Source organism: Gordonia desulfuricans NBRC 100010, from assembly GCF_001485495.1.
Lineage (GTDB): Bacteria > Actinomycetota > Actinomycetes > Mycobacteriales > Mycobacteriaceae > Gordonia > Gordonia desulfuricans.
Genome location: NZ_BCNF01000007.1, coordinates 1 through 55,855 on the forward strand (window position 1 = coordinate 1; position 55,855 = coordinate 55,855).

At 67.6% G+C, this 55,855-nt stretch carries 48 protein-coding genes, 2 tRNA genes and 1 pseudogene; 15 read left to right on the forward strand and 36 right to left on the reverse strand.

Going from position 1 to position 55,855, the window contains the following annotated elements; translation table 11 throughout:
* Window positions 1–27: 27 nt before the first annotated feature.
* From GD1_RS01110 to GD1_RS01135, 6 genes are all read right to left on the reverse strand, one after another.
* On the reverse strand, window positions 28–366 hold the full coding sequence (locus GD1_RS01110; RefSeq protein ID WP_005176661.1) for a P-II family nitrogen regulator: 339 nt from the start codon (window positions 364–366) through the stop codon (window positions 28–30).
* Window positions 367–416: 50 nt separating this feature from the next.
* The gene (locus GD1_RS01115; protein ID WP_020792092.1) at window positions 417–1,763 is read right to left on the reverse strand and encodes an ammonium transporter; all 1,347 of its coding nucleotides are present in this window, start codon (window positions 1,761–1,763) and stop codon (window positions 417–419) included.
* Window positions 1,764–1,935: 172 nt separating this feature from the next.
* On the reverse strand, window positions 1,936–3,549 hold the full coding sequence (ftsY, locus tag GD1_RS01120) for a signal recognition particle-docking protein FtsY (RefSeq protein WP_059035113.1): 1,614 nt from the start codon (window positions 3,547–3,549) through the stop codon (window positions 1,936–1,938).
* A 132-nt stretch (window positions 3,550–3,681) separates the two neighbouring features.
* Window positions 3,682–7,284 carry a chromosome segregation protein SMC gene (gene smc, locus GD1_RS01125; protein ID WP_059035114.1) on the reverse strand — a complete coding sequence of 1,201 codons (3,603 nt, stop codon included), beginning with the start codon at window positions 7,282–7,284 and terminating at the stop codon, window positions 3,682–3,684.
* Window positions 7,285–7,423: 139 nt separating this feature from the next.
* Entirely contained in the window at window positions 7,424–7,702 is a 279-nt protein-coding gene (locus GD1_RS01130) for an acylphosphatase (RefSeq protein WP_020794457.1), read from the reverse strand.
* 4 nt (window positions 7,703–7,706) lie between these two features.
* A complete protein-coding gene (locus GD1_RS01135) occupies window positions 7,707–8,168 on the reverse strand; it encodes an OsmC family protein (RefSeq protein WP_053778755.1) in 462 nt (153 codons plus the stop codon).
* 415 nt (window positions 8,169–8,583) lie between these two features.
* Here GD1_RS01135 and GD1_RS01140 point away from each other — a divergent pair, with 415 nt between their 5' ends.
* Complete coding sequence (locus GD1_RS01140; protein ID WP_059035116.1) at window positions 8,584–9,045, forward strand: hypothetical protein; 462 nt, start codon at window positions 8,584–8,586, stop codon at window positions 9,043–9,045.
* 50 nt (window positions 9,046–9,095) lie between these two features.
* Here GD1_RS01140 and GD1_RS24110 read toward each other — a convergent pair.
* Window positions 9,096–9,254: pseudogene (locus GD1_RS24110) on the reverse strand (zinc finger domain-containing protein); the annotation flags it as partial.
* Window positions 9,255–9,621: 367 nt separating this feature from the next.
* On the opposite strand from GD1_RS24110, the gene GD1_RS01145 reads away from it, so the two are divergent.
* Window positions 9,622–11,769 (forward strand): AAA family ATPase, encoded by a 2,148-nt coding sequence (locus GD1_RS01145; protein ID WP_059035118.1) that lies wholly within the window; start codon window positions 9,622–9,624, stop codon window positions 11,767–11,769.
* Between the two features lie 74 nt (window positions 11,770–11,843).
* Here GD1_RS01145 and mutM read toward each other — a convergent pair whose 3' ends face one another.
* The 6 genes from mutM to rsmD all read right to left on the reverse strand — a co-directional run bounded on the left by mutM (window position 11,844) and on the right by rsmD (window position 16,397).
* Window positions 11,844–12,782: a bifunctional DNA-formamidopyrimidine glycosylase/DNA-(apurinic or apyrimidinic site) lyase gene (gene mutM / locus GD1_RS01150; RefSeq protein ID WP_059035120.1), complete on the reverse strand. Its 939-nt coding sequence runs from the start codon at window positions 12,780–12,782 to the stop codon at window positions 11,844–11,846.
* 20 nt (window positions 12,783–12,802) lie between these two features.
* Window positions 12,803–13,546, reverse strand: coding sequence for a ribonuclease III (rnc, locus tag GD1_RS01155; RefSeq protein WP_020791988.1), 744 nt, complete (start codon window positions 13,544–13,546; stop codon window positions 12,803–12,805).
* Window positions 13,543–14,181 (reverse strand): YceD family protein, encoded by a 639-nt coding sequence (locus tag GD1_RS01160; protein WP_059035122.1) that lies wholly within the window; start codon window positions 14,179–14,181, stop codon window positions 13,543–13,545. The genes rnc and GD1_RS01160 overlap by 4 nt, the downstream gene beginning before the upstream one ends.
* Window positions 14,182–14,248: 67 nt before the next feature.
* Window positions 14,249–15,067 (reverse strand): DivIVA domain-containing protein, encoded by an 819-nt coding sequence (locus GD1_RS01165; protein WP_059035124.1) that lies wholly within the window; start codon window positions 15,065–15,067, stop codon window positions 14,249–14,251.
* 162 nt (window positions 15,068–15,229) lie between these two features.
* Window positions 15,230–15,718 carry a pantetheine-phosphate adenylyltransferase gene (gene coaD / locus GD1_RS01170; protein ID WP_053778759.1) on the reverse strand — a complete coding sequence of 163 codons (489 nt, stop codon included), beginning with the start codon at window positions 15,716–15,718 and terminating at the stop codon, window positions 15,230–15,232.
* A gap of 127 nt (window positions 15,719–15,845) precedes the next feature.
* Window positions 15,846–16,397 carry a 16S rRNA (guanine(966)-N(2))-methyltransferase RsmD gene (gene rsmD, locus GD1_RS01175; RefSeq protein ID WP_053778760.1) on the reverse strand — a complete coding sequence of 184 codons (552 nt, stop codon included), beginning with the start codon at window positions 16,395–16,397 and terminating at the stop codon, window positions 15,846–15,848.
* Between the two features lie 188 nt (window positions 16,398–16,585).
* On the opposite strand from rsmD, the gene ectA reads away from it, so the two are divergent.
* From ectA to GD1_RS01195, 4 genes are all read left to right on the forward strand, one after another.
* On the forward strand, window positions 16,586–17,140 hold the full coding sequence (gene ectA / locus GD1_RS01180) for a diaminobutyrate acetyltransferase (RefSeq protein ID WP_020791011.1): 555 nt from the start codon (window positions 16,586–16,588) through the stop codon (window positions 17,138–17,140).
* A gap of 104 nt (window positions 17,141–17,244) precedes the next feature.
* Complete coding sequence (gene ectB / locus GD1_RS01185) at window positions 17,245–18,540, forward strand: diaminobutyrate--2-oxoglutarate transaminase (protein ID WP_020791010.1); 1,296 nt, start codon at window positions 17,245–17,247, stop codon at window positions 18,538–18,540.
* Window positions 18,537–18,962 (forward strand): ectoine synthase, encoded by a 426-nt coding sequence (locus tag GD1_RS01190; RefSeq protein ID WP_059035126.1) that lies wholly within the window; start codon window positions 18,537–18,539, stop codon window positions 18,960–18,962. The genes ectB and GD1_RS01190 overlap by 4 nt, the downstream gene beginning before the upstream one ends.
* Before the next feature lie 38 nt (window positions 18,963–19,000).
* On the forward strand, window positions 19,001–19,876 hold the full coding sequence (locus tag GD1_RS01195; protein ID WP_059035128.1) for a Sir2 family NAD-dependent protein deacetylase: 876 nt from the start codon (window positions 19,001–19,003) through the stop codon (window positions 19,874–19,876).
* A 419-nt stretch (window positions 19,877–20,295) separates the two neighbouring features.
* Here GD1_RS01195 and proB read toward each other — a convergent pair whose 3' ends face one another.
* From proB to mobA, 11 genes are all read right to left on the reverse strand, one after another.
* Entirely contained in the window at window positions 20,296–21,411 is a 1,116-nt protein-coding gene (proB, locus tag GD1_RS01200) for a glutamate 5-kinase (protein ID WP_053778761.1), read from the reverse strand.
* Entirely contained in the window at window positions 21,408–22,865 is a 1,458-nt protein-coding gene (gene obgE, locus GD1_RS01205) for a GTPase ObgE (RefSeq protein WP_053778762.1), read from the reverse strand. Before obgE ends, proB begins: the two co-directional genes overlap by 4 nt.
* A gap of 187 nt (window positions 22,866–23,052) precedes the next feature.
* On the reverse strand, window positions 23,053–23,316 hold the full coding sequence (gene rpmA / locus GD1_RS01210; RefSeq protein WP_020791075.1) for a 50S ribosomal protein L27: 264 nt from the start codon (window positions 23,314–23,316) through the stop codon (window positions 23,053–23,055).
* Between the two features lie 33 nt (window positions 23,317–23,349).
* Window positions 23,350–23,661, reverse strand: a complete 312-nt coding sequence (gene rplU / locus GD1_RS01215; protein ID WP_020791077.1) for a 50S ribosomal protein L21 — start codon at window positions 23,659–23,661, stop codon at window positions 23,350–23,352.
* A gap of 291 nt (window positions 23,662–23,952) precedes the next feature.
* A complete protein-coding gene (locus GD1_RS01220) occupies window positions 23,953–27,678 on the reverse strand; it encodes a translation initiation factor IF-2 N-terminal domain-containing protein (RefSeq protein WP_059035131.1) in 3,726 nt (1,241 codons plus the stop codon).
* 399 nt (window positions 27,679–28,077) lie between these two features.
* Entirely contained in the window at window positions 28,078–28,494 is a 417-nt protein-coding gene (ndk, locus tag GD1_RS01225) for a nucleoside-diphosphate kinase (RefSeq protein ID WP_053778776.1), read from the reverse strand.
* Window positions 28,495–28,558: 64 nt separating this feature from the next.
* Window positions 28,559–29,080: a hypothetical protein gene (locus tag GD1_RS01230; protein ID WP_020790932.1), complete on the reverse strand. Its 522-nt coding sequence runs from the start codon at window positions 29,078–29,080 to the stop codon at window positions 28,559–28,561.
* A 170-nt stretch (window positions 29,081–29,250) separates the two neighbouring features.
* On the reverse strand, window positions 29,251–29,670 hold the full coding sequence (locus GD1_RS01235; protein WP_020790933.1) for a DUF4233 domain-containing protein: 420 nt from the start codon (window positions 29,668–29,670) through the stop codon (window positions 29,251–29,253).
* On the reverse strand, window positions 29,667–31,148 hold the full coding sequence (folC, locus tag GD1_RS01240; protein ID WP_082366137.1) for a bifunctional tetrahydrofolate synthase/dihydrofolate synthase: 1,482 nt from the start codon (window positions 31,146–31,148) through the stop codon (window positions 29,667–29,669). Before folC ends, GD1_RS01235 begins: the two co-directional genes overlap by 4 nt.
* A 128-nt stretch (window positions 31,149–31,276) precedes the next feature.
* Complete coding sequence (locus tag GD1_RS01245; protein ID WP_020789678.1) at window positions 31,277–33,922, reverse strand: valine--tRNA ligase; 2,646 nt, start codon at window positions 33,920–33,922, stop codon at window positions 31,277–31,279.
* Between the two features lie 9 nt (window positions 33,923–33,931).
* Window positions 33,932–34,573: a molybdenum cofactor guanylyltransferase gene (gene mobA / locus GD1_RS01250; protein ID WP_059035133.1), complete on the reverse strand. Its 642-nt coding sequence runs from the start codon at window positions 34,571–34,573 to the stop codon at window positions 33,932–33,934.
* 48 nt (window positions 34,574–34,621) lie between these two features.
* Between mobA and GD1_RS01255 the strand changes: the two genes are divergently transcribed.
* A complete protein-coding gene (locus GD1_RS01255) occupies window positions 34,622–36,943 on the forward strand; it encodes an FdhF/YdeP family oxidoreductase (RefSeq protein WP_059035135.1) in 2,322 nt (773 codons plus the stop codon).
* 237 nt (window positions 36,944–37,180) lie between these two features.
* On the opposite strand, the gene clpX is transcribed toward GD1_RS01255, so the two are convergent.
* The 5 genes from clpX to GD1_RS01280 form a co-directional block, all read right to left on the reverse strand.
* Window positions 37,181–38,461 carry an ATP-dependent Clp protease ATP-binding subunit ClpX gene (clpX, locus tag GD1_RS01260; RefSeq protein ID WP_020792023.1) on the reverse strand — a complete coding sequence of 427 codons (1,281 nt, stop codon included), beginning with the start codon at window positions 38,459–38,461 and terminating at the stop codon, window positions 37,181–37,183.
* A gap of 245 nt (window positions 38,462–38,706) precedes the next feature.
* Window positions 38,707–39,402 carry an ATP-dependent Clp protease proteolytic subunit gene (locus tag GD1_RS01265; protein WP_053778766.1) on the reverse strand — a complete coding sequence of 232 codons (696 nt, stop codon included), beginning with the start codon at window positions 39,400–39,402 and terminating at the stop codon, window positions 38,707–38,709.
* Between the two features lie 50 nt (window positions 39,403–39,452).
* The gene (locus GD1_RS01270) at window positions 39,453–40,061 is read right to left on the reverse strand and encodes an ATP-dependent Clp protease proteolytic subunit (protein ID WP_020791230.1); all 609 of its coding nucleotides are present in this window, start codon (window positions 40,059–40,061) and stop codon (window positions 39,453–39,455) included.
* Between the two features lie 261 nt (window positions 40,062–40,322).
* Window positions 40,323–41,675: a trigger factor gene (tig, locus tag GD1_RS01275; protein WP_059035141.1), complete on the reverse strand. Its 1,353-nt coding sequence runs from the start codon at window positions 41,673–41,675 to the stop codon at window positions 40,323–40,325.
* An 84-nt stretch (window positions 41,676–41,759) separates the two neighbouring features.
* Window positions 41,760–41,833: transfer RNA gene (locus GD1_RS01280), tRNA-Pro, on the reverse strand.
* A gap of 235 nt (window positions 41,834–42,068) precedes the next feature.
* On the opposite strand from GD1_RS01280, the gene GD1_RS01285 reads away from it, so the two are divergent.
* The 4 genes from GD1_RS01285 (at window position 42,069) to GD1_RS01300 (ending at window position 44,853) form a co-directional block, all read left to right on the forward strand.
* A tRNA-Gly gene (locus GD1_RS01285) sits at window positions 42,069–42,139 on the forward strand.
* 111 nt (window positions 42,140–42,250) lie between these two features.
* Window positions 42,251–42,436 carry a hypothetical protein gene (locus tag GD1_RS01290; RefSeq protein WP_020791229.1) on the forward strand — a complete coding sequence of 62 codons (186 nt, stop codon included), beginning with the start codon at window positions 42,251–42,253 and terminating at the stop codon, window positions 42,434–42,436.
* A 319-nt stretch (window positions 42,437–42,755) separates the two neighbouring features.
* The gene (locus tag GD1_RS01295) at window positions 42,756–43,931 is read left to right on the forward strand and encodes a lipase family protein (protein ID WP_059035143.1); all 1,176 of its coding nucleotides are present in this window, start codon (window positions 42,756–42,758) and stop codon (window positions 43,929–43,931) included.
* 226 nt (window positions 43,932–44,157) lie between these two features.
* Window positions 44,158–44,853: a L,D-transpeptidase gene (locus GD1_RS01300; RefSeq protein WP_020791579.1), complete on the forward strand. Its 696-nt coding sequence runs from the start codon at window positions 44,158–44,160 to the stop codon at window positions 44,851–44,853.
* A 193-nt stretch (window positions 44,854–45,046) separates the two neighbouring features.
* Here GD1_RS01300 and GD1_RS01305 read toward each other — a convergent pair whose 3' ends face one another.
* Entirely contained in the window at window positions 45,047–46,039 is a 993-nt protein-coding gene (locus tag GD1_RS01305; protein ID WP_083533775.1) for a PE-PPE domain-containing protein, read from the reverse strand.
* Between the two features lie 195 nt (window positions 46,040–46,234).
* Between GD1_RS01305 and GD1_RS24920 the strand changes: the two genes are divergently transcribed.
* Window positions 46,235–46,393: a hypothetical protein gene (locus GD1_RS24920; protein ID WP_020791582.1), complete on the forward strand. Its 159-nt coding sequence runs from the start codon at window positions 46,235–46,237 to the stop codon at window positions 46,391–46,393.
* A 112-nt stretch (window positions 46,394–46,505) separates the two neighbouring features.
* On the opposite strand, the gene GD1_RS01310 is transcribed toward GD1_RS24920, so the two are convergent.
* The 3 genes from GD1_RS01310 to GD1_RS01320 all read right to left on the reverse strand — a co-directional run bounded on the left by GD1_RS01310 (window position 46,506) and on the right by GD1_RS01320 (window position 48,500).
* Window positions 46,506–47,309 (reverse strand): Fpg/Nei family DNA glycosylase, encoded by an 804-nt coding sequence (locus GD1_RS01310; RefSeq protein WP_059035137.1) that lies wholly within the window; start codon window positions 47,307–47,309, stop codon window positions 46,506–46,508.
* A gap of 9 nt (window positions 47,310–47,318) precedes the next feature.
* Window positions 47,319–47,792 (reverse strand): ribose-5-phosphate isomerase, encoded by a 474-nt coding sequence (locus GD1_RS01315; RefSeq protein ID WP_020791159.1) that lies wholly within the window; start codon window positions 47,790–47,792, stop codon window positions 47,319–47,321.
* A 99-nt stretch (window positions 47,793–47,891) separates the two neighbouring features.
* A complete protein-coding gene (locus GD1_RS01320; protein WP_053778781.1) occupies window positions 47,892–48,500 on the reverse strand; it encodes a DsbA family protein in 609 nt (202 codons plus the stop codon).
* Between the two features lie 279 nt (window positions 48,501–48,779).
* Between GD1_RS01320 and pepN the strand changes: the two genes are divergently transcribed.
* Complete coding sequence (gene pepN, locus GD1_RS01325) at window positions 48,780–51,365, forward strand: aminopeptidase N (protein ID WP_059035139.1); 2,586 nt, start codon at window positions 48,780–48,782, stop codon at window positions 51,363–51,365.
* Between the two features lie 82 nt (window positions 51,366–51,447).
* Here the strand turns inward: pepN and GD1_RS01330 are convergent, their stop codons facing one another.
* The 3 genes from GD1_RS01330 to GD1_RS01340 all read right to left on the reverse strand — a co-directional run bounded on the left by GD1_RS01330 (window position 51,448) and on the right by GD1_RS01340 (window position 52,963).
* On the reverse strand, window positions 51,448–51,942 hold the full coding sequence (locus GD1_RS01330) for a DUF5130 domain-containing protein (protein WP_053778768.1): 495 nt from the start codon (window positions 51,940–51,942) through the stop codon (window positions 51,448–51,450).
* Window positions 51,929–52,177: an aa3-type cytochrome oxidase subunit CtaJ gene (gene ctaJ, locus GD1_RS01335; RefSeq protein ID WP_020791896.1), complete on the reverse strand. Its 249-nt coding sequence runs from the start codon at window positions 52,175–52,177 to the stop codon at window positions 51,929–51,931. Before ctaJ ends, GD1_RS01330 begins: the two co-directional genes overlap by 14 nt.
* Window positions 52,178–52,333: 156 nt before the next feature.
* A complete protein-coding gene (locus GD1_RS01340) occupies window positions 52,334–52,963 on the reverse strand; it encodes an HNH endonuclease (RefSeq protein ID WP_082366136.1) in 630 nt (209 codons plus the stop codon).
* A 185-nt stretch (window positions 52,964–53,148) separates the two neighbouring features.
* Between GD1_RS01340 and GD1_RS01345 the strand changes: the two genes are divergently transcribed.
* Entirely contained in the window at window positions 53,149–53,586 is a 438-nt protein-coding gene (locus GD1_RS01345; RefSeq protein WP_020791893.1) for a globin, read from the forward strand.
* A 283-nt stretch (window positions 53,587–53,869) separates the two neighbouring features.
* Entirely contained in the window at window positions 53,870–55,771 is a 1,902-nt protein-coding gene (locus tag GD1_RS01350; RefSeq protein WP_439108950.1) for a glycoside hydrolase family 13 protein, read from the forward strand.
* The last annotated feature ends 84 nt before the right edge of the window (window positions 55,772–55,855 follow it).

Consider the following 55,855-nt stretch of genomic DNA (forward strand, 5'->3'; position numbering starts at 1 on the left):
TGTGCTCACGAAGGGCATCGGCCCTCGTCAGAGTGCGTCGGCGCCGCGTTCACCAGTGCGAACACGAACCACGGATTCGACCGGTGAGACCCAGACCTTGCCGTCACCGATCTTGCCGGTGCGGGCGGCTTCGACGATGACGTCGACGACCTTGTCCACTGCCGCGTCGTCGACGACGACCTCGACACGGACCTTGGGGACGAAGTCCACCGAGTACTCCGCGCCACGGTAGACCTCGGTGTGACCCTTCTGGCGACCGTAACCCTGCACCTCACTGACGGTCATGCCCAGGATTCCGGCCTGTTCCAGCCCGGCCTTGACGTCCTCCAGTGTGAACGGCTTCACGATTGCGGTGATCAGCTTCATGAGTTATCCCTCTCCACGGGTTTCAAGCGTAGTGGTCAACGATGCGCGAGTCAGGCCAACTCGTACGCGGTCTCGGCGTGTTCTGCCTCGTCGATGCCGCTCTTCTCCTCGTCGGCGTCGACTCGCCAGCCCAGCGGCTTGAGTGCGAAAGCGATGATCGTGGTCAGGATGCCGGTGAACGCGAGGGCGAACAGGGCGATCACGATCTGCACGACGACCTGCTTGTAGTCGCCACCCCAGAACAGGCCGGTGTCCTGCGCCAGCAGGCCCACACCAATGGTGCCCCAGAGGCCGGCGACGAGGTGCACACCGACGACGTCGAGCGAGTCGTCGTAGCCGAACTTGTTCTTCAGGCCGATCGCGAGTGCGGCCAGCGCGCCGGCGATCACACCGAGGATCAGCGATCCGACCGGGGTCAGATTGCCACAGGCCGGGGTGATGGCGACCAGGCCGGCGACGATACCCGAGGCCGCACCCACGCTGGTGGCGTGCTTGTCGCGGATCAACTCCACGGCGAGCCAGCCGATGATCGCGGCGGCGGTGGCGGCGGTGGTGTTGACCCACACCTTGCCCGCGGTGAGGTCCGCGGCGAGCTCCGAGCCGACGTTGAAGCCGAACCAGCCGAACCACAGCAGTGCGGCACCGAGCATGACGAACGGGATGTTGTGCGGGCGGTAGGCGGTCTTGCCGAAGCCGACGCGGGCGCCGACGATCAGGGCCAGGACCAGACCGGCCATACCGGCGTTGATGTGGACCACGGTGCCACCGGCGAAGTCGATCGGTGCGACGTTGGCCTCACCGTCGGTGGTGCCGAACATCCATGCGGCGAAGCCGTCTTCGCCACCGCCCATGATGCCGCCGCCGCCGACGAGACCGCCCCACACCATGTGGGCCAGCGGGAAGTACACGATGGTGGCCCACACGACGGTGAAGACCAGCCAGGTGGAGAACTTCACACGCTCGGCGACCGCACCCGAGATCAGGGCGACGGTGATCACCGCGAACGTCAGCTGGAAGCCGAGGAACACGACCGCCGGGATCGACAGGCCCGCGGTGACGACCGCTTCCTTGCCGTCGATCGTCGCGGTGTTCATCAGCTGATCCGAGCCGAACAGCGCGAACGGGTTGGCGAAGATTCCGCCGATGTCGCTGTTACCGGTGATGCCGTCGCTGAACGACATCGAGAATCCCCACAGGACGTAGATGACGCTGACGGTGGCGAGTGCCCCGAACGACATCATCATCATGTTGAGGACCGACTTGCCCCGCGACAGGCCGCCATAGAAGAAAGCCAGACCGGGAGTCATCAGCAACACCAGTGCAGCGGCGGTGATGACCCACGCCGTGTCGCCTGTGTCGAACTCTCCGAATACGCTTTCCGGCAGTGCAGAAACCACTGTAAGAAACCTCCCTAAGCCGCGCCGACGGCTCGGCGCCTTCAAAGAGACTGTCGCCACCTGGTTTCAGCAGTGGTGCCCTGACGTTTCGTGCATGTGAACCGGTGGCCGGTTTGTATTGCGGCCACGTAACCTCCCAGGTCGGACTTCAGCGTCCTCTCAGGAGTACAGGTCACAGGAGAGCGTCGACGAACGCCTCGGGCTCGAACGGGGCGAGGTCGTCGGCACCTTCGCCGAGACCCACCAGCTTCACCGGGACGCCCAGTTCTTCCTGGACGTGGAAGACGATGCCGCCCTTGGCCGTACCGTCCAGTTTGGTCAGCACGACGCCGGTGATGTCGACCACTTCGGCGAACACGCGGGCCTGGGTGAGGCCGTTCTGTCCGACCGTGGAGTCGAGCACCAGCAGCACCTCGTCGACGGGCGCCTTCTTCTCCACGACACGCTTGACCTTGCCCAGCTCGTCCATCAGACCGGTCTTGGTGTGCAGACGTCCGGCGGTGTCGATCATCACCACGTCCACGCCGTCCTCGATGCCCTTGGCCACCGCGTCGAAGGCCACCGATGCGGGATCGGCCTGCTCCTTGCCGCGCACGATGCCGGCACCCACGCGCTCACCCCACGTCTGCAACTGGTCTGCGGCGGCGGCACGGAAGGTGTCGGCGGCACCGAGCAGCACACGTCGGCCGTCGGCGACGAGGACCCGGGCGAGCTTTCCGGTGGTGGTGGTCTTCCCGGTGCCGTTCACGCCGACGACGAGCACCACGGCGGGGGCACCGGCATGCGGCAGCGCACGCACCGATCGATCCATCTCCGGGTGCAGCTGATCCACCAGGACACGCTTGAGCAGCGCGCGGGCCTCGTCGGCGTTGCGCACCGGGGTCGTCGCCAGCTCGGTGCGCAGCCGCTCGACGACGGCGCTCGTGGCGGCGGTGCCGAGATCGGCCATCACCAGGGTGTCCTCGATCTCCTCCCAGCTGTCCTCGTCGAGGTCGCCGGCACCGAGCAGACCGAGCATCGACTTACCGATGGCACCCTGCGACCGCGACAGCCGTCCGCGCAGACGTCCCAGACGCCCGGCGGTCGGCGCGATCTCCTCGCGTGGCGGTGTGACCGCGGCGTCGGCGGCATCGACGGGAGCGGCGATCTCCGGCTCCGCGGCCGGGGTCTCGGCCGGCGTGGACGCCTCGGGCTGTGCGACCGCGGGCGTGGTCGTCTCGGGCTGGGTCGTCTCGGGCTGGGTCGTCTCGGGCTCGACGACCGGGGAATCGGTGTCCTCGACCTCGGCGGGCGCCGCCTCGGGTGCAGCTGCCTCGGGCTCAGCGGTCTCGGGTGCTGTGGTCTCGGGTGCAGCGGTCTCCGGCGCTGCCGCCTCAGGTGCAGCGGTCTCAGGTGCAGCGGTCTCGGGTGCTGCGGTCTCGGGCTCGTCGTCGATCTCGGGCAGGGCGACCTCGGTCACCGGGCGCTGTGCCGAATCACGTGGCACCGAGGCGTCGTCACCGACCGCGGGCTGCCCGTCGGTCTCGGTGCGTTCGACGGGCGGTCGCACCGGCTCCGGCGGCGGCGCCACCGTGGTGCCCCCGCCCTGACTGAAGGTGAACCCCGATCCCGCCTGGTAGCCACCGGATCTGTCGACCTGCGGAGTGCTGCCGTCGGTCACCTGGACGTCGGGGGTGGTGTCCTTCAGCGAGATCTGCCGGCGGCGGCGCAGCACGATCCCCAGCGCGAGCAGCGCCAGGATCACGACCACGGCCACGACGATGCCGATGATGACTTCGGTGTTCACTCTGCTTGTCCTGTTCTCGCCGGCCGGTCCGCGCGATGCGGGCCCGCTGCGTATTCAGAGGAGGGTTCTCGGGAGGATTCTGGCCGCAGGGCGGGTGTCACCCGGGCGGTCCGGACGGCGGGACCGGCCGGGTCATTCGGGATCGGGCGGCGTCGCCACCGGGACGTCCACCCCGCGCAGTCGCTGCGAGATCACCGTGGTGATCCCGTCGCCGCGCATGCTCACGCCGTAGAGGGCATCGGCGATCTGCATGGTGGGTTTCTGGTGGGTGATCACGATCAGCTGCGAGCGTTCCCGCAGCTGCTCGAACAGACTGATCAGCCGGCGCAGGTTGGTGTCGTCGAGGGCGGCCTCCACCTCGTCCATCACATAGAACGGTGACGGGCGGGCCCGGAAGATCGCGACCAGCATCGCCACCGCGGTCAGTGACTTCTCGCCGCCGGACAGCAACGACAGCCGCTTGACCTTCTTGCCCGGCGGGCGTGCCTCCACCTCGACGCCGGTGGTCAGCATGTCCGACGGATCGGTCAGCACCAGCCGCCCCTCGCCGCCCGGGAAGAGCGTGGAGAAGACCTGGGCGAATTCGCGCTCGACGTCGGCGTAGGCCTCGGTGAACACCTGCAGGATCCGGGCGTCGACCTCCTCGACCACCTCGAGGAGGTCCTTGCGGGCGGCCTTGACGTCCTCGAGCTGTGCGGAGAGGAAGTTGTAGCGTTCCTCGAGTGCCGCGAACTCCTCGAGGGCGAGGGGGTTGACCTTGCCGAGGGTGTTGAGGTCTTTCTGCGCCTTCTTGGCGCGCGCCTCCTGGGTCTTGCGGTCGTAGGCCATCGGCGCGGGCGTCACCACCTGCTCACCGCGGGCCTTGGCGGCCTCGTACTCGCTGATCTCCAGCGCCGACGGCGGCATCGGGATGTCGGGACCGTACTCGGCGACGACGTCGTCGGGTGACATCGCGAACGACTCCATGATCTGTTCTTCGAGCTGTTCGATCCGCAACGCCGACTGTGCACGCGCCACCTCGTCACGGTGGACGGCGTCCTTGAGCGTGTTGAGACGCTGGGTCAGGGTGGCCGATCGGCTCTTGAGTTCGTCGAGGGTCGCAGTCCGTTCACGACGCACCTGTTCGAGTTCGTCGCGGCCGGCCTGTGCGGTGGCCACCGCCGTCACCAGGCGCTGCGCCAGCTCGCCGGCCGACGACGCGACCGCCGCGGCGACGGTGGCGGCCTGTCGGCGGACCTCGTTCTGCAGCCGTGCACGTTCGCGGGCATCTCGTTCACGTTCGGCGGCGCGGCGCAGCGAGTCGGCCTTGCCACGGACCGAGGCGAGTCGCTCCTCGGCGGTGCGCAGCGCCAGCCGCGCCTCCATCTGGGTGTTGCGTGCGACCGCCACCGCCTCCGCCGCAACGCCCCGCTCGCCGGCGTCGACGTCGGTCGGCTCCTCCACCCCCTCGTCGTGGGCCAGGCTGAGCCGCTGTTCGAGTTCCTCGAGCCGGGCGACGGTCTCGGCCCGCCCCTCCTCGGCCTTGTCGCGTTGGCGGGCGAGGCGGTCGCTCTCGGCCTGTGCGGCGCGGATGTCCTGGCCCAGGCGGGCGAGCTGCTCGTAGGCGCCGCCCACCGCGCTGTCGGATTCGTGCAGCGCCGCCAGCGCCTCCTCGGCCGCCTCGCGACGCTCCTGCTGTTCGGTGAGCGCACCGTCGAGTGCGGCGGTCAGTTCCTCGGCGCGGCGCCGGGTGGCGGTGAGTTCGTCGGCGGCGATGTCGATGGCCGACTGCACCTCCAGGGTCGACGGCCGGTGCGCCGATCCGCCCTCGACGGCGGCACTCGAGATGCGGTCGCCGTCGCGGGTCACCGCGCGCACGCCGAACCGCCGGGCCACGTCGAGTCCCAGCGCGGCCGAGTCGACGACGACGGTGTCGCCGAGGATCGTCTCGATGGCGCCACGGATCGACTCCCGGCAGTCGACGACGTCGTCGACCCACCGCGCACCGTCCGGCAGGGATGCGGTCCGGTCGGCGCCGGTCGCGTCGGTACCGCCGATGATCAGTGCTCCCCGGCCGCCGTCACCGGCCTTGAGTGCGTCGAGGGCGCGCAGGGCCGCGTCCGGGTCGGTGGCGGCGATCGCATCGACCGCGCCGCCGAGGGCCGCGGCCACCGCGGTCTCGTATCCGGCCTGCACGGTGATCTGCTCCGATGCCGGGCCGAGCAGGCCGTCGGGGGCGTTGGCCAGCAGCCACGCGCCGCCGTCGTTGCGTTCGAGGCCCACCGACAGCGCCTCGATACGCGCCGACAGCGAGGCGATGCGCTGGGCCGCCTCACGTTCCTCGGCCTGCAGGGTCGCCACCCGCTCGTTGGAGCGGTTGAGTGCGGTGACGCAGCGTTCGTGGTGCTCGTCGAGTCCGCGTTCGGAGGTCTCGAGCTCCCCGAGGGATGCCGCGACGGCATCCTGCTCGACCTGTGCGTGCTGGACGCGTTCGGCGGCCGAGGCGATCGCCGCGGTCAGGCGGGCGGTCTCGGCGTCGACGGAGTCGGCCTTGGTGCGCAGGTTGTCGACCTGGCCCTCGAGGCGGGCCAGACCCTCGCGACGGTCGGCGATGGCCCGTACCGCGGCCATGTGCGCCTGTTCGGCGGCCGCGGCGGCGCGCTCCCGTTCTTCGAGTTCGAACTGGGCGAGCTCGAGACCTTCGGCGGCGGTCTCCACCGCGAAGGTCATCTCGGCCTCGTTCTCGGCGGCTTCGAGGGCCTGCTCCTCGAGTTCCTCGGGGTCCGGTCCGGTCGACTCGGTGACCGGTTCGTCGAGGTAGCGGCTGCGTTCGGCGGCCACCCGGCCGGTGGCGCCGACACGTTCGGCCAGGGCCGAGAGGGTGAACCAGGCACGCCCGGCGGCCTCGGCGGCGGGGACCACCTGCGCGAGGTGTTCCTCTTGTTCGGCGAGGTCGGCGTTCACCGCGTCGAGTTCGGTGGCCACGTCGTTCTGTTCACGCCGGATCTGGTCCTCGACCTCGGTGTGTTCGGCCATCTCGCCACGTCGGGTGACCAGGTCGTCGGCGGCCAGCCGCAGCCGCGCATCGCGCAGGTCGGCCTGGATGGTCTGGGCGCGGCGGGCCACCTCGGCCTGCCGGCCGAGTGGCTTGAGCTGTCGGCGGAGTTCGGCGGTGAGGTCGGTCAATCGGTCGAGGTTGGCCTGCATCGACTGCAGTTTGCGGACGGCCTTCTCTTTGCGCCGGCGATGTTTGAGCACACCGGCGGCCTCCTCGATGAAGGCACGACGATCCTCGGGCCGCGATTCCAGGATGGTGGCCAGGCGACCCTGGCCGACGATGACGTGCATCTCGCGGCCGATGCCGGAGTCCGAGAGCAGTTCCTGGACGTCCATGAGCCGGCATGTACTGCCGTTGATCTCGTACTCACCGGCACCGTCGCGGAACATCCGTCGGGTGATGGACACCTCGGAGTACTCGATCGGCAGTGCGCCGTCGGCGTTGTCGATGGTCAGGGTCACCTCGGCGCGGCCCAGCGGCGCGCGGCCGGAGGTGCCGGCGAAGATGACGTCCTCCATCTTTCCGCCGCGCAGGGCCTTGGCACCCTGCTCCCCCATCACCCAGGTCAGGGCGTCGACGACGTTCGACTTGCCCGACCCGTTGGGGCCCACCACGCAGGTGATGCCGGGTTCGAAGCGCAGGGTCGTCGCCGACGCAAAGGACTTGAAGCCTTTGAGGGTGAGCGACTTGAGGTGCACGGCAGTCAAGCCTACTTGAGCAGGGCGCTGTGGTGGCCGCAGGCCGTAGCCCGCGTGGTGCGCAGCAAACCCTCCACACTTGCGCAGATACACCCCCACTTTCCCGGGGTATTTGCGCAAGTGTGGAGGGTTTGGGAGGTCACTTCTCGACGAAGCCGGTGAGATCGCCGCGCGGGGTGTCGAAGGCCTCGACGACGAGGTCGACGCTCCCGGGCGTCCGACCCGACCGCAGCAGGTCGATCAGGGCGACGACCTTGTCCTCGGGCCCCTCGGCCACCACCCGCACCCGACCGTCGGCCTGGTTGGCCGCGTAGCCGACGAGCCCCAGTTCCAGGGCTCGTGACCGGGTCCACCAGCGGAAGCCGACGCCCTGCACATGTCCGTGTACGTAGGCGGTCACGCGGGTGTCGCCACTCATCGGTTCACTCCGTCTCGATGCGCAGGTCGACGGTGGTGCCGGCCTTCAGGGTGCGGCCCACGGTGCAGACCGCGTCGATCGCGCGCTGCACCACGACGAGGAGTCGTTCGGCGGCGTCGGGGTCGAGTTCGGACAGGTCCACCTCGAGGATCTCCTCGAGTCGCGGGTAGAGCTCGTTCTCGCGGTCGGCGGCGCCGGACACGCGGATGGTCGCGTCGTAGTCGTCACCGAGACGGCGCGCGAGCGGACGGTCCGACGACATGCCGGTGCAGGCGGCCAGCGCGATCTTCAGCAGTTCACCCGGGGTGAACACACCCTCGACGTCCTCGGATCCCACGAGCACCTGCGCCCCGCGCGAGCTGTGCCCGGTGTAGCGGCGGGTGCCGGTGCGCTGCACCCACAGCTCGGTGTGCGGCGCGGCGTTCGCATCGGTCTGCTGCCCTGCGGTCTGCTGCTCGGTGGTCATCGCGGATGGAGCTCCTCGTTCGTCGGTCGGCGATCGGTGGATGGTCGGTGGAAACGGATTCGGTGGGGATGGAATGCCCGACGCCCGGTCAACGCCGGAGCCGGTGGCTTGCTTCCCGGCTCGCCCTCGCCGCACGCGCGACACCCCGGGCAGGAGGACGAACTGCGGTTCGTGAACTGCTCGCCGCGCACCATCGGCCGTCTCGGCGGCACGGCTCGACCATAGGCGTTGCGCGAGCGCACGACGTAGCCGGACTGCCCACGGTGCCATCAGCTCACACTCGCCACGCCCGAAGCCTGCACCGATAGACGGGTTCACCTCGGAACCGTGACGTAACACACATATCGTGCACCGCGATATGGCAGACAGCGAAGTGCTTCGCCGCCCGGCGGGCCGCCGAACCCGAGGAGTCGTCGTGGCCGTAGTCAAACATCAGGGCCGGGCATTCGCCGCAGCCGCCGCCGTGGCGGCGGCCACAGTCGCGGGTGCGCTCGGTGCGGGGCAGGCGCAGGCCGCACCGATCGGCGTGCAGCAACTCCCCGCCACTGCGATCGTCGCCAACGGCCCCGCCGACTGGAGTGTCTTCACCGCGTTCATCCAGATCCACACCAGCGACAAACGCGGCTGGGTGGTCCTCACCGCACCGAGCGGCGACTGCGGCCGGTACGGCGTCGCCAATGCGCTGGTTCGTCTCGACTACACCAACCTCACCACCGGCGCTCGCGGTTCGGGGACGGTCAATCCGTGCGGCGGCCACGCGATGCCCCCGACGAGCGCCCGGCTGCACACCGGTTCCGGACAGATCGTCGGCTCCATCATCATTCCCACCGCCGGCGCCTGGGCCATCCCGGGCGGTGCCACCTTCAGCGTCGGCTGACGACGCCGACACACAGGACCACACCGCGAGCGGTCGGCACCGAAGCCGGATCAGCTCGACGGACGACGACGAGGCGCCCGCTGGCACTGCGGGCACGAGAACGAACTACGGTTCATGAACTGCTCGCGGCGCATCACCCGCCCGCATCGGCGGCACGGTTGCCCTTCTCGCCCATAGGCATTCAGCGATCGCTCGAAGTACCCTGACTTCAGCAGTATGTGACGTTGATGTCCTACCTTGTCCGACCATAGCCGCTTGCGCATGTTCCGTAGCCGCTACCTTGCACGCCCAGCTCCGGAGTGAACGTGAACGTCGAACAACATGCGTGAGCACAGCCTCCGCCTGTTGGTTGAGCATAATCCGCAGCCCCACCGACGACGGCGAGTAGTTGCGTCCACCGGACTCCGTAGTGTCGGGCATCGTTGAGAGTTGGGAGCTGAATCGACAGCGCTCGCGCCGCTACCGAATCAACGCCACACGAGCAGCGATGGCGGTCGTCGAGGCAGGTTTCTGACTTGATTCGAATCTTGCAACTCCCGTCGCGCACTACAGCACTCGTGAGACAGTTGTCGGATTATGGTCGAGACAGTCTCCACTCCCCCGCACCGGTCGGACGTGCCCGCGCAGCCCTACGATTACGCCATCACCATCGCGGATTGCAACAGCATCTCCAGGGCAGACATCACACTCCGGCGCGAGGCACTCAACATCAAGTACGGACCCAACGGAATCGGAAAGAGCACCATCGCCCGCGCACTGGTACTCAACACCAGAGGGCAGGATGCTCTGCATGAACTACTCCCGTTCAAATACCGTCAACGAGGCGGCAAAGAGGCCCCAACAGTAGTAGGTGCCGACGAGATCAAGAGCGTTCTCGTCTTCGATGAACACTACGTATCCCAGTTCGTCTTCCAACCCGACGAAGTGATAAAGAACAGTTTCGAAATCTTCATCAGAACACCCGAATACCAAGCAGGTAACGAGGAGCTTGAGGAGATATTCGAAGATCTAAAGAAAGTCTTCCTAGAGAACAAGGCGCTTGATGATGTGATCGCCGGATTCACCGAGCTGCGCAACGCGTTTACCATCACCAAATCCGGCGCGATTGCGAAGACCAGCAAAGGGTTCAAGGCGCTCGGCGTGGGCGGGAAGCTCAGCAAGATCCCGAAGCCCCTCCTAGGGTTTCAGAGTTTTCTCGATAGCGACGACCCCGCAGGGTGGTTATCCTGGCAAGCAAAGGGCAAGAACTACCTTCAACTATCAGACAACTGCCCCTTCTGCTCAGTTCCCAACGTGGATAAGAAGACTGCGGTTCACGTATCCGAGACGTACGAATCTGCTGCGGTCAAGAACATGAGCGCGCTACGTCTCGTCATCGACAGGCTAGCAGGGTTCTTCGTACCGGAACGCCTTGACCAACTCAGGAAGATCACAACAAGCCTGGAGGAACTGTCGCGCGAGCAGGACCAATTCTTGGCAAATCTGCGAGGTCAGGTCGAGACACTTCTGGACAAGTTCACCGCACTCAAGGGGCTCTCGTTTGTCTCCCTCCGAGACGAGCCTGACGTAGACAAGGCGCTGCGGAGCCTGAAGATCGAACTGGACCTTCTTGACGCGCTCAACTCTGAAGGCACTCGCGGTGTTGTAGAAGACATGAATGCGCGGCTAGACGATGTTGCTGAGCGGATCACCGACATCAAGCGACGGGTGGGCATTCAGAAGAGTCAGGTAGCGAAGTCGATCGAACGAAATCAGGGCGAGATCAACGAGTACCTTCGATCCGCAGGCTACAAGTATGCAGTGCGGATCGAGCCCAAAGGCGACTCCTACCGAATGATACTTGAGCACAAGGATGCCCCGGGCCACTTGGAAGCTGCTGGCAGCCACCTGAGTTTCGGCGAGCGCAACGCCTTCGCACTAGTACTGTTCATGCACCAGGTCCGCCGCGACAGCCCTGACCTTGTAGTCCTGGACGATCCAGTGTCGAGCTTTGACAAGACTAAAAAGTTCGCGATTCTCCACAAGCTGTTTCACGGCAAGCAAAGTCTCCGGGGATTCACCACGCTGCTCCTGACTCACGACATTGAGCCCGCCATCGACATCATCCGAACGGCGACCTCGGGGCAGTTTCGGGCAGCGACTCCAGCCGTCCACTTTCTCCAAAGTCGCGAAGGTCAAGTGGAAGAGAAACCCATCAGGCCCGCAGACATTATGACATTCTCACAGATCTGCGACGAGAATACTGACTCCTCGGCCGACCCGATAATCAAGTGCATCTATCTACGCCGCCGCTATGAGGTCCACGGAGATCGTGGGCCGGAATACGACGTTCTTTCCAGTCTTCTCCACGTACGGGACGAACCCAGCGCGAAGGGCGAGAACGGAGAGTTCAACGCCCTCGGCAAAGAGGAACGTGAACACGCAATCGCCAAGATCGAGAAGATCATCCCCGGTTTTGACTACGAAGCGCTCCTGGCGGAGCTCAAAGACCGGGAGGTCTTAAAGGCCAAGTTCCAAGAGACAAACGTAGGCTACGAGAAGGTGCAGATCTTCCGTATTGCATTGGAGCTCGATCCCGAAGCTTCTATAGCAGATGTCGCATTTAAGAAGTTCGTGAACGAGACATACCATATCGAGAATGAGTACGTGATGCAGCTGAACCCACGAGAGTTTGATTCGGTCCCGGAGCACGTCATCCAAGCGTGCGCAGAGCTTCTCTCGTAGTACAGCTACAGAACGAAATGGCGTGTCCCGGGTAGATGAATCCATGTCCACGTGGCACGGGCGTGCTTGTCAACCTACACAGAGTGACCTATTCGCTGGCAGCGCGGGCAGAAGTGCGAGCCGCGGTTCATGAATTGCTCGCGCACGATCGGCGTTCCACACCGATTACAAGGCTCGCCAACCCGGCCATAAACGTCAAGGGATCGGGAAAAGTACCCGGACTGCCCGTTGACGTTGACATACAGCGCGTCGAACGACGTCCCGCCTACTGCGAGCGCCTGCGCCATCACCTCGGTCGCGGCGTCGAGCAACTCGCGAATCCGCTTGGGCGCCAACGTGTCCGTCATCCGTGTACCGTGCAGCTTGGCGCGCCACAAAGCCTCGTCGGCATAGATGTTGCCGACCCCGGAGATCACCGTCTGATCGAGCAGGGCTCGTTTGATCTCGGTGTGTTTGGCCCGCATCCGGGCGACGACGACCTCGCGGTCGTAACCGGGATCGAACGGGTCGGGTGCGATGTGGGCGACCGACGCCGGTACCTGTTCGCCCGGCCGGAACGGGTCGTCGACCAGTTCGTCGACATGCCAGCCACCGAAGGTCCGCTGGTCGACGAAGCGCAGTTCGGCACCGACCGCACCAGCACCATCGCCGACAGCGACATCCCCCGCAGCGACATCTCCCACGGCGACACCGCCGTCGAGTCCGGCCCGAATCCGTAGGTGCGTGTGATCAGGGGCATCGCGCTGCGAGATCAGCATCTGCCCGCTCATCCCGAGATGCACGACGAGCGCGGCGTCGTCGGTGGCATCGGAGACCTCGAGCCACAGGAACTTGCCGCGGCGTCGGGCCGCGGTCACCGTCTTGCCGGTCAGCCGGCCGATCAGGTCGGTCGCACCACCGGGATGGCGACGGACGGCACGCGGATGGGCCACCTCGACGTCGGTGATCCGACGGCCGACGACGTGGTCGACGAGACCGATACGGACGGTCTCGACCTCGGGGAGTTCAGGCATCCGCGATCACACGGCGACGGCTAGGCATCGGCCGACGCAGTATCCGACCGATCCGAGATCGCCTGCCACGCAAGGGCTGCGGCCTTCTGCTCGGCTTCCTTCTTGGTGCGTCCGACACCGCTGCCCATCTTCTCGCCGGCGACCACCGCGGTGGCGGTGAACTCCTTGCTGTGGTCGGGTCCGGTCGAGGAGATCTGATACTGCGGGGGCCCGAAGCCGCGCTCGGCGCTGAGTTCCTGCAGGGATGTCTTCCAGTCCAGGCCCGCGCCGAGATGTCCGGAACGGTCGATCACGTCGTCGAACAGGCCGAGGATCACGCGCCGCGAGGTCTCGAGACCGTGTTCGAGGTAGATCGCCCCGAACAGGGACTCCATGCCATCGGCGAGGATCGAGTCCTTGTCCCGGCCACCGGTGAGTTCCTCACCACGACCGAGGTACAGATAGTGGCCGAGTCCGTGCTCACCGAGTTCACGCGCGACGTCGGCCAGGGCGTGCATGTTGACCACACTGGCCCGGATCTTGGCCAGCTCGCCCTCCGGGCGGTCGGGGAAGCCCACGTACAGCCGCTCGGTGATCACCACACCGAGCACCGAGTCGCCGAGGAACTCCAGGCGCTCGTTGGTGGGCAGTCCGCCGTGCTCGTAGGCGAAGGAGCGGTGCGTCAGTGCCAGCGTCAGCAGGTCGTCGGAGATCTCGGTGCCGATCGCGGTCAGCAGGGAGGCGAACTCGGTGGCCTCGGTGCCCTTACGGGAGCCGCTGCTCACTGCGGGTCCTGCCGTTCGCCGTCCTCACCGGGCGTGGGTTCGTCGGCGGTCTTCAGATCCCCGAACTTGCCGGCGAGTCCCGCCCAGCGCGGGTCGATCTTCTCGTGTCCGTGTCCGGGTTCGGCGACGGCCAGCCGCACACCACACTCGCTGCACAGTCCCTGGCAATCGTCCTCGCACAGCGGCGACATCGGCAGCTCGAGGGCCACCGCGTCGATCACCGACTGCTCGAGATCGATCCGGTCGTCGACGATCCGGTGGATGTCGTCGGCGTCGGTGGTCTGCTCGGTCTGGCTGTCGGGGTAGGCGAACAGCTCGGTGAGGAAGACCGTGACGGTGCCGTCGAGCGGCTCCAGACATCGCGAACACTGTCCGGCGGTCTCGCCGCACACGGTTCCGGTCACCAGCACGCCCTCGCTGACCGCCTCCAGGCGCAGATCGAATTCGACATCGGAGCCCTCGGGGATCGCGATCATCTCCACGCCCAGACGGTCGGGGGCGGTCACGGTCCGGTGCACCTCGGACATGGTGCCGGGGCGGCGCCCGAAGGACCGGATGTCGAGCACAAACGGATCACGGGCGACGGCATCGGTACCCGACGCGGATACTCCCGGGGTCACAGCATTTTCGGCCACGTATGCACCATACGCCCGGGTCAGGCAAGTATCGAATGCCCGCCCGGACGCGTGTCGGCAGGTGCGCTCAGACCGCCATCGGCGACGGCTGCTCGGCCTCCTGGCCGCGCCCGCGACCACCGCGAACGGGTTCGTGGTCGACGCTGCGCGGGTATTCCACGTAGTCGTGCATCCCGGCGCCGGTACGCAGCTGGTGACGGCCGCGGTTCACCGACCGCAGCGTGTTGGTGAGGGTCTCCTCGAACTGCGCCAGCTTCTCGTCGACGTAGACGTCGCAGTCGCCGCGCAGGCGGTCGGCCTCGGCGTGGGCGGCGTCGATGATGCGCTCGGCCTCGGACTTGGCCGCGGCCACCACCTCGGCCTCGCTGACCAGACGCTGCTGCTCGGCGATGCCGTCGGCCACCGACTTGTCGTAGGTGTTGTTGGCGGCGTCGATGGTGCGCTGCGCCTCGGCGCGGGCGCGGCCGGTGACCGCCTCGAACTCGCGGGCCGCGCTGGTCGAGAGGCGACGGGCCTCCTCGGTGGCGTCCTCGACCAGCGAGGAGCCGTGGTTGCCCGCCTCCTCGACCATGCGGTCGGCCTGTGCCTTGGCGTCGGAGAGGATGCGGTCGGCCTCGGCGCGGGCGTGCGCGAGGACCGCCTCGGACTCGGAGTCGGCGCCGGTGACCACGGTGTCGGCGTGATCGCGCGCCTCCGACAGCAGGGTCTCCCGCTGGTCGAGGACGTCCTGCGCGTCGTCGAGCTCACCTGGGATGGAGTCCTTGATGTCGTCGAGGAGCTCGAGCACATCCCCGCGCGGGACCACACAGCCCGCGGTCATGGGGACACTCCGTGCCTCCTCGACGATCGCAACGAGCTCGTCGAGTGCTTCGAATACCCGGTACACAGCCACCCCAATCCGGCATCTGCCTTGGTTCCGTCGATGAAACGCTTGTGACTATTGTGCCGAATGTTGCGACTGTGACTGCGGAGGCCCCTGTGGTCGGCGTGTCGTGTGATGCTATGGAGGTCGAAAACTCGAGGTCAACGCCCGGGAAACGGCAAAACCCTAGACCTGTCGTTCACCCGCGAGGACTGCCTGCAGCCGGTCGTGGATGTGTTCGGAGAGGAACGGACGCACATCGCCGCCGAGTTTGGCGACCTCCTTGACCAGTGAGCTCGACACGTGGGCGTAGCTCGGGTCGGTCAGCAGGAACATGGTCTCGACGTCGGCGAGTTCACGGTTCATCTGCGCCATCGGCAGCTCGTAGTCGAAGTCCACCGACGACCGCAATCCCTTCACGATCGCGTGGATGCCGTTCTGGGTCAGATAGTCGACGAGCAGTCCGCGCCACTTGTCGACGCGCACATTGGGCAGATCGGCACAGTCGTGCCGGATCAGGTCGAGGCGTTCGTCGACGTCGAACATCCCCCGCTTGTTGGGGTTGACCACCACGGTCACCACCAGTTCGTCGAAGCACCGCGCCGCGCGCTCGACGACATACCGGTGGCCACGGGTGAAGGGATCGAAGGAGCCTGGGAGCACCGCGCTTGTCATGCCGGTCAACCTACCTGCGCCCCGGCCGCGCCCACCCCGCCTCCCCCGGCCCGTCACCGCCCCGGCGAGCACGTCTGCGCACCCGGAGGGGCAGATCGGCCGGACCGCCCAGATCAGACCGGACCGCTCAGGCCAGGCGGGCGAACTGGACCACCGTGTCGCCGTAGGTCTTGTCCACGATCACCTCGAACGCCGCGGGCCAGTCCACCGCACTGCGCCGATCCCGTTCCAGCACCACCAGCCCGTCCTCGGCCAGCCATCCCTGGGCCAAGGCGGTCAGGTCGGCGGTCATCTCCTCGTCACCGAGGGCATACGGCGGGTCGGAGAAGATCACGTCGAATCCCCGGGTGGCACTGCCGGCCAGATACGACGACGCGGTGCCGGTGACGACGCGGGTCTCCCGCGAGACCTTCAACGCCGACAGGTTCTTGGTGATCACCGCGGTGGCCCGCCGCCGGCTGTCGACGAACTCGGCGTGGGTCGCGCCGCGCGAGAGCGCCTCGATCCCCAGCGCACCGGATCCGGCGTACAGGTCGAGCACGCGAGCCTCGTCGAGGTCGATGCGGGCGCCGAGCACGTTGAACACCGCCTCACGGACCCGGTCGGACGTCGGGCGGGTGCCCTCGTCGGGGACCGCGATGCGGTGGCCGCGAAACCGGCCGGCGATGATGCGTGTCATCCCCACATTGTCGCGCGTGCGAATCCGGGCCCGGGACCCGTGCCCGATTCGGACATGGCGGCATTCGTTACAGGAATGTGTCCCAAGTCACATCCGTCGGCTGAACTGGGCCGACGACGGTGTTTCGCCGACCGATTCTCGTCGATGGGTGAATTCGTCGACAGCGGTTGTTAGCGTCGAAAACCGTTATGAGCCCGTCCCCAACAAGAACGGCCACATCACCCAGAGCGCCATCCGCGGCGCCCACGCTGCGCGTCCCGACCGTCACCGACGGCGCAGCCATCCACCAGATCGCCGAGCGCTCACGCGTTCTCGACGTCAATTCCGGATACGCCTACGTCCTCTGGTGTCACGATTTCGCCGACACCTCGGTTGTCGCCGAGATCGAGGGCACACCAGTCGGATTCGTCACCGGATACCGCAGGCCCGACGACCCGGCCACCCTGATGGTCTGGCAGGTGGCGACCGGAGAGTCCTACCGCGGCCTCGGAATCGCTGCGGCGATGCTGCACCACCTACTCGACCGAACTGCGGCACAAGGTGTCTCGCGCCTACAGACCACCATCAGTCCGGACAACCCCGCATCCCAGCGGCTGTTCGCGGCGGTGGCCGCCCAACGCGGCCTTCGGTTTTCCCGGCGTGATCTGTTCGCGGCGGACCTGTTCCCGGATTCCCATCAACCCGAAGATCTCTACACCCTCGAACCCGATGGGTTCGATTCGACCACTGACGCCACTTCTTAGGCGCCACAACGGTTTCTGCTGAACGCGATCAACCCGATCGTGTCTGTCCGGCTACGCACGTCCAGCGTATCCGGGCGTCATCCCACCCCTGGAGGTGCCTTTCCATGACCCTGCTCGACTCCCCTGTCGACGACGCGGTCCCCACCATCACCGACATGTCGGTGTTCGAACAGCACGAATCGGAGGTGCGCAGCTACTGCCGGAACTGGCCGACGGTCTTCGAGCAGGCACGTGGCTCCTGGCTCACCGACGTCCACGGTGACCGCTACCTCGACTTCTTCGCCGGTGCCGGCGCCCTCAACTACGGTCACAACAACCCGGTGCTCAAGCAGGCCCTGCTGGAGTACCTGGTGGACGACGGGATCGTGCACGGCCTCGACATGGCGACCGTGGCCAAGGCCCGGTTCATCGAGACCTTCCGCGACAACGTCCTGCAGCCGCGCGGACTCGACCACAAGATCCAGTTCCCCGGTCCGACCGGTACCAACGCGGTGGAATCGGCCCTCAAACTGGCCCGCAAGGTGACCGGCCGCGAGTCGGTGATCGGATTCACCAACGCCTTCCACGGCATGACGCTGGGATCGCTGTCGGTGACCGGCAACTCGATGAAGCGCGCCGGCGCGGGTATCCCGCTGGTCCACGCCACCCCGATGCCGTTCGACAACTATCTCGGCGGTGTGGTCGAGGACTTCACCTGGTTCGAGCGTGTCCTCGACGATTCCGGCAGCGGACTGAACCTGCCCGCCGCGGTGATCGTCGAGACGGTGCAGGGCGAGGGTGGGGTCAACGTCGCCCGGCCCGAGTGGCTGCGTGGCCTGGCCGACCTGTGCCGCCGGCACGACATGCTGCTGATCGTCGACGACGTGCAGATGGGTTGCGGCCGTACCGGTGAGTTCTTCTCGTTCGAGGAGGCCGGGATCGTCCCCGACATCATCACCCTCTCGAAGTCCATCGGCGGATACGGACTCCCCTTGGCGCTCACCCTGATCCGACCGGATCTCGATGTCTGGACACCGGGTGAACACAACGGCACCTTCCGCGGCAACAATCCGGCGTTCGTCACCGCGACCCGTGCGCTCGAGCACTACTGGGCCGACGACACGTTCTCCCGCGACATCCACATCAAGGGCCGCCAGATCGAAGAAGTGCTCACCGCGCTCGCCGGACGCCATCAGGGGTTGTCGACGCGGGGTCGCGGCATGGTCCGCGGACTCGTCTTCGACGACGCCACACATGCCGGCAAGGTGTGCACGCGGGCGTTCGAGTCCGGGCTGCTCGCCGAGACGTCCGGGCCGTCCGACGAAGTCGTCAAACTGCTTCCACCACTGACCATCTCGACCGAGGACCTCGACCGTGGGCTCGGGATTCTCGTCGACGCCACCGAGGAGGTTCTGGCATGATCGTGCGCACCACCCAGGAGATCACCGGCACCGACCGCGACGTCGCCGACCCCGCGGGCAAGTGGGTGTCCAAACGGATCGTGCTGGCCGGCGACGGTGTGGGATTCTCCTTCCACGAGACCACCATCGAGGCCGGAACGGTCAACGAGTTCCACTACGCCCACCACATCGAATCGGTGTGGCTGGTCGAGGGGCAGGGCACGCTGCTCGACCGGGAGACCGGTGAGAAGTATCCGCTCGGGCCCGGCACCATGTATCTGCTCGACGGACATGAGCGCCACACCGTCACCACCGACACCCGGATGCGGATGCTGTGTGTGTTCAATCCGCCGGTCGTGGGCGACGAGGTTCACGACGAGAACGGCGTCTATCCGCTGGTGACCGCGGTGCCCGAGCCGGGTCGCCACTCCGTCGGTTCCTGACCCGCCGGCCGGATCCGGACCGGCCTATTCTGGACAGGGTGCGTACCCGTCCGCAGGCCGCCTGGATTCCGGCCGAACCGACCCCGGCCGATGATGATGTCGACACCTCGATCGCCCGGTTGCGCGGGCTGCTCGACGGGGCCCGAATCGCGGCGCTCACCGGGGCGGGGATCTCCACCGATTCCGGTATCCCCGACTATCGCAGTCCCGGTGCGCCGATCCGGACCCCGATGACGGTGCAGATGTTCCTGTCGTCACCGGACTTCCGGCGCCACTACTGGGCCCGCAACCATCTGGGATGGCGGCACATGGACGCCGCGCAGCCGAATGCCGGACATCATGCGCTCACCGCGTTGCAGCGACAGGGTCGTCTGAACGGCGTGATCACCCAGAACGTGGACATGCTCCACACCAAGGCGGGTACCCGCGGGGTGATCGACCTGCACGGCTCGTATGGGCGGGTGCGGTGCCTGGGATGCGGGTGGATCGTGTCCCGACACCGCCTCGCCGACATGCTCGAGGCTCGCAATCCCGGGTTCGCCGACCGTGTGACCAGTCGGGGTGCGATCGAGGTGGCACCGGATGCCGACATGGTGCTCCGCGACACCGCCGACTTCATCGTCGCCGAATGCCCGATGTGCGACGGAATCCTGAAGCCCGACATCGTGTACTTCGGCGAGAACGCCCCGAAAGATCTGGTGGAACAGTCGTTCTCGCTCGTCGACGCCAGCGATGCACTGTTGGTGGCCGGGTCGTCGTTGACGGTGATGAGCGGCTTGCGCTTCGCCCGTCACGCGCATCGGACGGGCAAGGTCCTCGTCGTCGTCAACCGCGGCGGTACCCGTGCCGACGACATCGCCGACCTCAAGGTCGATCACTACTGCGGCGTGGTGCTGCCGGCATTGGCCGGCTGAGCCGATCGCCTCGGGCGTGGGTCGACGTGGTCGCCGACATGCTCATCTCACCGGGTTTCGACACGGGTCCTCGCCCTTCCGGCTCGGTCCCGGCTCAACCATCAACACTTGTTGCCACAGTGGGTCTTTGATCAAAGATACGTCCGAGTCGACGCCACCACCCATCGCGAGCACCACCAAACAGCAACTGCCACACGATGGTTGAGCCGGCGAGGAGCGAAGCGACAAGTCGAGTCGAAACCTCCCACGCCCGAACACACAACGTCACCACCCATCGCAAGCACCACCAAACGCCAACCGCCGCACGATGGTTGAGCCGACGAGGAGCGAAGCGACAAGTCGAGTCGAAACCTCCCACGCCCGAGCACACGACGTCACCACACGGGGACGAACCCGGGCGCGGAACGGCTCAGCGCAACCTACACCGTCACCAGATCGTCGGCGTGGACGACGGGGCGCTGCAGGTCCGGCGGCAGATCGGTGGTGGAACGACCGATCATCGTCTCGACCTCGTCGCTGTCATACGAGGCGACGCCGCGGGCGAAGATCCCGCCGGTGGTGTCGACGAGCTCCACCACATCGCCGTTGGAGAACCCGCCGCGCACGGCGAGAATCCCGGCGGCCAGCAGCGACCGACGACGCTTGGACACCGCGGCCACCGCGCCGTCGTCCAGCACCAGCTGCCCGTGGGTGTCGGCGGCATGCCGCACCCAGAAACGCCTGGCCGACAACCGTTCCGGACGTGCGGCGAAGACGGTGCCGGCCGAGGCGGAACTCAATGCGGCCGCGGCGTCGGCGGCCGAGGCCAGCAGGACGGGCACCCCGCCGTCGGCGGCCAGACGCGCGGCGGCGAGCTTGGAGGCCATCCCCCCGGTACCCAGCGCTCCGCCGGAACCGGCGATCACCCCGTCGAGGTCGTCGGGGCCGTTCACCTCGGCGATGAAGCGCGCGGGACGTCCGTCGGGGCCGGGCTTACGGGGGTCACCGTCGTAGAGACCGTCCACATCCGACAGCAACACCAGTGCGTCGGCACTGGTCAGGTGCGCGACGAGGGCGGCCAGCCGGTCGTTGTCACCGAACCGGATCTCGTTGGTCGCCACCGTGTCGTTCTCGTTGACCACCGCGATCGCCCCGAGTGACCGCAACCGGTCGAGGGTGCGCTGGGCATTGGCATGGTGTGAGCGATTCGAGATGTCGTCGGCGGTGAGCAGCACCTGTCCGACGGTGCGCCCGTAGCGGGAGAAGCTGGTCCCCCAGGCATAGGCGAGGGCGAGCTGGCCGACACTCGCCGCGGCCTGCTTGGTCGCGAGATCCTTGGGTCGCTTCTTCAGGCCGAGCGGCGCGATCCCCGCACCGATCGCCCCGGACGAGACGACGACGACATCCGAACCGGCCCGCATCCGCGCCTCGAGGGCGTCGGCGAGCCGGTCGAGCCTGGCCATGTCGAGTCCGGTGCCGACGTCGGTGAGCGCCGACGACCCGATCTTGACCACGATGCTGCGGGCATGCGCGATCTGTTCGCGGACATCGCTCATGCGTCGTCGGCTTCGTCGGGCAGTCCGCGACGTAGGCGACGTGCCTGCTTGCGCTCGGCGGCGCCGACACGATCGGAGCGGTCGAGCCGGATGTCGGTGCCACGTCCGGTGATCGGGACCTCGTCGCCGGTCGGGGTGGTGGGTTCCCAGTCGAAGGTCATGTCACCGATGGTGACCGCGGCGCCCGGCTGCGCACCCAGCTTGGTGAGCGCGTCCTCCACGCCGAGACGGTTCAGGCGATCGGCGAGATAGCCGACGGCCTCGTCGTTGCCGAACTGCGTCTGGGCGATCCAGCGCTCCGGGCGTGCGCCTCGCACGATGAAGCCGCCCTCGATCTCCGGATCCGGGATCACGCTGAACTCGGACTCGTCGACCGCCTTGGGCCGGATGACCGCACGGCGCGCGGCCGGCTTCGGGTGGGCCGCACGGTAATCGGCGACCATCGAGGCCAGACCGTTGGTGAGTTCTTTGAGCCCGGTGTGCGCCACCGCGGAGATCCGGAACACCGGCCAGCCGCGCTCGGCGATGTCGCTCTCCACGAGATCGGCGAGCTCGGCGGCATCGGGGACGTCGATCTTGTTGAGGATCACCACACGCGGACGTTCGGCGAGGTCACCGAGTCCGTGATCGGCGTCGAGTGCGGGCCGGTAGGCGGCCAGCTCGGCCTCCAGCGCGTCGATGTCGGACACCGGGTCACGGCCGGGTTCCAGTGTGGCGCAGTCGACGACGTGTGCGAGTACCGCACAGCGCTCGAGGTGGCGCAGGAAGTCCAGGCCCAGACCGCGGCCGGCGGATGCGCCCGGGATCAGGCCGGGGACGTCGGCGATGGTGAACACGTCACCGGCGGACTGCACCACACCGAGGTTGGGCTGCAACGTGGTGAACGGGTAGTCGGCGATCTTCGGCTTGGCCGACGAGAGCACCGACACCAGAGACGACTTACCGGCGGACGGGAAGCCGACGAGGCCGACGTCGGCCACCGACTTCAGTTCGAGGACGAGGTCGCGCTCCTGGCCCTGTTCGCCGAGCAGCGCGAAACCCGGGGCCTTGCGGGCCTTGGACGCCAGTGAGGCGTTGCCCAGTCCCCCGCGGCCGCCCTGGGCGGCCTCGAAGACGGTGCCCGCGCCGACGAGATCGGCGAGGATGGTGCCGTCGGTGTCGAGGACGACGGTGCCGTCGGGCACGGGCAGGACCAGATCGTCGCCGGTGGCGCCGTCCCGGTTGTCACCCATACCGGGTTTGCCGTTGGTGCCGCGGGCATGCGGACGGAAGTGGAAGTCGAGCAGGGTGTGCACCTGCGGGTCGACGACGAGGCGCACCGATCCCCCGTTGCCGCCGTTGCCGCCGTCGGGGCCGCCGAGCGGCTTGAACTTCTCCCGGTGGACGGAGCTGCAGCCGTGGCCCCCGTTGCCGGCGGCGACGTGGATGGTCACCCGGTCGACGAACCGCGACATGTCGATTTCCTTCCGTTCGCGATCCTCACCGATGACGATCGCAGTTGAATCAAGTAGAGAGTGTCGAACCGAGGAACAGTTCGGGGCAGAACAACAGGGTCGAACCAAAACAACAGGGCGGGCTGGGTGCTTATGCCCCTGCCCGCCCTGTTGTGAGAGCTCTGGTGGTTCCGATGAACCGCTCGGGTCAGGCCTGAGCGGTCTCCGGGACGATGTTCACGGTCTTGCGGCCACGCTTGGTGCCGAACTCGACGGCGCCCGCGGCAAGCGCGAACAGGGTGTCGTCGCCACCGCGACCGACGTTGACGCCCGGGTGGAACTTGGTGCCGCGCTGGCGGACCAGGATCTCACCGGCGCTGACCTGCTGACCGCCGAAGCGCTTCACACCGAGGCGCTGGGCGTTGGAATCGCGACCGTTGCGCGAGCTGGACGCGCCCTTCTTATGTGCCATCTGTCAGTCCTCCTGGGATACAGGTGAGTCGATTTACTTGATACCGGTGACCTTGAGGACCGTCAGCTTCTGACGATGACCCTGGCGCTTGTGGTAGCCGGTCTTGTTCTTGAACTTGTGGATGCGGATCTTCGGGCCCTTCACGTGCTCGACCACCTCGCCGGTGACCGAGATCGCCGCGAGCTTGTCCGCGTCGGTGGTGAGAGTGGAGCCGTCGACGACCAGGGCCACCGGAAGGCTCACGGTGGTGCCGGGCTCGCCGTCGATCTTCTCGACCTTCACAATGTCGCCCTCAGCGACCTTGTACTGCTTACCGCCGGTCTTGACGATCGCGTACGTTGCCATCGAAGCTGTCCTCTTACTCATCATCTCGGGCCGTGATCCGCCCTGGGGGAACCACGGGTGTTGTGGGTGTGTGCATCTGTTGCGGGCCGTGCGAGTCCCCGCGCGCTACGCCGGGATTCGCTCGGTCACTCCAGAGGGCCTGCCGGCGGGATCTCCACTGTGCGAATGTCCTGCAACAGGCACAGCTCGAACCCTCCGCCAGAGGCGACCAATCAAGATTACGGGAGCCCATCGGTTCAGGTCAAACTCACCTCGGGGTCGCGTGTCGGTCACCGTGCCGGTGGCCGGTGGTTACTCCTCCACCGGCGGACCGGCCGGACGTCCGGCGGCCCGTCGCCGCGGTCGGCGGTGCACCGCGACCGTGGTCTCCCCGTTCGACGACGATGTCGTCGGACCGAACGTCGTGAGCGGCTCGGCCGCGACGTCGGGCAGGGTCAGCGTCGACACCTCGGACGTGTGCGTCGGAGATGACGCCGCCCGCCGTGCCGCACGACGCCGCCGTGGCCGTCGCGTCGCGGTCTCCTGCTCCGGAGCCGGGGTGGGCTCCTGGCTCTCGGCTGCCGGGCTCTCGGTCACCTGGACTGCCGGGGTCTCGGTCACCGGGGTCTCGGCCACCGGGGTCTCGGCCACCGGGGTCTCGGCCGAGACGTGCTCGTCGTCAGCAGGTTCGGTCCGGCCGCGCTCCGCCGGGACGGTCGCGGACTGATCCTGCTGCGTCCGGTCCCGCTGGGCTTGATCCCGCTGCGTCCGGTCCCGCTGCGTCCGATCCCGCTGCGTCCGATCCCGCTGCGTCCGATCCCGGCGGCTCCGATCCTGACGGGCCTGATCCTCGTGCGCCTGGTCCTCGTGCGCCTGATCCTCGTGCGCCTGATCCGCGTGCGCTTGATCCGCGTGCGCCACGTCGATGTGCTCGTCGTGGTCGTGCCCGTCGTGGTCGTGTTCCTCGTGCTCCCCATCGGGATGCGAGTGTGCGGCCATCGCGCGGAACATCGGATGCTCACCGCGATGCTGGGTGGCCTTGGGTGCGGGCGCCTGCTCCACCACGGCCGGTTCGCTCTTGCGCTTGCCGCGCCGCGACCGCTTCGATCCCGATCCCTCGCCGCGGGTGTTGTCGTCCGAGCGCACCTCGACGGGGCTCGAGTGCACGATCACGCCACGCCCACCGCACGCGGTGCACGTGGTCGAGAACGCCTCGAGCAACCCGGTACCGAGACGCTTACGGGTCATCTGCACCAGGCCCAGCGACGTCACCTCGGACACCTGATGACGGGTCCGGTCACGGGCCAGCGCCTCAGTGAGGCGGCGCAGCACCAGGTCACGGTTGGACTCCAGGACCATGTCGATGAAGTCGACGATGATCATCCCGCCCAGATCGCGCAGCCGCATCTGCCGCACGATCTCCTCGGCGGCCTCCAGGTTGTTGCGGGTGACCGTCTCCTCGAGGTTGCCGCCCGACCCGGTGAACTTGCCGGTGTTGACGTCGATGACCGTCATCGCCTCGGTGTGTTCGATGATCAGCGTGCCGCCCGACGGCAGCCACACCTTGCGGTCGAGCGCCTTGGCGAGCTGTTCGTCGACGCGGTGCACCACGAACGAGTCCGGGGAGTCGGCGTGGGCACGCTCGAACTTCTCGACCCGCTCCAGCAGGTCGGGTGCCACCGCGCTGACGTAGGTCTCCACCAGGTTCCAGGCGCGGTCACCCTCGATGACCAGCTTGCGGAAGTCCTCGTTGAACAGGTCACGCACCACGCGGACCAGCAGGTCCGGCTCCTCGTAGAGAGCGCGCGGCGAGACCGATCCCTTGGCCTTCTTGGCCTCGGCGACCGACTCCTCGATGCCCTCCCACTTGTTCTCCAGGCGTTCGATGTCGGCGGCCAGGTCGTCGGCGCTGACGCCCTCCGACGCGGTCCGGATGATCACACCGGCGTTGTCCGGGACGAGCTTGGACAGGATCTGCTTGAGACGCTTGCGTTCCACATCGGGCAGCTTGCGGCTGATCCCCGTGGACGAGCCGCCCGGGACGTACACCAGGTAGCGGCCGGCCAGGGAGATCTGCGTGGTCAGCCGGGCGCCTTTGTGGCCGACCGGATCCTTGGACACCTGCACCACGACGTTGTCGCCGGGCGAGAGTGCCTGCTCGATCTTGCGCGATCCGCCGTCGAGTCCGGCGGCATCCCAGTTGACCTCACCGGCATAGAGCACGCCGTTGCGGCCACGGCCGATGTCGACGAATGCGGCCTCCATACCCGGCAGCACGTTCTGGACGCGGCCCAGGTAGATGTTGCCGACCATCGACGACGACGTCTCGGTGGTCACGAAATGCTCCACCAGCACGCCGTCCTCGAGGACTGCGACCTGCGTGTAGTCCTCGATCGGGGTGTGATCGGTGTGGTCGCCGTGGTTCAGGGCGACGTTGGCGCTGCGCTCGCGCACCACCATCACGCGTTCGACGGCCTCGCGGCGCGCGAGGAACTCCGACTCGCTCAGGATCGGCGGGCGGCGCCGTCCGGCATCGCGGCCGTCCCGGCGACGCTGACGCTTGGCCTCGAGCCGGGTCGACCCGGAGATGCCCTGCACCTCGTCGCGGACCCGCTTGCTGCGCGGTTCACGCTCGTGGACGACGGTGTTCGGCGGGTCGTCGGGCGAGACCTCGTCGGGCTCGTCGCCACCCTTGCGACGGCGACGGCGGCGCCGGCGCTTCGAGGTGGGGACGGAGGCGTCGTCGTCATCGGAGCCGGACTCGTCGTCCGATCCGTCCTCGTCGGAGTCGTCTGCGGTGTTGTCCTCGGTGGTGTGCTCCCCGTGCTGGGAACCGCGCCGCCTCCGGCCGCGGCCGCTGCCCGAGTCGCCGTCCTTGGCGTCGGTGCCCGCGGAGTCGGAATCCTTCGACTCGGCGTCTTTCGAATCGTCGCCGGCGGCATCCGAGCCCGTCGACTCGAGGGACTCGGATTCGGCCTGCGACTCCGAGTCGGTCTCGTCGTCGGAGTCGTCGCGCTCGCTCTGATCACCACGCCCACGGCCACGGCCACGGCGGCCACGCCGACGGCGACGACGCCCGGACTCGCCGTGCTGATCGTCGTCGGCGGTCTCACCGGCCACCGACGCCGAGTCGGCCTCCGGCTCGGTCTCGGTGACCTGCTCACTGCTGTCGGTCTCTGCGGCGGGTGCCTCGGGGGCGGGCTCGACGGTCGCCTTGCGGGGGCGTGCGGGCGGCTCGGTCAGCTGCGGCTGCAGGAACAGCGGTCCGGCCACGACCTCGCCGACCGGCGACACCGGCTCGTGGCTGACGGTCTCGACTGCCGAGAACAGCACGGAGTCGATCTTCGGCCGGGCCGGTGCGGCCTCGGCGGATGCGGTGTCGGCTGCCTCGACCGGGGTCTCGGTGACCGGAGGCTCGGTGACCGGGGTCTCGGCCTCTGCGGCGATCGACTCTGCGGGGGCGTCGGCCTCGGGGGCCGCATCTGCAGGCGTCTCGTCTACCGGGGTCTGGTCTGCAGGGACATCTTCTGCGGCAGGCTCCTGTGCAGAAGCCGTGACCGGTGCCTCGGCGACCACGGTCTCGGGGGCGGGCGCCTGATCGGTGACGACCTCCTCGACCACGGTCTCCGCGACGACGATCTCCTCGACCGTGTCCGGGACGGGCTCGGCCGGGACGGCGGCAGCGCCGACGCTGTCCGCAACGGCCTCGGTGGCCGGTTCAGGTGCGGCCGGTGCCGGCACCTCGGGCTCGCCCGCGGCTGCGGGAGCCGCGTCAGCGTTCTCGCTCGCCTCGGCGTTCTCGTCGATCTCTGGTTGCGGCTCGCGGACCAGTTTGGCGACGGCGTTGGCCTGCGCACGCTCGACGCTCGACTGTGGGCTCCGCAGGTGCCATCCGAGTTCGGCCAGGTGGGCGATCACCTGTCGGCTGGTCAGCCCGAGGGCTCGGGCCAGTGCGTGCACACGAAGCTTGTTGGGGAATTCTTCTTCCACCGGATCCGACGCTGCGTTCGCGTCAGCCGGTGACCCGTTGTCGGTCACTCGTTCTCCTCGAACCCCCGGGCGCGTCATCACGACGCGGCCACGCGAGGGCCTGTCCTGTGTCCCGGCGTCTGCCGGTGTTGTGTGGTCTCCGCGCCCGTCGGCTCCGATCGGGGCCGGTGGGCGCTCTTGCGGGGTCGATGCGTATCCGGACCGTTCTCCACGCCATCGTCGGCCGGCTGTGGCCGGTCAATCGGTCACCAAACGGTGGCCGACCTCGATGGGGAGGACGGGTGGGCGGGCACTGATCGTTGCGTGCTGGTCCGTCCCGGTTCCGAACGTCATCGGTGTCGTCTCGGACAAAGTGTGTCCGCGATAACCCCACAAGTATCCCACACTGCGGGTCGACGCCCGCACACTACGTGCACAGCGCGCGTCGACCCGCGTGTCAGGACAGGGTCAGGAGGCGAGTTCGGGGAACCAGATCGCGATCTCACGCTCGGCGGATTCAGGCGAATCCGAGCCGTGGACCAGGTTGTTCTGGGTGCTCAGGGCGTAGTCGCCGCGGATGGTGCCGGGCACGGCCTTCTCCACGGGATCGGTGCCACCGGCGATCTGACGCCACGCCGCGACGGCGCGGGGACCCTCGACGACGGCCGCGACCAGCGGTGCCGAGGTGATGAACTCCAGGAGTGCGGGGAAGAAGGGCTTGCCCTCGTGCTCGGCGTAGTGCCGGCGGGCCAGCTCGTCGTCGACCGTCTTCAGTTCGAGCGCGACCAGGGTCAGTCCTTTGCGCTCGATGCGGGCGATGATGTCGCCGACCAGGGAACGGGCGACGCCGTCGGGCTTGATCAGTACCAGTGTCCGTTCAGTCACGCACACACTGTAGCGGCGTGGCCGGACCACCACCGTGCCCGACCTGGCCGGGCCGGTCGCACGCTCACGAACAGTACGGCCCCGACACGGCGTAGAACCCGTAGTCGAACAGATTGCCCGGTGCCGTGTTCGGGTTGACGATCAGCTGCAGACACCCTCCGGGGTCGACGAGCGCACCGCGCAAGGCGAGGTCGAATTGCTGCGCGAAACCCAGGTTGGCCAGGCGATATGCGGACGGGACCGGCAGGGCCGCGATCGCATCGGCGGCCTTCATGCGGGAGAGCTGCTCGGTGAATCCGTGCGTGGCCTGGTAGCCGTACGATCCCGCGGGCACCGGCATCGGCGAACTCGCGGTGGGGTACAGCGGCTCTTCTGCCTCCGGTACCGGTGACACCGATCCCGGCGCCGGGGTTCGTTGTTCCGAGGTCTCCGGGGTGGTCTCGGGCGCGGCCTGGGCCCCGGTGGCGGTGACGATCATCGCGACCACCGCGACCACTGCGGCCAGCAGTGCCGGAACTCCCCGTCTCCAGTGGGAACGAACCCTGCGCGATACGGCGGTATGGGTACGGGGACGGGCGATGATCACGCAACTCCTCGGGTCGACGGATGCCGCACTCGGCGAACTTTCGCCCGAGTATCACAGCCCCACAGGACCCCGATGACCACGAGAAGGTCACGATTCGGTCGCGATTGCGCCCTCACTTCCGGTGACGGCTCCCCACCGCCGGTGTCCTGTGCGGTCAGCCCCCGGTTCGCTCAGGCCTCGGGATCCGGTCCGTCGCCGATCGGACGCTGTCCGGCGAGACGGCCCTCCCGCATCCGACGGGCCACGTCGGCCCGGATGTAGCGGATGTAGAGCCACACGAACAGGAAGATCAGCCCGATCACCGCGATCGACCAGTGGAACAGGCCACCGATGATCACCAGGAACTGCAGGCCGATGTCCATCTCGAGCGCGCGGGCCCGGCCCTGCATCCCGCAGGCCAGGATCAGCAGCACGGTGATGACCGCGAGGTAGGTCCCCGACACCCAGGTCAGTCCCCCGCCGAGCTGGGCGACCACCGGGAAGGTCAGGATCATCACGATCACCTCGAGGACCAGCGTGCCGGCCATCACGCCACGCAGCCCCTTCCACGGATCGGTGGCCGGCGCGGTGAAGCCGGGATGCTCGCTCATGACGGTTCCTTACCGAACAGGGTGCGGCCGGCACCGGCGGTCACCACCGAGCCGGTGATGATCACCCCCGCGCCGGAAACGGGTTCACCGTCGGATTCCTCGGCCAGTCCGATCGCCGTGGCGACCGCATCGGGCAGGAAGGGATCGACGACGACGCGGTCCTCGCCGAACACCTCACGGGCGGTCTCGGCAAGAGCCTCGGCGTCACGGGCCCGGGGCGATCCGTTGTTGGTGATCACCACCTCGTCGAGGATCGGCTCGAGGGCCGCGAGCACGCCCTCGGCATCCTTGTCGCCGAGCATGCCGATCACCCCGACGAGCCGACGGAAGTCGAACTCGTCGGTCAGCGCCCGGGCCAGCGCCTGTGCGCCGTGCGGATTGTGGGCGGCGTCGACGAACACCGTCGGCGCGCTGCGGACACGTTCGAGCCGGCCGGGACTGGACACGGAGGCAAAGCCCGCGCGTACGGCGTCGACGTCGAGCTGACGGTCCGGGCCGGCACCGAAGAAGGCCTCCACCGCGGCGAGCGCGAGGGCGGCGTTGGCCGCCTGGTGGGCGCCGTGCAGCGGCAGGAAGATCTCCTCGTACACACCGCCGAGACCCTGGATGCGCAGCAGCTGACCGCCGACCGCGGTGGCCGATGCGAGCACCGCGAACTCGGAGTCCTGCCGGGCCACCACCGTGCCCTTCTCCACGCTCTCGCGCAGCAGCACGTCCATCACCTCGGGCGCCTGCGGTGCGATCACCGTCACCGGGTCGATCTGCACCAGATCGTTCTTGCCGCGCTTGATGATCCCGGCCTTCTCCCCCGCGATCGCCGCGAGGGTGTCACCGAGGTAGTCGGCATGATCCATCGCGATCGGGGTGATCACCGCGACCGCGGCGTCGACGACGTTGGTGGCATCCCACCGGCCGCCCATCCCGGTCTCGACCACCGCGACGTCGATCGGCGCCTCGGCGAAGCACGCATAGGCGATCGCGGTGAGCACCTCGAACTTGCTCATCCGCGGGCCGTCGGCGGCGGTCGACGAGTCGTCGACCATCGTGATGTACGGCTCGAGGTCGCGGTAGGTGTCGATGTAGGTGCGGGCCGGGATCGGCCGTCCGTCGATGGCGATCCGCTCGGTCACCCGCTGCAGGTGCGGGCTGGTGATCCGGCCGGTCCGCCGGTGCAGCGCGACCAGCAGCGCGTCGATCATCCGGGTCACCGACGTCTTGCCGTTGGTGCCGGCGACGTGGATCGCCGGGTACGCATGCTGCGGCGATCCGAGCAGATCCATCAGCGTGGAGATCCGGGTCAGCGACGGCTCGATCTTGGTCTCGGGCCACCGGGTGTCCAGGTCGGCCTCGACCTCGGCGAGTTCGGCCAGGTCGGCGTCGCTGTCGGCGACGATCACCGGGGCGTCGTCGTCGCCCGGATATCCGGCATCGCCGCGCACCTCGCCCGCGTCGTCGGCCAGCAGGGAGCCCAGCGCCATCGGATCGGGTTCGATGTCCCCGGCATCCTCCCAGCCGGCGAAGTCGGCGGCGGTGAAGATGGGTTCCTCGTCGTCACCGGGCAACGGTCCGTCGATGTCGACGTCGTCGGGACGACGATCGTCGCGGCTCACGATCCGCCCAGCGATGCGAGCTTGGCCTTCAGTCGCTCGACCTCTTCGACGGCGATCTCACGGCGTCCGCGGATCTTGGCGACCACCGCATCCGGCGCCTTGGACAGGAACTGTTCGTTGCCGAGTTTGGCGGTGGTCTGTGCCAGCTCCTTCTCGGCGGCGGCCAGGTCCTTGGTGAGGCGTTTGCGTTCGGCCTCGACGTCGACGGTGCCCGAGGTGTCGATCTCGACGCCCACGGTCGCACGGCTCAGACGCACCTCGAGGGTCGCGGTGGCGGCGAATCCGTCGGCCGGGTCCTCGAGGCGGGCCAGCGACGCGATGTAGGCCACGGCCGGTTCCAGACCCGACTCGGCGAGCGCGGTGAACCGCACCGGCACCTTCTGACCGGGCTTGAGGCCCTGATCGCTGCGGAAACGACGCACCTCGGTGATCAGCTTCTGCAGATCGTCGATGGTGACGGCCGCCTCAGCGCCGTCACCGGCGGCCACCGGGGTCGGCCAGTCCGCGACGACCAGCGACTGCCGGCCGGTGAGCGTGGTCCAGAGCACCTCGGTGACGAACGGCATCACCGGCGAGAGCGCCCGCAACAGCCGGTCCAGGACCGCACCGAGGACCAGTCGTGTTGCCTCCGAACGCTTCTCGTCGTCCTCGGCGAACTGCACCTTGGCCAGTTCGAGGTACCAGTCGCAGAACTCGTCCCACGCGAAGTGGTACAGCGCCTCGCACGCCTTGGAGAACTCGTAGGCCTCGAAACCGGCGTCGACCTCGGTCAGCACCTCGTCGAGGCGGCCCAGGATCCAGCGGTCGGCGACGGTGAGGTCGGCCGGCAACCCGGCGTCGGGCACGGTCGCGCCGTTCATCATGGCGAACTTGGTGGCGTTGTACAGCTTGGTGGCGAAGTTGCGCGACGACTGCGCATGGTCTTCACCCACCGAGATGTCGCTGCCCGGGTTGGCGCCACGGGCGAGGGTGAAGCGCAGCGCGTCGGCGCCGAACCGCTCCACCCAGTCGAGCGGATCGATGCCGTTGCCCTTGGACTTCGACATCTTGCGGCCGTGTTCGTCACGGACCAGGCCGTGCAGGAACAGATTGCCGAACGGGACGGCCTTGTCGGGGCCGAGTTCCTTGCCGACGTAGGTGCCGAACATCATCATCCGGGCGACCCAGAAGAACAGGATGTCGTAGCCGGTGACGAGAACCGAAGTGGGATAGAACTTCTCGAGATCGTCGGTCTTGTCCGGCCAGCCGAGCGTGGAGAACGGCCACAGACCCGAGGAGAACCACGTGTCGAGCACGTCGGTCTCCTGGGTGTACCCGGCGGGTGCCTCCTCGTCGGGGCCCACGCACACGACGTCGCCGTCGGGGCCGTACCAGATCGGGATGCGGTGGCCCCACCACAACTGACGCGAGATGCACCAGTCGTGCATGTTGTCGACCCAGCCGAACCAGCGCGGCTCCATCGACGCCGGATGGATCACGGTGGACCCGTCGCGGACGGCGTCGCCGGCGGCCTTGGCCAGGGATTCCACCTTGATCCACCACTGCATCGACAGGCGCGGCTCGATGGGCTCGCCGGTGCGCTCGGAGTGGCCGACGCTGTGCAGGTAGGGCCGGACCTCCTTGACGATGCGTCCCTGCTCGGCGAGGGCCTCACGCACCTTGACGCGCGCCTCGAACCGGTCCATGCCGTCGAATTGCGTTCCGGTGCCCGCGATCCGGGCCTCTTCGTCCATGATCGTCGGCATCGGCAGGTCGTGCCGCAGGCCGAGCTCGAAGTCGTTGGGGTCGTGGGCGGGGGTGATCTTGACCGCGCCGCTGCCGAACTCGGGGTCGACGTAGTCGTCGGCGACCACCGGGATGGTGCGGTCGAGGAAGGGATGGGCGAGTTCGGTGCCCACCAGATGGCGATAGCGCTCGTCGTCGGGGTGCACGGCGATCGCGGTGTCGCCGAGCATGGTCTCCAGACGGGTGGTGGCCACCACGATGTGCGGCTGGGAGTCGTCGAGCGATCCGTACCGGAAGCTGACCAGCTCGCCCTCGACGTCGGCGTAGCTCACCTCGATGTCGCTGACCGCGGTCTTGAGCACCGGCGACCAGTTGACCAGCCGCTCGGCCTGGTAGATCAGTCCGTCGTCGTACATCTTCTTGAACACAGTGTGCACCGCGCGGGACAGGCCCTCGTCCATGGTGAAGCGCTCGCGGGACCAGTCGACACTGTCGCCGAGGCGACGCATCTGCTCACCGATGTTGCCGCCGATCTCGGCCTTCTCGGTCCAGACGCGCTCGATGAACTTCTCGCGGCCCAGGTCGTCGCGGGTCTTGCCCTCGGCGGCGAGCTTGCGCTCGACCATGGTCTGCATCGCGATCGCGGCGTGGTCCATACCCGGCAGCCACAGCACCTCGTAGCCCTGCATGCGGCGCCGCCGGGACAGCGCGTCCATCAGGACGTGCTCGTAGGCGTGGCCCATGTGCAGGGAGCCGTTGACGTTGGGCGGCGGGATGACGATGGAGAACGCGGGCTTGTCCGAACTCGCGTCGGCGGTGAAGTAGCCCGCGTCCACCCACGCCTGGTAGAGCCGGGCCTCGTGCTCGGCGGGGTCCCAGGTCTTCGGCAGCTCGCGGGAGGAATCGGGTGTGCTCACCCCACAATCTTAGGAAACGCCGCCGAGGCCCCCGCCGCCGACCGAGGTGCGCAGGCGATGCAGGTCGTCGGGCGCGTTCACGTTGGTCAGCCATGTGGCGTCGCTCACGGTCACGCGATGGGTGACCAGGGCATCGAGCGCGGCGGTCATCCGGCGCTCGCCCCCGTCCACCAGACCCTTGATCACCGACGCCGCACGCACCCGGTAGATCCCCGCCATCGGATGGTCGCGCTGGGTGTCGCTGGCCACCACCGCGTCGGCGGATTCGGTGATCCCGCCGAGCAGTTCGTCGATCAGTCCGGTCTCGATCAGCGGCATGTCGGTGGCGCAGACGAAGGCCAGATCGGCACCCGCCGCCGCAGCCGCCGACAGTCCGGCGGCGAGCCCGCCGAGCGGTCCGGTACCGGGTTCCTCGCCGGTGACCCAGGTGGCCGGCGGCCCCCCGGTGCCGTGCAGATCCTGATACGCCGGGGACGCGGTGGTCGCGGCGATGAACACCCCGGCCGGGCAGCGCCGGTCGGCGATCTCGACGATCCGCGCGAGCATCGGCTGCCCCGCCCAGTCCATCGCCGCCTTGTTGTGGCCCATCCGTCGCGAACGTCCGCCCGCGAGGACGAGGCCCGCCAGGTGCATCCCGGTTGCGTTGGTCATGGGATCAGTCTGTGGGACAACGGGCCCGCGAGGGGGCAAGATGAACGAATGGCCCATATTCACCACCCCGATGCCGACGCCGACGTCACCGTCGACGAACCCGACGTGGTCCACGTCGACCACGTCAAGCACTATGCGGCCGGGGTGCCCGCGGTGGCGGTCGCGCTGCAGCGCGGGATGGAGCAGATGGGGCCCGTCCGAACAGCGCGCACCCTCGCAAAACTCAACCAGCGCAACGGTTTCGACTGCCCGGGCTGCGCCTGGCCGGAGACGCCAGGACACCGTAAGCACGCCGAGTTCTGTGAGAACGGGGCCAAGGCGGTCGCCGAGGAGGCCACCCGACGACAGGTCGGCCCGGAGTTCTTCGCGCGGCACTCGGTGGCCGATCTGGCGACCCGGTCCGGGTACTGGCTCTCCCAGCAGGGCCGGTTGACCCATCCGATGTACCTCGCACCCGGCGACACCCACTACCGGCCGGTCGACTGGGACGAGGCCGACCGGATCGTCGCCGCCGAGTTCGCGGCGATGACCACCCCCGACGAGGCGGTCTTCTACACCTCGGGCCGCACCAGCAACGAGGCCGCATTCGTCTACCAGTTGTTCGCGCGCAGCCTCGGCACCAACAACCTCCCCGACTGTTCCAACATGTGTCACGAGTCGTCGGGTACCGCCCTCACGTCGTCGATCGGCATCGGCAAGGGATCGGTCAGCGTCCCCGACCTCGAGCACGCCGACCTGATCCTGATCGCCGGACAGAATCCCGGGACCAATCACCCGCGCATGCTGGGCACCCTGGCCAACGCGAAGGCCAACGGCGCCCGGATCGTCGCGATCAACCCGCTCCCCGAGGCCGGCCTGATGCGGTTCAAGGATCCGCAGAAGGTGGGCGGAGTGATCGGCACGGGCAGCAAGCTCGCCGACGACTTCCTGCAGGTTCGCATCGGCGGCGACATGGCCCTGTTCCGTGGTGTCGCGAAACTGGTGCTCGACGCCGAGCGCGCCGCCCCCGGCACCGTGTTCGACCAGGACTTCCTCGACGAGCACTGCGCCGGCGTCGACGACTACCTCACCCTGCTCGAACGTCTCGACTTCGACGACGTCCTGGCCGCCACCGGGCTCACCCAGGCGCAGATCCGTGATCTGGCGGATGCGGTGATCCGCGCCGACCGGATCGTATTGTGCTGGGCGATGGGCCTCACCCAGCAACGACACGGGGTGGCGACCATCGCCGAGGGCACCAACCTGCTATTGCTGCGCGGGATGATCGGCAAGCCGGGTGCCGGGCTCTGCCCGGTGCGCGGCCACTCCAACGTGCAGGGCGACCGCACCATGGGCATCTACGAGAAGATGCCGGAGGCCTTCCTCGCCGCGGTCGACCACGAGTTCGGCATCACCAGCCCCCGCGCCCACGGATTCGACACCGTCGCGGCGATCGACGCGATGACCCGCGGACAGGTGCGGGTGTTCATGGCGATGGGCGGCAACTTCGTGTCCGCGGCACCGGACACCCGGGCCACCGAAGCCGCGCTCGCCCAGTGCCGACTGACCGTGCAGGTGAGTACCAAACTCAACGAGTCGCATGTGGCCACCGGCCACGCCGCACTGATCCTGCCCACCCTGGGCCGCACCGACAAAGACGTCATCGCCGGAGTGCCACAACAGGTCTCGGTGGAGGACTCGATGTCGGTGGTGCATCTCTCGCGCGGTTCGCTGAAGCCGGCGTCGGAGTTGCTGCACTCGGAGGTGGCGATCATCTGTGATCTCGCCGAGGCCACCCTCGGCCCCGATCATCCGGTGGAGTGGTCGGCGCTCAAACACGACTACGACCTGATCCGCGACCGTATCTCGCGGGTCATCCCCGGATTCGAGGGCTTCAACACCCGGGTGCGGGCCAAGGACGGCTTCGTCCTCCCGCATCCCCCGCGCGACGCCCGCAAGTTCGAGACATCCACCGGGCGTGCGAATTTCGCGGCGTATCCGCTCGAGTGGGTGCCCGTCCCCGCGGGTCGTCTCATCCTGCAGACGATGCGCAGTCACGATCAGTACAACACCACCATCTACGGTCACGACGACCGCTATCGCGGCGTGAGCGGCAATCGGCATGTGGTGCTTCTCCACCCTGACGACATCACCGCGCGCGGGCTGCGACCCGGTCAGCACGTCGACGTGGTGTCGGAGTTCGACGGACCCGACGGCCTCGAGGAACGCCGGGTCACCGACTTCGAGGTGGTCGCCTACGACACCCCGCGGGGCAATGCCGCCGCCTACTACCCCGAGACCAATCCGCTGATCCCGCTGAGATCGGTGGCGGCCGAGTCCAACACCCCGGTCTCCAAGGCCGTGGTGGTGCGGCTGGAGCCGCGCGCCTGACCTGACCGATGCCGGGCGGGCACGTCCCGCCCGGCCCGGTCGCCGGCTGCCCTGCGTTCTCGGTTGCCCTGCGTTCTCGGTTGCCTGCGTTCTCGGTTGCCCGGCACCGGGCCCGCGGGCAGACGGCAGACTGCAGACGGCCACACCCTCGACAAGCGAGAAGCCGGGTTCCCGTGGGAACCCGGCTTCTCGTGGATATCCGGTGCGCGGTGTCAGGCGCGCGGGGTGAGCACCCGCTCAGGCACTCTTGTCGCGACGCTCGTCGTCGTCATCGGTGCGCGGCACGATCGTCGGCAGCACGTTGTCGTTGACGGTCTCGGCGGTCACCACCACCTTGCCGACGTCGGTGCGGCTCGGGATGTCGTACATCACCGGGAGCAGCACCTCCTCCATGATCGCGCGCAGGCCACGGGCACCGGTTCCGCGGTGGATGGCCTGGTCGGCGACGGCCTCGAGGGCGTCCGGGGTGAACTCCAGCTCCACGTTGTCCATCTCGAAGAGCTTGGTGTACTGCTTCACCAGGGCGTTCTTCGGCTCGGACAGGATCGAGACGAGCGATTCCTTGTCCAGGTTGGTCACCGAGGCGATGATCGGCAGACGACCGATGAACTCGGGGATCAGACCGAACTTGATCAGGTCCTCGGGCATGACCGCGGCGAAGTGGTCGGTGGTGTCGACCTCGTTCTTGCTGGCCACCTCGTTGCCGAAACCGATGCCGCGCTTGCCGATTCGCTCGGCGATGACCTTCTCCAGCCCGGCGAAGGCACCGGCGACGATGAACAGCACGTTGGTGGTGTCGATCTGGATGAACTCCTGGTGCGGGTGCTTGCGTCCGCCCTGCGGGGGCACCGACGCCTGGGTTCCTTCCAGGATCTTCAGCAGGGCCTGCTGCACGCCCTCACCGGAGACGTCGCGGGTGATCGACGGGTTCTCGCTCTTGCGGGCGATCTTGTCGACCTCGTCGATGTAGATGATGCCGGTCTCGGCGCGCTTGACGTCGTAGTCGGCGGCCTGGATCAGCTTCAGCAGGATGTTCTCGACATCCTCACCCACATATCCGGCCTCGGTGAGCGCGGTGGCGTCGGCGATGGCGAACGGCACGTTCAGCATCTTCGCCAGCGTCTGCGCGAGGTAGGTCTTGCCACAACCGGTGGGGCCGAGCATCAGGATGTTCGACTTCATCAGCTCGACGGTCTCGCCGCTGCGGGCGTCCTTCTTCTCGCCGGCCTGGATACGCTTGTAGTGGTTGTACACGGCCACGGCCAGGGTGCGCTTGGCGGTGTCCTGGCCGATGACGTAGTTCTCCAGGAAGTCCTTGATCTCGGCAGGCTTGGGCAGCTCGTCGAGTTTCACGTCGCCGTTCTCGGCGAGTTCCTCCTCGATGATCTCGTTGCACAGGTCGATGCACTCGTCGCAGATGTAGACGCCCGGCCCTGCGATGAGCTTCTTCACCTGTTTCTGGCTCTTGCCGCAGAAGGAGCACTTCAGCAGATCGCCACCGTCTCCGATTCGTGCCATCTCGTGCTGTACCTACTTCCTCGATGTGGCCGGACTGCCAGTTGTCTCGATGGTGCCGCCACCGGATCGGTGGCGACGGGAGGCCGGCGGACGCGGCGCGTCATGGGCAGACCATGACATCTCCGCTGTTACGACGGTACCCGCGTACCCGGATTACTTCGACCGCTTGACGTAAATGTCGTGGGAGAAAATCGTGGTCGACGGCGCCGCATCACCGGAGCGGCGGCGCCGTCGACCCGATCGGGTCACTTCTTGAAGGACTTCTTCCGGTACTCGAACACCTCGTCCACGATGCCGTATTCCTTGGCGGCGTCGGCGGTGAGGATGTTGTCGCGGTCGGTGTCCTTGCGGATCTTCTCGGCCGGCTGACCGGTGTGGCGCGACAGGATCTCGTCGAGGCGGTTGCGGATCCGCTCGATCTCGGCGGCCTGGATCTCGAGGTCGGAGACCTGACCCTGATAGGCACCGCCGGTACGCGGCTGGTGGATCAGGATGGTGGCGTTCGGCAGCGCGGCGCGCTTGCCGGGGGTACCACCGGCCAGCAGGATCGCCGCGGCCGAGGCCGCCTCACCCAGGCACACCGTGACGATGTCGCAGTGCACGTACTGCATGGTGTCGTAGATCGCGAGCATGTCCGGCACACTGCCGCCGGGCGAGTTGATGTACATGGTGATGTCGCGGTCGGGGTCCTGCGACTCGAGCACCAGCAGCTGCGCCATCACGTCGTTGGCGACGGTCTGGTCGATCGGCGTGCCGACGAAGACGATGCGCTCCTCGAACAGCTTGGCGTACGGGTCGTACTGACGCTGCCCGTTGGGGGTGTGCTCGATGAACTGCGGCAGGATGTAGCGCGCCTCGATGGACTTCAGCGCCAGCGCCGAGGCGGGGATGCCTGCGGCCACGTCGGCCGGCAGCGAGTCGAGGTGGGACATGTTGGTCATGGTCTGCTCCGTGGGATTGAGGTGTCGGCGGTGGCGGTGCTGCGTCACGCTCAGGGCTTGATGGCGGTTGCCCGGGCGATCACGTGATCGACCAACCCGTACTCCTTGGCCTGCTCGGCGGTGAACCACTTGTCGCGATCCGCGTCGGCCTCGATCTTCTCCAGCGGCTGTCCGCTGAACTCGGCGTTGAGACGGTTCATCTCGCGCTTGGTGGCGGCGAACTGCTCGGCCTGGATGGCGATGTCGGCGGCGGTACCACCGATTCCCGCCGACGGCTGGTGCATCATGATCCGCGCGTGCGGCAGCGCGTGGCGCTTGCCCTTGGCGCCGGCGGCCAGCAGGAACTGGCCCATCGACGCGGCCATACCCATCGCGTAGGTGGCGACGTCGCATTCGGCGAGCTGCATGGTGTCGAAGATCGCCATACCCGCGGTGACCGAACCACCGGGCGAGTTGATGTAGAGGTGGATGTCGCGCGTCGGGTCCTCGGCGGCCAGCAGCAGGATCTGCGCGCACAGCCGGTTGGCGATGTCGTCGTCGACCTGGGTGCCGAGGAAGATGATGCGCTCACGCAGCAGCCGCTCGAACACCGAGTCGGTGAGGTTGAGCCCGGCGACGCCCGAGCTCATCGAAGGGGTGTGGATGGTCGGCTTGCTCACGGTTCCTACCTTTGCCTGTCGTAACCTCGTGCCGGTCGGCGACCCACACGTCTTTCTCACGTCTTCCGGTGCCCTCCGGCGTCGTCACCGACACTAACCAATCCGGGGCCACCGGCACTCCCTCGGACACCCCTATTCGCTGAGAGCAGAACGGTATCCGTTCATCCCCCGCTCATCTGGCGGTGCCGATCGCACATCGTGCGCGGACGCGAACAGCCGGGCACCCGTATCGGGTACCCGGCTGTTCGAAGCAGTCGAGGATCAGTCCTCGGCCTCCGCTGCGTCGTCCTCGTCGTCCTTGCCGAAGAATTCGGAGGTGTCGACGGTGGCGCCCTCGGAGTCGGTGACGGTGACGTCCGGGACGACCGACGCGAGTGCCTTGCCGCGGCGGACGTCGGCGTACACCTGACCGACCTGGTTGGCCTGGGTGAGCTGCTGGATGAACTCGGCCGGCTGCATGCCGTAGCGCTGCGCGGTGAACAGGATCTGCTGGGTCAGCTCGTCCTGGCTGACCTCGGTGTCCTGCTGATCGGCGATCGCGTCCAGCAGCAGCTGGGTGCGCACCGACTTCTCGGCACCTTCGCGGGCGTCGGCCTCGAAGGCCTCGCGGGTGGTGCCCTGTGCCTCGAGCAGCTGGGCGAAGATCGCCTCGTCGTGGCCGATGCTGTGCAGCACCTGCTCGAGCTGTCCGTCGACCTCGGCCTGCACGACGTTCTCCGGCAGCGGGATCTCGACGGTCTCGAGCAGACGCTCGAGGACGGCCTCACGGATCGCATTGGCCTGCTCGAGCTTCTGCGACTGGGCAGCACGCTCGGCGAGCGACTCGCGCAGCTCGTCGACGGTGTCGAACTCGCTGGCCATCTGGGCGAACTCGTCGTCGAGTTCCGGCAGCTCGCGCTCCTTGACGGAGTTGACGGTGACGGTGACCTCGGCCTCTTCGCCGGAGTGGTCGCCGGCGACGAGGGTGGTGGTGAAGACCTTGGACTCGCCGGACTTCAGGCCGACGAGGGCCTCGTCGAGACCGTCGATCAGCTGGCCGGAGCCGACCTCGTGGGACAGACCCTCGGTGGAGGCCTCCTCGACGGCCTCACCGTCGACGGTGGCCGACAGGTCGATGGAGACCATGTCGCCGTCCTGGGCCGCGCGATCGACACCGGCGAGGGTGCCGAAGCGGGCGCGCAGGTTCTCGAGCTGCTCGGCGACGGCGTCCTCGTCGGACTTCAGCGCGTCGACCTCGACCGCGATGGCCGAGTAGTCGGGCAGGGTCAGCTCGGGACGGACGTCGACCTCGGCGGTGAAGGTGATCGACTCGCCGTACTTCAGCTCGGCCAGATCGATGTCGGGCTGGCCGATCGCCTTGGTCTCGGTCTCGGCCACTGCCTGCGAGTACTTGGCGGGCAGGGCGTCGTTGACGACCTGCTCCAGGATCGCGTCGCGACCCACGCGGGCCTCGATCAGCTTGGCCGGCGCCTTACCCGGGCGGAATCCGGGAATCCGGATCTGCTGGGCCAGGGCCTTGTAGGCCCGGTCGAAGTCGCCCGAGAGCTCCTCGAACGGCACTTCCACGTTGAGCTTCACCCGGGTGGGGTTCAGCTGCTCGACGGTGCTCTTCACGCTGCGCATGCTCCTTATTTCTGCGTTGCGGACGATCTCTGCATTGCGGACGCCTCGGTGTCGCGTCCCTGCCCTGAAACTCTGTCGGGATGACAGGATTTGAACCTGCGACCCTCCGCTCCCAAAGCGGATGCGCTACCAAGCTGCGCCACATCCCGTGGCCCCCGCGTCGCGCTACGTCACCTGGACGTACCCGCACATGCAGGGCCGACTGGACATCTTACGGGTCGGGCTCCCACTCACGAAAACCCGCCCCCCGACGCGGCGGGACGCCGACGATCACCGGACCTCCGAACACTCCCGGCAACGGCCGATTTCGGTTCCGGCACATCGAGCAGGTACAGTCTGATCCGCACGAGCGACCGCAGCCGAAGGGCCAGGTCGAGGCGGCACGCGGGTGTAGCTCAATGGTAGAGCCCTAGTCTTCCAAACTAGCTACGCGGGTTCGATTCCCGTCACCCGCTCGCGATCACCCCGCACCGGATTCATCTGGTGCGGGGTTTCTGCATTTCAGGGGGCCATCACAGTTCTTTCGGCCCTGTGATTCAGATCATATTCGGGCGTACGGTGGGGACATGTCTTCCAGTCATGTCAAGAGCCAACGTAAATGCCCATCCTGTGGCGCCAACCTGTATGTCCGCAAGGACGTCACCGAGACCGATAACGGCATGCGCCGCGTCGACACCATGCTGGTGTGCCGCGACGAATCCTGCACCGAACCGGCCCGCCACCTCGGGACCGAACTGCTCCAACCCGCGTGATCCACACCCCCACACACCCCGCCCTGCCTGGTCGTTAGCAGGCAAAAGTGTTGACTTCCCCCCACCCGCCCCGCAACCTGTTCGAGGTCGGGGATTCCGGCGCGGCATCGACGCCGCGTGAGACATCGGATATCCATCCAGGGGGAACATCGTGCCGACTCTCGTCCTCGGAACCCGTGTCGGGTTCCGAGCTCTTCGCCGTCCAGCCGTCCGGCCACGTGCCGCGCACGCTCGGACACACCGACCGTCCGATCGACGGGTCACGACCGGACAAACGGGCCTCGCCCTCGCCGCCGTCGCCGCCCTCACCCTCGGCGCGCTGACCGCCGGGACGCTCTCGGCCGGTCCCGCACACGCCGACGACGTCGCACTCCCGACGCCGTTGCCCGATCCGTTCTATGCACAACCGGCCGATCTCGACCGATTCCACAACGGTGACGTGATCTCGGTGCGTCCGCGGCCGAATCCGCCGGGATTCTTCGACGTCGCGACCTATCAGCTCCGGTTCCGGTCGACCGACAGCCAGGGCCACCCCATCGCCGCGGTCACCACGGTGCTGATCCCCACCAAGAAGAAGGCCGACGGCCCGTTGCTGTCGTTCCAGCACATCATCAACGCGGTCGGGCTCGAGTGCGCGCCGTCCCAGGCGCTGTGGACCCAGGACCCCAACCTCACGATCCGCGAGGCGCCGGGACTCAACGTCGCACTGCAGCGCGGATGGACCGTGGCGATCCCCGATCATCTCGGACCCCGCAGCGCCTACGGCGCGGCGAGGCTCGGCGGTCAGATCGCCCTCGACGGCATCCGGGCGGTCCGGAACTTCGCCCCGGCCCGAGTCGCCCACTCCGACGTGGGACTGGCCGGTTACTCGGGCGGCGGCATGGCCACCGCATGGGCGGCTGCGCTCGCCCCCACCTATGCACCCGACCTGCCCATCGTCGGCGCGGCCTACGGCGGCGTGCCGATGGACCTCGTCCGGATGGCCGAGGGCCTGGGCTATTCCAGCCCGCATCCGGCGTTCGGCCTGGCCTTCGCCGCCGCGATCGGCCTGTCCCGTGGGTATCCGCAGCAGATCCCGATGCAGAAGTATCTGTCGGCGACCGGGGTACGGATGTACACCGAGATGCGCAATGCCTGCACCAACGACATCCTGCGACTCGGTGCCGGCCACTCGGCACAGCAGGTGAGCGTCGGCGGAAAGCAGATCTTCGAGAACCCCACGGCACGACAGGTGGTCGCCGACAACAGTCTCGTCGGCTACCCCGGGGTGCCGAAGACGCCGATCTTCGAGTGGCACAGTCCCACCGACGTACTCATCCCGGTGTCCGCGATCGATCAGACGATCCGTCGGTACTGTCGTGCGGGCGCGCGCGTGCAGCAGTTCTCGACGCCGTCACCGGACCACATGAGCGCCGCCGTGATCGGCCTTCCCGCGGCTTTCTCGTACTTGAGCGATCGATTCAATGATGTTCCGGCACCGGACAATTGCCGTTGAACAAAGGGCGAAGCGGACATTTTCGACGATATTCCCTCGATATGTGAGGGCAATCACATATTCGGGTCGCCATCTCGCTCACCTTGAGTTTTCATGATGCGAGACGGCAAAGTTCGTCTGTACTCCTCTGTCCGCAGTACAAGCCTTTGGCCCGCCCACAACGGTTGTGTAACGATGGAGTCACGCACCGTGCCTGGTAATTCCCGAATGCAAAGGTTCAACGAGAGTGCCGAACAGCAAAGCTTCACACCGTAGTGGCCGCGGCATCAGCCGTCTGGTCGCGATCGTCGTCGGCGTCATGGCCGTCTCGCTCGCGCTGCCCGGGCTGGCGCAGGCCGCTCCCGTGACCGTGATCCCGGGACTGCCGCCGGTCGAGGTCCCCGACATCCCGGGCCTGCCGACACCGTCGACACCCAAGACCACCACCCCGGAGCCCCCGACCACGAGCACCACCACTGCGCCGAGCACTCCGACCGGCCCGGTGCAGCCCAAGGTCAAGACCACCACCGGCTACATCGCGCTGGCCGATGACGCGACCCACACCATCACCTGGTGGAAGGACGGCGACGTCGTCAAGACCATGCCGATCTCGATGGGTTCGAATCAGCACCCGACTCCGAACGGTGTGTACCACACCAAGGAGAAGTACCGTGACATGTACATGGACTCCTCCACCTACGGCGTGCCGATCGACTCGCCCGAGGGCTACCGCACCTACGTCGAGTACGCGACCCGCATGTCCTGGGATGGCATCTTCATCCACGCCGCCCCGTGGTCGCTGGCCCAGCAGGGTGTGAGCAATGTCAGCCACGGCTGCATCAACGTGAGCACCGAGAACGGCAAGTGGGTCTACGACAACATCCCGCGTGGCACCCCGATCGTCGTCCGCGGCACCATCGGCGGTCAGTACACCGGCGACTGATCACGTCCCGGACGTCTGATCAGCACAGCGTCTCCCGGTCACGAAGGCCCGGCCCCCATCACGGGGACCGGGCCTTCGTGCACATCCGGGCACGCCTGTGTCATTCGATCCGGAGCCCCGACCCGACGCGGTGATGATCCACCGCGGGTGCTCCGCTCGAGTCGATCGACGCCGGGGTGCGATCGGTCGCCGATCACCGGGTCGCCGACCCCGGCCGATCCCTCGACTCGATCGGGTCCGACGAGACCGCCTGCGCCCCGGCGAACGTCGCCTGCACCTGCAGCCAGCCCGCCAGCGCCTGACACCCGGTGGTCTCCGGGTCGGTCACCGGTGCGCGCCGATACGGCTCTGCGGCATACGACGTGTGCCGTCCACCGCGCCGGTTGTGCAACCTCGCCCCGGGGACGGCGATCTCCGGTGGCAGATATCCCAGCACCTCACGACGTGCCGACGCCAGGCGCCCGACGTCGCGGCGCCATTGGCGCGGACCGAACCGGGTTCGTTCGGCGTTCTGGAAGGCATTGGCGCGCAGCGACCTCCACATGACGCCGAGCCACCGCCTCGTCGTGGGCAGGGCCAGGGCGCCGGTCAGGTCGGCGACATCGCGGAAGTAGGAGTCCGATGCCGCATTGCAGATCATGTCGTCGGCGGCACCGACCCACCAGATCGGGAGATCGGCGGGGATCGCCGGTCCCGGGCCCGCGACACCCCAGCCCTGGCAACCGGGGACCACCCCAGGGGGCTGATGCGGGTCGGCGACCAGTCCGACCGCCAGAATCCGTCGCCGAATCACCGCAGCCCTCGGCGAGGCACTCCCCCACAGGGCCGCGACGACACGGCGGATCACCACCGCGCCCTGGGAGTATCCGATCAGCACGACCGGCCCGATGGAGTCACCGAGAGCGCCGGTGAGCGCGTCGACACCCGTGGCCACACTCTGCTCGTAGCTCATCCCGTGCAGCGTCGGAGCCGGCCCATAGCTCGCCGGATAGCCCACCCACCGCGCCCGGAACCGGTCGTCGAGGACGTCGGTCACGGCTTCGAGAAGTCCGGTCACCTGCGTGCGGACATCACCCGGATAGGACTCGCCGGTGCCGCCGACGACGAGCACCGAGATCGGACCCGCGGCCGGTACCGGCGACGGTCCATTGCCGTCGGCGGCGGTCTCGATCAGGTTTGAGGACATGGGTCCATGGTCGGCCGGAGTCCATGAGAGCACCCGTCATATGCACTGAACGTCTGCTGAGAACCGGACTGGCCTACAACAGAAGGTAAGGGAGATCACGTCAGATCCGGTTGCGTAACACAATTGTTACACGGACAATGGATAGCAGTCAGAAAAGATTACACACTATCGAGAATTGCGAAAGAAGCGGTACCCATGTCGTTCGCACGCTTGCGTGAACGTTTCCAGTCCCCCCAGAGCATCCGGCCCTCCGACACCACCCGGCGCCGTCTCTACGACCGCATCCACGAGGTCGCCGGAGAAGCCCAGCGCGACGAGCTCCTGGTGATGGCCCAGCGCCTCGAAAAGCGCTGAGCCCCACCGACACCCCTGTCCCGTCGATCACCAGCGGTGATCACGGGACACAGTCGTTTCCGGGCCCGGACCGCCCGGCCATCTCCGGCCGATGCGGGGGCGAGTAGGACAGCTAGGTTTGACAGTTGCTGCACCAGTAGAGATTTCGTCCGTCGAGCTCCGCGGTCGACACCGGTGTACCGCAGATCCGACACTTCTCCCCCGTGCGCCGGTAGACATAGGTCCGTGGACGGTCTCGCGCATAGGACCCCGGTCCGTGATCGTCCTCCGGACGCACCACATGCATCCGGCCACGCCGCACCCCGACCTTCATCAAGGCCACCAGGTCGGTCCAGATCGCATCGAAGTCGCTGCGCCGCAAGGACTTACCGGCAAGCAACGGGTCGATACCGGCACGGAAGAGGACCTCGGCACGGTAGACGTTGCCGACCCCGGCGAGCACCTTCTGATCCATCAGCAACGCACCGACGGGACGTGACGAGCGGGAGATCGCCGTCCAGGCCCGCTCCGGGTCTGCGTCGGCGCGTAACGGATCGGGGCCGAGGCGGGCGATCAGTGCATCCAGGTCCGCCGGGGTGTAGAGCTCACACGCGGTGGGACCACGCAGGTCGGTGCCCATCTCGGGCCCCTCGATCCGCATCCGGACCTGCCCGACCGGGGCATCCATCGGAGCCGGACTCTCGGTGAAGGACCCGTAGAGACCGAGATGGACGTGCACCATCTCGGTGCGACGTCCATCCCGGTAGTACTGGACGAGATGTTTGCCCCAGGCCTGCGCCGTGGCGAACTCCATCCCGTCGACGACGGCGGCGCCGTCGGCGAACCGGCCCTGGGGGCTGCTCACCCGAACGCGGCTGCCCCCGAAGATCTTCTGCTGCCGGCGGGCCAGCCGGTGCAGCGTGTGCCCCTCGGGCACGGTGACCGGTCAGGCCTCCGGAACCGCCGGGGCGACACCGGTCTTCTCGTACTCGGCGAGGATGTCGATGCGACGCTGGTGACGCGGCTCCTCCGACCACTCGGTGGCCAGGAAGGCGTCGACGATGGCGAGCGCCTCCTCGGTGGTGTGCATCCGGCCGCCGATCCCCATCAGCTGGGCGTTGTTGTGCTGGCGGGCCAGCTGTGCGGTCTCGACGCTCCAGGCGAGCGCACAGCGCGCACCGGGCACCTTGTTGGCCGCGATCTGCTCGCCGTTGCCGCTGCCGCCGAGCACGATGCCCAGGCTGCCCGGGTCGGCGACGACCTTCTTGGCGGCGTCGATGCAGAACGCGGGGTAGTCGTCGAGGGCGTCGTAGGCGTGGGCGCCGCAGTCGATCACCTCGTGTCCCGCCTTGGTCAGATGATCGGCGATCGCCGTCTTGAGCTCGAATCCGGCATGGTCTCCACCGAGGTAAACGCGCATGCGGCCACTATAGAACGGCGCCTGTCGGCCACGGCCGAGAACCCACCCGCACGGTGCGGCGGGTGGGTTGTTCCACGGCGGGCAGACGCCCCGGGAGCGTCAGTCGAAGACGGGGTCCTCGTTGCGAGATCGCTTGAGCTCGAAGAAATGTGGGTACGACGCCAGCGCCACCGCCCCGTCCCAAACGGTGCCCGCGGTCTCCCCGCGCGGGATCCGTGAGAGCACCGGACCGAAGAACGCGGTGCCGTTGATGTGGATGGTGGGCGTACCCACGTCGTCGCCGACCTTGTCCATCCCCTCGTGATGACTGACCCGGATGGCCTCGTCGAAGTCGGTCGAGTCGGCCGCACCGGCCAGCGCGGCGTCGAGATCGAGCTCCGCGAGCGACTCGGCGATCACCACGTCGAAGTCCTTGATCTGCTTGTTGTGCAGTCGTGTTCCCATCGCGGCATAGAGCGGTGCGAGGATCTCGTCGCCGTGCTGGGCAGCCGCTGCGGCGATCACCCGCACCGGACGCCAGGCTTGTGCGAGGACCTCACGGTAGCTCTCGGGGATGTCCTTGCCCTCGTTGAGCACCGCCAGACTCATGATGTGGAAGTTCACGTCGATGTCGCGGACCTTCTCCACCTCGAGGATCCATCGTGAGGTGATCCAGCACCACGGACACAGCGGGTCGAACCAGAAATCCACACGATCCTTCGATGACATCCCCATCGGTCCCTTCATCAGTTCGCTTCGTCGGTCGAACGGCGTTCATCCGCCGGCAGTGCTCGTCTGCCACCGGTGTTCGTCTGCCACCAGTGTTCACCTGCCGACAGTGTTCGTCGAGCAGCGGCGGCATCGGGTCGACACCCCGTGTCGGTTCAACCCCCGGGGACGCCACCGGATTCCGCTCGCCGCGAAACCCCGTCGGGACGACGCACTTCGGCAGCTCACGGCCCCGCGCATTCCGACCCCTGCGGGCTGCCCGGGACTAAGCTGGCCGTCGTGACTGCCCCGAATCTCACCCGCGACCAGGCCCGCGAGCGCGCCGCCATCCTCGACGTCTCGACGTACACCATCGATCTCGATCTGACCGACGGCAACGGCCGACCCGGTGTCGACACGTTCCGGTCCACCACCACCGTGGCGTTCACCGCGACCGCCGGCTCGTCGACGTTCATCGACCTGGTGGCACCGCGACTGCTGTCGGCGACGCTCAACGGCGTCGCCCTCGACGTCTCCGGATTCGACGAGTCGGTCGGCATCGCACTGCCCGATCTGGCCGCCGAGAACGAGCTCACCGTGGTGGCCGACTGCGCCTACTCCAACACCGGCGAGGGTCTGCATCGCTTCGTCGACCCCACCGACTGCTCGGTGTATCTGTACACACAGTTCGAGACCGCCGACGCCAAGCGTATGTTCGCCTGTTTCGATCAGCCGGATCTCAAGGCCACCTACACCCTCACCGTCGCCGCACCCGAGGACTGGAAGGTCATCTCCAACGCGGCCCTGGTGCAGAACGTCGCGGCCACCCCGGGGGTGTTCCGGTTCCGCGAGACCGCGGTGATGAGTACCTATCTCGTCGCCCTGATCGCCGGCCCGTACGCCGAGTGGACCGACACCTACACCGACGAGCACGGCACCATCCCGCTGGGCATCTACTGCCGCGGTTCACTGGCCGAGTTCATGGACGCCGACCGCCTGTTCACCGAGACCAAACAGGGATTCGCGTTCTACCACAAGAACTTCGGCACCCCTTATGCGTTCGGCAAGTACGACCAGCTGTTCGTCCCGGAGTTCAACGCCGGTGCCATGGAGAACGCCGGCGCGGTGACCTTCCTGGAGGACTACGTCTTCCGGTCGCGCGTCACCAAGTACCTCTACGAGCGTCGTGCCGAGACGGTGCTGCACGAGATGGCGCACATGTGGTTCGGCGACCTGGTCACCATGCAGTGGTGGGACGACCTGTGGCTCAACGAGTCCTTCGCCACCTTCGCCTCGGTGCTGTGCCAGGCCGAGGCCACCGAGTACACCAGCGCCTGGACCACCTTCGCCAACGTCGAGAAGTCCTGGGCCTACCGCCAGGACCAGTTGCCCTCGACCCACCCGGTGGCCGCCGACATCCCCGACCTCGCCGCGGTGGAGGTCAACTTCGACGGCATCACCTACGCCAAGGGCGCATCGGTCCTCAAGCAACTGGTGTCGTATGTGGGCCTCGAACCGTTCCTGGCGGGCCTGCGGGACTACTTCGCCACCCACCGGTTCGGCAACGCCACGTTCGCCGATCTGCTCGCCGCACTGGAGAAGTCGTCGGGACGCGATCTCTCGGACTGGGGTGGTCAGTGGCTCAAGACCACCGGCATCAACGTGATGCGCCCCGACTTCGAGCTCGATGCCGACGGGGCCTTCACCCGGTTCACCATCGTGCAGGACGGTGCCGCACCGGGCGCCGGTGAACGTCGCGCACACCGTCTACGGGTGGGTGTCTACGACGACACCGCCACCGGCACGCTGGAGCGCACGCACAGCGTCGAGCTCGACGTCGACGGTGAGCGCACCGACGTTGCCGAACTCGTCGGTGTCCCCCGCGGCAAGCTGGTACTGATCAACGACGACGACCTCACCTACGCGTCGGTGCGGCTCGATCCCGACTCGCTCGCGACGGCGACCGCGCGGATCGGTGACATCACCGACTCGATGCCGCGCACCCTGGTGTGGTCGGCGGCGTGGGAGATGACCCGCCAGGCCGAGATGCGTGCCCGCGACTTCGTCGAGCTGGTGCAGCGCGGTATCGCCGCGGAGACCGAGATCGGTGTGGTGCAGCGGGTGCTGCTGCAGGCGACCACCGCGATCGAGGCCTATGCCGACCCGCAGTGGGCGGCGCAGACCGGCCGGCCCGGGTTCTCCGCGCGGCTGCTGGAACTGGCCCGGGGCGCCGAGGCCGGGTCCGATCACCAGCTGGCCTTCGTCAACACGCTGCTCGCCGGCCGGCTCACCGAGGATCAGGTACCGGTGGCACAGGGACTGCTCGACGGCGACGACCCGGCCGCACACGGCCTGTCCGGGCTGACCGTCGACGCCGATCTGCGCTGGAAGCTGGTGCGTGCACTGGCCACCGCCGGTGCGATCGACACCGATCCGGCATCGACCCCGGTGATCGACGCCGAGGCCGAGCGCGACAACACCGCGGCCGGGACCCGTCAGGCGGCTGCGGCACGCTCGTCGCGTCCCCTCCCCGAGGCCAAGGCCGATGCGTGGGCGCGGGCGATCGACGACGACTCGCTGTCGAACATCTACACCCGCACGATGATCGAGGGCTTCGCCCGTCCGGGTCAGTCCGATCTGCTCGACGCCTATGTCACGAAGTACTTCGAGGCGGTGCCGGGCGTCTGGTCGCGGCGGTCGAGTGAGGTCGCCCAGACCGTGGTGGTGGGCCTGTACCCGTCGTGGGCGATGACCGACGAGGCGATCGCGGCAGCGGACGAGTTCCTCGCCGCAGACCATCCGCCGGCCCTCAAGCGTCTGATCTCGGAGGGACGGGATTCGGTGGCACGTTCCCAGCGGGCCCGGATCTTCGACGCCGGCGCCTAGCGCGGGAGGCGGCCGAGACGACTTCGGCCGCCATCCCGTCGGGGATGGCGGCCGAAGTGGTGTTGTCCTGTGGTCCGCGCGATCAGTTCGATGCGGCGGCGGTCGCGACCACGTGCAGGGCCGCGATGAGACCGTCGATCAGATGTCCAGTGCGGAAGCTGCCGATCGCAGCGGTCACACCGAGCTGGGCGACGCGATCGTTCACGCGGTCGGCGACCTTCTCACCGGAGACCACGACGACGTCGTGGCTGTTGGGCGAGACGGCGATGAGCGCACCGTTGGCGGGCTCGGGAGCCTTCGAGAGAACCTTGCGGGCCTCGTCGACCGGATCGGTACCGAGGTCGCCGATATAGACCGAGAACCGCACCAGTGCCTTCTCGCTGGCGGCCTTGAGCGCGTCGTCGAGCGCGATGAGCTCCGACTGCGAGAACGGCGGGGTGTCGGGGGTCTGCCCCGGGAAGCGGGCGGCCGAGACGCGACCACTGTTGGTGATCACCGTGCCCATCGGCAGCGCCGTGACCGGGGAGAGCTTGACCTCGCCCGCGGCCTGAACCTGAGTTACGTCACCACTTGCCACTGGCCGAGCCTCCATCCACATCGGTCGGTTCTGCGTGCCGCGGGAGCGCCATCGGCTCGATGTCGGTGGCACTGAACAGCAGCGGCTTGTGCGTCCAGGGCTGATCGAGCTTGTACTCCTGCACCTTCGGGTACTTCACGCCGAACGAGAACGCCATCGAGACCACACAAGCGATGACGAACACGACGCAGATGACCGTGACGGCGACTCCGATGCCGACCATCGAGCTGTCCATAACGTCCTTTCGAATCAGCGCCCGCAATCGGCGGATCTGCCCAGGTCACTACCATGGACTGCACCCGCGCCGGCAGGCCGTGTGAACAATCTATCCCACCGATGCCGCTGCGTCCCAGTGGGGCCTACAGAGCGTCGTAGACGATTTCGGGGTCGTTCACGCCGCACCCGCGTCGAGATACTGGGCCCAGGCCGGGTCGATCTCCTTGATCGTCGCGAGCAACCGCCAGTGCCTGCCCTTGGGGGCGGTCAGCGGGGTGTGCAACGTCCATCCGATCTCGCTGAGCAGATGGTCGGCCTTCTTGTGGTTACAGCTCGCGCAGCACGCCACGCAGTTGTCCCACGAGTGGGTGCCGCCGCGGCTGCGTGGCTGGACGTGGTCGATGGTGGTGGCCTTGGCGCCGCAGTAGCCGCAGCGGAACCGGTCGCGGTGCATCAGCGCCGCCCGGGTCATGGGGATCACCGCACGATAGGGCACGCGGACGTAGCTGCGGAGTCGGATCACCGAGGGCACGGGGACCACCGTGTCGGCGGAGTGGATGGCCATCCCGGGGCCGGCCGAGTGGATCACCTCGGCGCGTTCACGCAGGACCAGCACGATCGCGCGGCGCAGGGAGACCGCGGTGAGCGGTTCGAAGGTGGCGTTGAGCAGCAGGACCCGACGGCGACCCCAGAGCGAGGTCGAGTCACGCGGCTCGGTCGGGGCGTCGAGGATCGGCGGATCGGTGTGACGCACTCCACGCAGCGTCGTGACCTCACCGACATGCCGTTGGCCTCTGCGTGTCATCCAGCCTCCCGTGTACTTCCACCGGACTGGTCAAGTGGAACACGGCGAGGCCCGGTCTGCACGACAATTCTGGGTGTCGATGCAGGTCGTTTGTGTGAACAGCGCGTGGCCGCAGGGTCACCTGACGATCCGCCGCAACGCGTCGGCGGGTCGCGGTTTGAACGCGTCGGCGACACTGGAGGACAATGTGCGGTGTGAGTGGACAGCCCCCGCACGCGCAGCCCGAAGACCAGCCGACCCCGCGTTCGTTCTATGACGAGGTCGGCGGTCATGACACCTTCGTGCGGCTGACCCGCACGTTCTATGTCGAGGTGGCCAAGGACGAGATCTTGCGCCCCCTGTACCCCGAGGCCGACCTCGGTCCGGCCGAGCGCCGCATGCGGATGTTCCTCGAGCAGTACTGGGGCGGACCCCGCACCTACTCCGACGAGCGCGGCCACCCTCGGCTGCGGATGCGGCACATGCCGTTCACGATCGGCCCGATCGAACGTGACGCCTGGCTGCGTTGCATGCACATCGCGATCGCATCCATCGACGCCGACACCCTCGACGACGCGCATCGTCGGGCACTGGTCGACTACATGGAGATGGCCGCACAGTCGATGATGAACTCGGCGGTCTGACCCGCGTTTGCGCATCGCTCTGCGACCCGCCGTACCCCCCAGGATTCCTCAACCTGTGGTTCAGGTGGTAGAGAATTGCGACGTGAGTGATGAGACATCGAGCGAAGGCCCCGTCGCAGGTCCCGACGGCGGGCCACTCGGCCCGGCGGGTGATGCCGCCCCCGAGGACTCCCTCACCGCCGACTCGCCGGTGACCGACGAGAGGCCTTCTGACCCGGTGGAGCCCGCCGATCTCGTCCCCGACGACGGGCCGACCGACGCGCATGCCGAGCCCGATTCGGACGTGGAACCGGCCGAGCCTGCCGATGAGCCGGATGCGGTCACCTCCGCCGGTGAGCCCGCCGATGAATCCGCAGGTGACGAGCCGGTTTCCGAGTCTGCCCAGTCCGCCGCGGATGACGCGGATGACGCGATCACCCGTGAGGTCGTCCCGGCCGCGGGTCCGGCCGCCGACGATCACCCGGCCGCCGACGACGTGCCCGAGCCGATCGGGCCGGAGACGATCGAACCCGAGCAGTTCGACCCGGAAGCGATCAGCCCCACGCCGATCCCCGGGGGCGCCTTCCCGACGGTCCCCCAGCTCGACCCCGCCGACGACACCTGGTGGCGGTCGGCGATCTTCTACCAGATCTATCCGCGGTCGTTCTCCGATCTCGACGGCGACGGTGTCGGCGATCTGGCCGGCGTCATCGACAAGCTCGGCTACCTGGAGTTGCTCGGTATCGACGCGCTCTGGTTGTCGCCGATCATGCGTTCGCCGATGGCCGACCACGGCTACGACGTCTCCGATCCGCGTGACATCGATCCGCTGTTCGGTGATCTCGAGGACTTCGACGATCTGATCGCCGAGGCGCACGACCGCGACATCCGCGTGACGATGGATCTGGTGCCCAATCACACCAGCGACCAGCACGCGTGGTTCGCCGCCGCGCTCGCTGCCGGCCCCGGCAGTCCCGAGCGCGGCCGCTACATCTTCCGCGACGGGATCGGCGAGGGCGGCGACGAGCCACCGAACAACTGGCACAGCGTCTTCGGCGGTCCCGCGTGGACGCGCGTCACCGAGTCCGACGGCACTCCCGGCCAGTGGTATCTGCACATCTTCGCCGCCGAGCAGCCGGATCTGAACTGGGAGAATCCCGAGGTCTGGGACGATCTCGAGACCACCTTGCGTTTCTGGCTCGATCGCGGTGTCGACGGTTTCCGGATCGACGTGGCCCACGGCATGGCCAAGCCCGAGGATCTTCCGGACATGGACCTCGAGTCCACCCGTCTGCTGCAGAACGACGACGACGATCCGCGGTTCAACAACTATGCGGTGCATGACATCCACCGCAAGATCCGCGCCGTGCTCGACGAGTACCCGGGCGCGGCCAACGTCGGCGAGATCTGGGTCGAGGACAACGAGCGGTTCGCCGAGTACCTGCGTCCCGACGAGCTGCATCTCGGCTTCAACTTCCGGCTCGCCAAGGCCGCTTTCGACGCCGACGAGATCCGTGATGCGATCGAGAATTCCTTGGATGCCGTGGTGTCGGTGGCCGGCACGCCGACGTGGACGTTGAGCAATCACGACGTCGAGCGCGAGGTGACCCGTTACGGCCGCCCGGTCGGTGACACCGATGCCCGGCCCGACCTCGAACTCGGCATCGCCCGCGCCCGCGCGATGGCCCTGGTGGAGTTGGCACTGCCGGGTTCGGTGTTCATCTACAACGGCGCCGAGCTGGGCCTGCCGAACGTGGATCTGCCCGACGAGGTGTTGCAGGATCCGGTGTGGGAGCGGTCCGGACACACCGAGCGCGGCCGCGACGGATGCCGTGTACCGATTCCGTGGGAGGGCAACGAACCGCCGTTCGGGTTCAGTTCGTCATCACAGACCTGGCTGCCGCTCCCCGAGTCGTGGTCGCGGTTCACCGTCGAGACCGAACTCGAGGACATCACCTCGACGCTGTCGCTGTACCGGCAGGCCATCGACCTGCGGTCGGAGCGACCGGAGTTCGCCGGGACGCAGGTGGAGTGGTACGGCGCCCCCGAGGGTTGCCTGGCGTTCCGCCGCTCGGAGGGCAGGCTGATCTGCGCACTCAACGCGAGCGACGCCCCGGTGCCCCTGCCGCCCGGAGAGCTCCTGCTGGTGAGCGCACCGCTCGTCGACGGTCACCTCGCACCGAACGCCGCCGCCTGGTTGGTCTGAGAGACCGGCCGAGCCGAACCCGAAGCACACCCCTGCGTCGATCAACCACCGAATTCGGTTGCCACCATGGATGGTTGAGCCGAC

What these genes read in the sequence shown, in the direction of transcription:
- GD1_RS01110 (WP_005176661.1), bottom strand. Translation starts at nt 366, where the DNA reads ATGAAGCTGATCACCGCAATCGTGAAGCCGTTCACACTGGAGGACGTC.
- GD1_RS01130 (WP_020794457.1), bottom strand. Translation starts at nt 7,702, where the DNA reads ATGAGTGGCGACACCCGCGTGACCGCCTACGTACACGGACATGTGCAG.
- GD1_RS01135 (WP_053778755.1), bottom strand. Translation starts at nt 8,168, where the DNA reads ATGACCACCGAGCAGCAGACCGCAGGGCAGCAGACCGATGCGAACGCC.
- GD1_RS01145 (WP_059035118.1), top strand. Translation starts at nt 9,622, where the DNA reads ATGGTCGAGACAGTCTCCACTCCCCCGCACCGGTCGGACGTGCCCGCG.
- mutM (WP_059035120.1), bottom strand. Translation starts at nt 12,782, where the DNA reads ATGCCTGAACTCCCCGAGGTCGAGACCGTCCGTATCGGTCTCGTCGAC.
- coaD (WP_053778759.1), bottom strand. Translation starts at nt 15,718, where the DNA reads ATGACAAGCGCGGTGCTCCCAGGCTCCTTCGATCCCTTCACCCGTGGC.
- rsmD (WP_053778760.1), bottom strand. Translation starts at nt 16,397, where the DNA reads ATGACACGCATCATCGCCGGCCGGTTTCGCGGCCACCGCATCGCGGTC.
- ectA (WP_020791011.1), top strand. Translation starts at nt 16,586, where the DNA reads ATGAGCCCGTCCCCAACAAGAACGGCCACATCACCCAGAGCGCCATCC.
- ectB (WP_020791010.1), top strand. Translation starts at nt 17,245, where the DNA reads ATGACCCTGCTCGACTCCCCTGTCGACGACGCGGTCCCCACCATCACC.
- GD1_RS01190 (WP_059035126.1), top strand. Translation starts at nt 18,537, where the DNA reads ATGATCGTGCGCACCACCCAGGAGATCACCGGCACCGACCGCGACGTC.
- proB (WP_053778761.1), bottom strand. Translation starts at nt 21,411, where the DNA reads ATGAGCGATGTCCGCGAACAGATCGCGCATGCCCGCAGCATCGTGGTC.
- obgE (WP_053778762.1), bottom strand. Translation starts at nt 22,865, where the DNA reads ATGTCGCGGTTCGTCGACCGGGTGACCATCCACGTCGCCGCCGGCAAC.
- rpmA (WP_020791075.1), bottom strand. Translation starts at nt 23,316, where the DNA reads ATGGCACATAAGAAGGGCGCGTCCAGCTCGCGCAACGGTCGCGATTCC.
- rplU (WP_020791077.1), bottom strand. Translation starts at nt 23,661, where the DNA reads ATGGCAACGTACGCGATCGTCAAGACCGGCGGTAAGCAGTACAAGGTC.
- GD1_RS01235 (WP_020790933.1), bottom strand. Translation starts at nt 29,670, where the DNA reads ATGAGCGAGCATCCCGGCTTCACCGCGCCGGCCACCGATCCGTGGAAG.
- folC (WP_082366137.1), bottom strand. Translation starts at nt 31,148, where the DNA reads ATGGCGCTGGGCTCCCTGCTGGCCGACGACGCGGGCGAGGTGCGCGGC.
- mobA (WP_059035133.1), bottom strand. Translation starts at nt 34,573, where the DNA reads ATGACCAACGCAACCGGGATGCACCTGGCGGGCCTCGTCCTCGCGGGC.
- GD1_RS01255 (WP_059035135.1), top strand. Translation starts at nt 34,622, where the DNA reads ATGGCCCATATTCACCACCCCGATGCCGACGCCGACGTCACCGTCGAC.
- clpX (WP_020792023.1), bottom strand. Translation starts at nt 38,461, where the DNA reads ATGGCACGAATCGGAGACGGTGGCGATCTGCTGAAGTGCTCCTTCTGC.
- GD1_RS01265 (WP_053778766.1), bottom strand. Translation starts at nt 39,402, where the DNA reads ATGACCAACATGTCCCACCTCGACTCGCTGCCGGCCGACGTGGCCGCA.
- GD1_RS01290 (WP_020791229.1), top strand. Translation starts at nt 42,251, where the DNA reads ATGTCTTCCAGTCATGTCAAGAGCCAACGTAAATGCCCATCCTGTGGC.
- GD1_RS01305 (WP_083533775.1), bottom strand. Translation starts at nt 46,039, where the DNA reads ATGTCCTCAAACCTGATCGAGACCGCCGCCGACGGCAATGGACCGTCG.
- GD1_RS24920 (WP_020791582.1), top strand. Translation starts at nt 46,235, where the DNA reads ATGTCGTTCGCACGCTTGCGTGAACGTTTCCAGTCCCCCCAGAGCATC.
- GD1_RS01315 (WP_020791159.1), bottom strand. Translation starts at nt 47,792, where the DNA reads ATGCGCGTTTACCTCGGTGGAGACCATGCCGGATTCGAGCTCAAGACG.
- GD1_RS01320 (WP_053778781.1), bottom strand. Translation starts at nt 48,500, where the DNA reads ATGTCATCGAAGGATCGTGTGGATTTCTGGTTCGACCCGCTGTGTCCG.
- ctaJ (WP_020791896.1), bottom strand. Translation starts at nt 52,177, where the DNA reads ATGGACAGCTCGATGGTCGGCATCGGAGTCGCCGTCACGGTCATCTGC.
- GD1_RS01340 (WP_082366136.1), bottom strand. Translation starts at nt 52,963, where the DNA reads ATGACACGCAGAGGCCAACGGCATGTCGGTGAGGTCACGACGCTGCGT.
- GD1_RS01345 (WP_020791893.1), top strand. Translation starts at nt 53,149, where the DNA reads ATGTGCGGTGTGAGTGGACAGCCCCCGCACGCGCAGCCCGAAGACCAG.